52 protein-coding genes and 3 pseudogenes (1 of these 55 running past the window's edge) are annotated in these 57,437 nt (G+C 64.1%); 29 read left to right on the forward strand and 26 right to left on the reverse strand.

Annotated features, from left to right (window positions below; all coding sequences use genetic code 11):
• The 4 genes and pseudogenes from WS68_RS28415 to WS68_RS28985 all read left to right on the forward strand — a co-directional run.
• A pseudogene (locus WS68_RS28415) lies at positions 1-207 on the forward strand (hypothetical protein); the annotation flags it as partial.
• A gap of 189 nt (positions 208-396) precedes the next feature.
• Positions 397-789, forward strand: coding sequence for a hypothetical protein (locus tag WS68_RS16095; RefSeq protein WP_059571753.1), 393 nt, complete (start codon positions 397-399; stop codon positions 787-789).
• Positions 789-1,271: a dATP/dGTP pyrophosphohydrolase domain-containing protein gene (locus tag WS68_RS26360; protein WP_231753038.1), complete on the forward strand. Its 483-nt coding sequence runs from the start codon at positions 789-791 to the stop codon at positions 1,269-1,271. The genes WS68_RS16095 and WS68_RS26360 overlap by 1 nt, the downstream gene beginning before the upstream one ends.
• A gap of 350 nt (positions 1,272-1,621) precedes the next feature.
• Positions 1,622-1,834 (forward strand): TonB-dependent receptor, encoded by a 213-nt coding sequence (locus WS68_RS28985; RefSeq protein ID WP_059571754.1) that lies wholly within the window; start codon positions 1,622-1,624, stop codon positions 1,832-1,834.
• A gap of 309 nt (positions 1,835-2,143) precedes the next feature.
• On the opposite strand, the gene WS68_RS16110 is transcribed toward WS68_RS28985, so the two are convergent.
• The 3 genes from WS68_RS16110 to ptsP all read right to left on the reverse strand — a co-directional run bounded on the left by WS68_RS16110 (position 2,144) and on the right by ptsP (position 7,969).
• Complete coding sequence (locus tag WS68_RS16110) at positions 2,144-3,985, reverse strand: fructose-specific PTS transporter subunit EIIC (RefSeq protein WP_059571792.1); 1,842 nt, start codon at positions 3,983-3,985, stop codon at positions 2,144-2,146.
• Between the two features lie 22 nt (positions 3,986-4,007).
• A complete protein-coding gene (locus WS68_RS16115) occupies positions 4,008-5,369 on the reverse strand; it encodes a 1-phosphofructokinase family hexose kinase (RefSeq protein WP_059571755.1) in 1,362 nt (453 codons plus the stop codon).
• A 77-nt stretch (positions 5,370-5,446) separates the two neighbouring features.
• Entirely contained in the window at positions 5,447-7,969 is a 2,523-nt protein-coding gene (gene ptsP, locus WS68_RS16120) for a phosphoenolpyruvate--protein phosphotransferase (RefSeq protein WP_059571756.1), read from the reverse strand.
• Between the two features lie 235 nt (positions 7,970-8,204).
• Between ptsP and WS68_RS16125 the strand changes: the two genes are divergently transcribed.
• Positions 8,205-9,206 (forward strand): LacI family DNA-binding transcriptional regulator, encoded by a 1,002-nt coding sequence (locus WS68_RS16125; protein ID WP_059571757.1) that lies wholly within the window; start codon positions 8,205-8,207, stop codon positions 9,204-9,206.
• A 465-nt stretch (positions 9,207-9,671) separates the two neighbouring features.
• Here the strand turns inward: WS68_RS16125 and amaB are convergent, their stop codons facing one another.
• The 3 genes from amaB to WS68_RS16140 all read right to left on the reverse strand — a co-directional run bounded on the left by amaB (position 9,672) and on the right by WS68_RS16140 (position 13,747).
• Positions 9,672-11,183, reverse strand: coding sequence for an L-piperidine-6-carboxylate dehydrogenase (gene amaB / locus WS68_RS16130; RefSeq protein ID WP_059571793.1), 1,512 nt, complete (start codon positions 11,181-11,183; stop codon positions 9,672-9,674).
• 167 nt (positions 11,184-11,350) lie between these two features.
• The gene (locus tag WS68_RS16135; RefSeq protein WP_442857171.1) at positions 11,351-12,622 is read right to left on the reverse strand and encodes an aminotransferase-like domain-containing protein; all 1,272 of its coding nucleotides are present in this window, start codon (positions 12,620-12,622) and stop codon (positions 11,351-11,353) included.
• Positions 12,623-12,727: 105 nt separating this feature from the next.
• Positions 12,728-13,747, reverse strand: coding sequence for a DUF1338 domain-containing protein (locus WS68_RS16140; protein ID WP_059571758.1), 1,020 nt, complete (start codon positions 13,745-13,747; stop codon positions 12,728-12,730).
• A gap of 196 nt (positions 13,748-13,943) precedes the next feature.
• On the opposite strand from WS68_RS16140, the gene WS68_RS16145 reads away from it, so the two are divergent.
• The 4 genes from WS68_RS16145 (at position 13,944) to WS68_RS16160 (ending at position 17,619) form a co-directional block, all read left to right on the forward strand.
• Complete coding sequence (locus tag WS68_RS16145) at positions 13,944-14,852, forward strand: LysR substrate-binding domain-containing protein (RefSeq protein WP_059571759.1); 909 nt, start codon at positions 13,944-13,946, stop codon at positions 14,850-14,852.
• Positions 14,853-14,939: 87 nt separating this feature from the next.
• Entirely contained in the window at positions 14,940-15,245 is a 306-nt protein-coding gene (locus WS68_RS29385) for a type II toxin-antitoxin system Phd/YefM family antitoxin (protein WP_082710090.1), read from the forward strand.
• Positions 15,246-15,540: 295 nt separating this feature from the next.
• Positions 15,541-16,845: an NAD(P)/FAD-dependent oxidoreductase gene (locus WS68_RS16155; RefSeq protein WP_059571760.1), complete on the forward strand. Its 1,305-nt coding sequence runs from the start codon at positions 15,541-15,543 to the stop codon at positions 16,843-16,845.
• A 48-nt stretch (positions 16,846-16,893) separates the two neighbouring features.
• Positions 16,894-17,619 (forward strand): TetR family transcriptional regulator, encoded by a 726-nt coding sequence (locus WS68_RS16160; RefSeq protein ID WP_197419624.1) that lies wholly within the window; start codon positions 16,894-16,896, stop codon positions 17,617-17,619.
• A gap of 57 nt (positions 17,620-17,676) precedes the next feature.
• On the opposite strand, the pseudogene WS68_RS16165 reads toward WS68_RS16160, so the two are convergent.
• Both WS68_RS16165 and WS68_RS16170 read right to left on the reverse strand, forming a co-directional pair.
• A pseudogene (locus WS68_RS16165) lies at positions 17,677-19,461 on the reverse strand (phospholipase D-like domain-containing protein); the annotation flags it as partial.
• A 215-nt stretch (positions 19,462-19,676) separates the two neighbouring features.
• Entirely contained in the window at positions 19,677-20,435 is a 759-nt protein-coding gene (locus WS68_RS16170; RefSeq protein WP_059571795.1) for a DeoR/GlpR family DNA-binding transcription regulator, read from the reverse strand.
• Between the two features lie 230 nt (positions 20,436-20,665).
• On the opposite strand from WS68_RS16170, the gene WS68_RS16175 reads away from it, so the two are divergent.
• Together WS68_RS16175 and WS68_RS16180 are read left to right on the forward strand one after the other, a co-directional pair.
• A complete protein-coding gene (locus tag WS68_RS16175) occupies positions 20,666-20,857 on the forward strand; it encodes a hypothetical protein (RefSeq protein WP_059520185.1) in 192 nt (63 codons plus the stop codon).
• A gap of 130 nt (positions 20,858-20,987) precedes the next feature.
• A complete protein-coding gene (locus WS68_RS16180) occupies positions 20,988-21,869 on the forward strand; it encodes a DMT family transporter (RefSeq protein ID WP_059571762.1) in 882 nt (293 codons plus the stop codon).
• Positions 21,870-22,298: 429 nt separating this feature from the next.
• Here the strand turns inward: WS68_RS16180 and WS68_RS16185 are convergent, their stop codons facing one another.
• Positions 22,299-23,138, reverse strand: a complete 840-nt coding sequence (locus WS68_RS16185) for a TetR/AcrR family transcriptional regulator (RefSeq protein WP_082710095.1) — start codon at positions 23,136-23,138, stop codon at positions 22,299-22,301.
• A 144-nt stretch (positions 23,139-23,282) separates the two neighbouring features.
• Between WS68_RS16185 and WS68_RS16190 the strand changes: the two genes are divergently transcribed.
• Genes WS68_RS16190 through WS68_RS16200 form a run of 3 tightly spaced genes read left to right on the forward strand, consistent with a single transcriptional unit; the run spans position 23,283 to position 25,830 of the window.
• On the forward strand, positions 23,283-24,512 hold the full coding sequence (locus tag WS68_RS16190; protein WP_059571763.1) for a Tm-1-like ATP-binding domain-containing protein: 1,230 nt from the start codon (positions 23,283-23,285) through the stop codon (positions 24,510-24,512).
• 2 nt (positions 24,513-24,514) lie between these two features.
• The gene (locus tag WS68_RS16195; protein ID WP_059571764.1) at positions 24,515-25,357 is read left to right on the forward strand and encodes a phosphoenolpyruvate hydrolase family protein; all 843 of its coding nucleotides are present in this window, start codon (positions 24,515-24,517) and stop codon (positions 25,355-25,357) included.
• 32 nt (positions 25,358-25,389) lie between these two features.
• Complete coding sequence (locus WS68_RS16200; protein ID WP_059571765.1) at positions 25,390-25,830, forward strand: SRPBCC family protein; 441 nt, start codon at positions 25,390-25,392, stop codon at positions 25,828-25,830.
• Between the two features lie 204 nt (positions 25,831-26,034).
• Here the strand turns inward: WS68_RS16200 and WS68_RS16205 are convergent, their stop codons facing one another.
• From WS68_RS16205 to WS68_RS16215, 3 genes are all read right to left on the reverse strand, one after another.
• On the reverse strand, positions 26,035-27,654 hold the full coding sequence (locus WS68_RS16205) for a S10 family peptidase (RefSeq protein ID WP_059571766.1): 1,620 nt from the start codon (positions 27,652-27,654) through the stop codon (positions 26,035-26,037).
• A 247-nt stretch (positions 27,655-27,901) separates the two neighbouring features.
• On the reverse strand, positions 27,902-29,500 hold the full coding sequence (locus WS68_RS16210; protein ID WP_059571767.1) for a S53 family peptidase: 1,599 nt from the start codon (positions 29,498-29,500) through the stop codon (positions 27,902-27,904).
• A gap of 198 nt (positions 29,501-29,698) precedes the next feature.
• A complete protein-coding gene (locus WS68_RS16215; RefSeq protein ID WP_059571768.1) occupies positions 29,699-30,325 on the reverse strand; it encodes a LysE family translocator in 627 nt (208 codons plus the stop codon).
• A gap of 133 nt (positions 30,326-30,458) precedes the next feature.
• Here WS68_RS16215 and WS68_RS16220 point away from each other — a divergent pair, with 133 nt between their 5' ends.
• The 5 genes from WS68_RS16220 (at position 30,459) to WS68_RS16240 (ending at position 36,054) form a co-directional block, all read left to right on the forward strand.
• Complete coding sequence (locus tag WS68_RS16220) at positions 30,459-30,926, forward strand: Lrp/AsnC family transcriptional regulator (protein WP_059571769.1); 468 nt, start codon at positions 30,459-30,461, stop codon at positions 30,924-30,926.
• A gap of 308 nt (positions 30,927-31,234) precedes the next feature.
• The gene (locus WS68_RS16225; protein WP_059571770.1) at positions 31,235-31,639 is read left to right on the forward strand and encodes an SRPBCC family protein; all 405 of its coding nucleotides are present in this window, start codon (positions 31,235-31,237) and stop codon (positions 31,637-31,639) included.
• An 87-nt stretch (positions 31,640-31,726) separates the two neighbouring features.
• Positions 31,727-33,316: an inorganic phosphate transporter gene (locus WS68_RS16230; protein WP_059571771.1), complete on the forward strand. Its 1,590-nt coding sequence runs from the start codon at positions 31,727-31,729 to the stop codon at positions 33,314-33,316.
• 92 nt (positions 33,317-33,408) lie between these two features.
• Positions 33,409-34,188, forward strand: coding sequence for a 2OG-Fe(II) oxygenase (locus WS68_RS16235; RefSeq protein WP_059571772.1), 780 nt, complete (start codon positions 33,409-33,411; stop codon positions 34,186-34,188).
• 282 nt (positions 34,189-34,470) lie between these two features.
• Positions 34,471-36,054: an acyl-CoA ligase (AMP-forming), exosortase A system-associated gene (locus WS68_RS16240; RefSeq protein WP_059571773.1), complete on the forward strand. Its 1,584-nt coding sequence runs from the start codon at positions 34,471-34,473 to the stop codon at positions 36,052-36,054.
• 73 nt (positions 36,055-36,127) lie between these two features.
• Here the strand turns inward: WS68_RS16240 and WS68_RS16245 are convergent, their stop codons facing one another.
• Together WS68_RS16245 and WS68_RS27730 are read right to left on the reverse strand one after the other, a co-directional pair.
• Complete coding sequence (locus WS68_RS16245) at positions 36,128-36,838, reverse strand: MBL fold metallo-hydrolase (protein WP_059571774.1); 711 nt, start codon at positions 36,836-36,838, stop codon at positions 36,128-36,130.
• Positions 36,835-37,413: a DUF6875 domain-containing protein gene (locus tag WS68_RS27730; protein ID WP_156429542.1), complete on the reverse strand. Its 579-nt coding sequence runs from the start codon at positions 37,411-37,413 to the stop codon at positions 36,835-36,837. The genes WS68_RS16245 and WS68_RS27730 overlap by 4 nt, the downstream gene beginning before the upstream one ends.
• 496 nt (positions 37,414-37,909) lie before the next feature.
• Between WS68_RS27730 and WS68_RS16255 the strand changes: the two genes are divergently transcribed.
• The 3 genes from WS68_RS16255 to WS68_RS16265 all read left to right on the forward strand — a co-directional run bounded on the left by WS68_RS16255 (position 37,910) and on the right by WS68_RS16265 (position 41,036).
• Positions 37,910-38,686, forward strand: a complete 777-nt coding sequence (locus WS68_RS16255) for a LuxR family transcriptional regulator (protein WP_269434551.1) — start codon at positions 37,910-37,912, stop codon at positions 38,684-38,686.
• 98 nt (positions 38,687-38,784) lie between these two features.
• Positions 38,785-39,402, forward strand: a complete 618-nt coding sequence (locus WS68_RS16260; protein WP_082710092.1) for an acyl-homoserine-lactone synthase — start codon at positions 38,785-38,787, stop codon at positions 39,400-39,402.
• 305 nt (positions 39,403-39,707) lie between these two features.
• Positions 39,708-41,036, forward strand: a complete 1,329-nt coding sequence (locus WS68_RS16265) for an NADH:flavin oxidoreductase/NADH oxidase family protein (protein ID WP_059571776.1) — start codon at positions 39,708-39,710, stop codon at positions 41,034-41,036.
• Positions 41,037-41,338: 302 nt separating this feature from the next.
• On the opposite strand, the gene WS68_RS16270 is transcribed toward WS68_RS16265, so the two are convergent.
• Positions 41,339-42,256: a LysR family transcriptional regulator gene (locus tag WS68_RS16270; protein ID WP_059571777.1), complete on the reverse strand. Its 918-nt coding sequence runs from the start codon at positions 42,254-42,256 to the stop codon at positions 41,339-41,341.
• 147 nt (positions 42,257-42,403) lie between these two features.
• Here WS68_RS16270 and speB point away from each other — a divergent pair, with 147 nt between their 5' ends.
• Together speB and WS68_RS16280 are read left to right on the forward strand one after the other, a co-directional pair.
• Entirely contained in the window at positions 42,404-43,363 is a 960-nt protein-coding gene (speB, locus tag WS68_RS16275) for an agmatinase (protein WP_442857170.1), read from the forward strand.
• 75 nt (positions 43,364-43,438) lie between these two features.
• Positions 43,439-44,926, forward strand: a complete 1,488-nt coding sequence (locus WS68_RS16280; protein WP_059571778.1) for a purine-cytosine permease family protein — start codon at positions 43,439-43,441, stop codon at positions 44,924-44,926.
• 109 nt (positions 44,927-45,035) lie between these two features.
• Here WS68_RS16280 and WS68_RS16285 read toward each other — a convergent pair whose 3' ends face one another.
• Complete coding sequence (locus WS68_RS16285; protein WP_059571779.1) at positions 45,036-45,386, reverse strand: helix-turn-helix domain-containing protein; 351 nt, start codon at positions 45,384-45,386, stop codon at positions 45,036-45,038.
• Between the two features lie 79 nt (positions 45,387-45,465).
• Between WS68_RS16285 and WS68_RS16290 the strand changes: the two genes are divergently transcribed.
• The 3 genes from WS68_RS16290 to WS68_RS16300 all read left to right on the forward strand — a co-directional run bounded on the left by WS68_RS16290 (position 45,466) and on the right by WS68_RS16300 (position 49,046).
• Positions 45,466-46,275, forward strand: a complete 810-nt coding sequence (locus tag WS68_RS16290) for a hypothetical protein (RefSeq protein ID WP_059571780.1) — start codon at positions 45,466-45,468, stop codon at positions 46,273-46,275.
• 545 nt (positions 46,276-46,820) lie between these two features.
• Positions 46,821-48,197, forward strand: coding sequence for a uracil-xanthine permease family protein (locus tag WS68_RS16295; RefSeq protein WP_059571781.1), 1,377 nt, complete (start codon positions 46,821-46,823; stop codon positions 48,195-48,197).
• 393 nt (positions 48,198-48,590) lie between these two features.
• Positions 48,591-49,046, forward strand: a complete 456-nt coding sequence (locus tag WS68_RS16300; RefSeq protein WP_059571782.1) for a carboxymuconolactone decarboxylase family protein — start codon at positions 48,591-48,593, stop codon at positions 49,044-49,046.
• Here the strand turns inward: WS68_RS16300 and WS68_RS16305 are convergent.
• From WS68_RS16305 to WS68_RS16325, 5 genes and pseudogenes are all read right to left on the reverse strand, one after another.
• Complete coding sequence (locus WS68_RS16305; RefSeq protein WP_197419625.1) at positions 49,025-49,534, reverse strand: hypothetical protein; 510 nt, start codon at positions 49,532-49,534, stop codon at positions 49,025-49,027. The genes WS68_RS16300 and WS68_RS16305 overlap by 22 nt on opposite strands.
• 377 nt (positions 49,535-49,911) lie before the next feature.
• Complete coding sequence (locus tag WS68_RS27735) at positions 49,912-51,486, reverse strand: hypothetical protein (protein ID WP_059571784.1); 1,575 nt, start codon at positions 51,484-51,486, stop codon at positions 49,912-49,914.
• A gap of 644 nt (positions 51,487-52,130) precedes the next feature.
• Positions 52,131-52,651 (reverse strand): annotated as a pseudogene (locus WS68_RS16315) (DUF2514 family protein).
• Complete coding sequence (locus WS68_RS16320; RefSeq protein ID WP_059571785.1) at positions 52,633-53,130, reverse strand: lysozyme; 498 nt, start codon at positions 53,128-53,130, stop codon at positions 52,633-52,635. The pseudogene WS68_RS16315 and the gene WS68_RS16320 overlap by 19 nt, the downstream one beginning before the upstream one ends.
• Positions 53,123-53,305 carry a hypothetical protein gene (locus WS68_RS16325; RefSeq protein WP_059571786.1) on the reverse strand — a complete coding sequence of 61 codons (183 nt, stop codon included), beginning with the start codon at positions 53,303-53,305 and terminating at the stop codon, positions 53,123-53,125. Before WS68_RS16325 ends, WS68_RS16320 begins: the two co-directional genes overlap by 8 nt.
• A gap of 575 nt (positions 53,306-53,880) precedes the next feature.
• Here WS68_RS16325 and WS68_RS26375 point away from each other — a divergent pair.
• Positions 53,881-55,023: an acyltransferase family protein gene (locus WS68_RS26375; protein WP_156429543.1), complete on the forward strand. Its 1,143-nt coding sequence runs from the start codon at positions 53,881-53,883 to the stop codon at positions 55,021-55,023.
• On the opposite strand, the gene WS68_RS28425 is transcribed toward WS68_RS26375, so the two are convergent.
• From WS68_RS28425 to WS68_RS28435, 5 genes are all read right to left on the reverse strand, one after another.
• Complete coding sequence (locus WS68_RS28425; RefSeq protein ID WP_059571788.1) at positions 55,020-55,232, reverse strand: hypothetical protein; 213 nt, start codon at positions 55,230-55,232, stop codon at positions 55,020-55,022. The two genes, WS68_RS26375 and WS68_RS28425, sit on opposite strands and share 4 nt — an antisense overlap.
• Positions 55,232-56,197 (reverse strand): glycine-rich domain-containing protein, encoded by a 966-nt coding sequence (locus tag WS68_RS28430; RefSeq protein WP_197419626.1) that lies wholly within the window; start codon positions 56,195-56,197, stop codon positions 55,232-55,234. The genes WS68_RS28425 and WS68_RS28430 overlap by 1 nt, the downstream gene beginning before the upstream one ends.
• 57 nt (positions 56,198-56,254) lie before the next feature.
• Positions 56,255-56,485, reverse strand: coding sequence for a hypothetical protein (locus tag WS68_RS28995; protein ID WP_059571789.1), 231 nt, complete (start codon positions 56,483-56,485; stop codon positions 56,255-56,257).
• Positions 56,486-56,656, reverse strand: coding sequence for a hypothetical protein (locus WS68_RS29000; RefSeq protein WP_231753040.1), 171 nt, complete (start codon positions 56,654-56,656; stop codon positions 56,486-56,488). It lies immediately after the preceding gene.
• A gap of 166 nt (positions 56,657-56,822) precedes the next feature.
• Positions 56,823-56,990, reverse strand: coding sequence for a hypothetical protein (locus WS68_RS28435; protein WP_197419627.1), 168 nt, complete (start codon positions 56,988-56,990; stop codon positions 56,823-56,825).
• Between the two features lie 128 nt (positions 56,991-57,118).
• On the opposite strand from WS68_RS28435, the gene WS68_RS16350 reads away from it, so the two are divergent.
• A protein-coding gene (locus WS68_RS16350; RefSeq protein WP_156429544.1) for an acyltransferase family protein crosses the window boundary here: on the forward strand, positions 57,119-57,437 show its 5' portion. The gene runs 800 nt beyond the window's last position; 319 of the gene's 1,119 nt are visible here — the first part of the coding sequence; it begins with the start codon at positions 57,119-57,121; the stop codon falls past the right edge of the window.

A 57,437-nucleotide genomic window follows, 5' to 3' on the forward strand; every position in this document is an offset into this window, starting at 1 on the left:
CTGGCCTTTGCTCGTGACGCGCAGGGTGTCTATGCCATTCACCGAGTATGGACCCGCATTCCGGGTGAGCGCCGGGCACAGCGCATCCAATCCGTGAATGCGGCCGATCGCAATCAGGTGACGCACGGTTGCATCAACGTGACTTCGGACGTGTATGACGCGCTCGTGAACTGCTGCTCGACCGGGCAGTTGGTTATTCAGGACTGAGTGAGGATGCGATGAGCGATCGCCAAATGCACATCCACATGGCGCGCGTGTTCATCAATCAGGCCCGCACCGCACGATGCCATCCTGACTGGCACGCAACGCTACTGCGTTGGGCCGCTGGCCGCCGCCTGATGGCAGCGCAAAACCATGCCGAACCCGCGCAGGGTGAACTTTTCTGAGGAACGCACCATGACCGCCCAAACCGAAAATAACCCAGCTCCGAAAGTACAAACCGTCTGGAGCGCAAACAATGAAGATTTCTCGTGCGATGAACTCTGCGGGTTACTCGACATGCACGATGACCTAACAGTCGGCAATGTTGTCTTCGTAGGCGAAGCCAAGTCGATTCCCGCAAAACATCTATGCGACGCAGACGATGTGATCAATCTGATCGGCGAGCGAGCCTACGACGAGGTTGGCGAATATGCCGACGACTATCCGGACGTCACCGCTGAAGCAATAGCCGAGCTTGACGCTCTGCTGGCCGGATGGATCGAGAAACATGCGAAGCCGACGTTCTACAAAGTCGTCAATGTGCGCGAGTACACGATAGCTGCGGCAGACATGGAGGGCCGGGAATAATGAACGACCAACAACAGAGCCGCGCTGATGCGCTGACGGACGAACTGAATCGGCTCGTCAATCGCTGGACCGCCTCAATGAACGATGAGCAAGCGAAACGGAGCGTCGACGCGGTTGGCGTCGCCGCCGGCATTCGAGGCTGCATCCACGATCTACGCCTCGTTCTCGCCTCCGTCGGTGTTGAGCAGCCCGCAGCAGCGCCGGCCGACGAGCGGGTGGCGTTCGATTTCCTCGCGTATCTTCAGCGGCAGCGCGAATTCTCCGAGCGCACGTTTGGCCCCGGCGCGCGCACCGCTGGTGTCTGTGACCACATCCGCAAGGAACTGAAGGAAATCGAGGCGAACCCGGGCGATCTCACCGAATGGATCGACGTCGTGATTCTAGCGCTCGACGGCGCGTGGCGCGCAGGTGGCTCAGTGCGAAGTCGAATTGCTGCGCGCGGCAGCATCGCCCGCTACGGATGTGGTGACGCTGACCAATGAGGAGATCATCCAACTATTCGAGGAAAAAGCAGCTGCTGACCTTGAGATTTATCACGATATCGCCGCAAGCACTGTGTTGGGATTCGCGCGTGCGCTTCTTGCCACTCCGCAACCCGCGCAGTCCGACGAAGTAACGCGGCTACGGCGCGCGCTTTATCAAATTGCGCACTGGCCGGATGGCGGTAACGCCTACGGTCAGGAAAAGATCAAGAGCTTCGCGATCGGGATTCTCGATGGCGATCAACCCGCGCAGGCCGTCGCACCGGCAGAGGCGCGCGAGCCGAACGCTGGCGAAATTTCCGGCGAGGAAATGCTCCGTTTCTACGGCGTGTCGAACAGCGCCCCCGCCGATGCGGGAGAGGCGGTATCTGTCGCCGACGACGCTCGCGAACCTGAGCGTGTCACATCAATTCACGAAGGACACGTCGCTCACGCTCGTCGTCAACAACGTGTTCGATGCGATCAAGCACGACGATTCGAGCGGATGGCCCTACTACCCGGTCGGCTACTACATGCCTTACGGGCGCACGGTTTGGCTGGAGTTCGCGCACCGGTTCAATTGAGCGGCGCGCGGCCGCGCCGCCGGCGGACATGCGCACGGTTGGCGGTTGGCGGTTGGCGGTTGGCGGTTGGCGGTTGGCGGTTGGCGGTTGGCGATTGGCGATTGGCGATTGGCGGTTGGCGGCTAGTCTAGTGGCTGACGGCTGACGGCCGACGAGCCAGCAGACTGACGGCACGCACGGGCGCCCGCCGCGGCGCGCGGCCGCGAACGCGCGTTGCCCGACCTGCCGTCCGATGTATCGCCACCCGATGCGCCGCCGCCACACGCACGGCGCGCCTCCACGCATTGACCGGCGCATGCGCCACCCCGCTCAAGCACCCGCCGCCTCGGCGGGCCTGCGCTTGAGCACGCCCACCGCCACCGCCGTCACGAGCGTGCCGACGACGATCGCGAGCGCATACACGCCGAGATGCGTGACCGCATTCGGAATCGGCAACACGAAAATCCCGCCGTGCGGCACTTTCAGCTCCGCGCCCGCCGCCATCGAGATCGCGCCCGTGACCGCCGAGCCGGCAATGCACGCGGGAATCACGCGCATCGGATCGCGTGCCGCGAACGGAATCGCGCCTTCGGTGATGAACGCGATGCCCAGCACCGCGGCCGCATTGCCCGCCTCGCGCTCCTCGGCGCCGAAGCGGCTGCGGAACAGCCAGGTCGCGAGCGCGATGCCGAGCGGCGGCGTCATCCCGGCGGCCATCGTCGCGGCCATCGGCGTGTACACATGGCTTGCGATCAAGCCGGCGCTGAACGCGTAGGCCGCCTTGTTCACCGGCCCGCCCATGTCGAGTGCCATCATGCCGCCCAACAGCGCACCCAGCATCACCGCGCTGCCCGTCTGCATCGAGCGCAGCCAGCCTTCGAGCGCATGCAGCACGGCCGCGACCGGCGTGCCGACCACATAGAGCATCAGCAGGCCAACCACCAGCGTCGACAGCAGCGGAATGATCAGCACCGGCTTCAATCCTTCGAGATTGCGATGCAGCTTCAAATGGCGATTGATAAGCAGCGCGGTGTAACCGGCAAGGAAACCCGACACGATGCCGCCGAGAAACCCCGCGTTCAGGCTCGCCGCGAGCATCCCGCCGACCATGCCCGGCGTGATCCCGGGCCGGTCCGCGATCGAATACGCGATATAGCCGGACAGCACCGGCACGATCAGCGCGAACGCCGATTTCGCGCCGATTTGGAACAGCGACCATGCGAGCGTGCCTTTATGCGCATCGTCGAATGCGTAAATGCCGCCAAGCGCAAACGACAACGCAATCAGCAAACCGCCCGCGACCACGAACGGCAGCATGAACGACACGCCCGTCATCAGATGACGGTACGGGCCGCCCGCTTTCGCGGCGCGCGCCTGCTTCGCGGCCGCGACTTGATCGACAAGCGGCGCGGCGTTCGCGCCTGCCCCCGCCTGCGCGGAGCCTTCGACGCTCGCCTCGGCGATCGCCTTGTCGAGCAGCGCCGCGCCCTTGCCGATCGCGCTTTTGGTGCCCGTCTGATAGAGCCGCTTGCCGACGAAGCGCCGCTTGTCGACCTGCGTATCGGCGGCGATCACGACGAGATCGGCGTCGGCGATTTGCGCATCGGTCAGCCGGTTTTGCGCGCCGACCGAGCCCTGCGTTTCAACGTGGATCGTATGACCGAGCGAGCGCGCGCCCTGCGTGAGCCCTTCGGCCGCCATGAACGTATGCGCGATGCCCGTCGGGCACGACGTGATCGCGACGATTTTCAACGCACGCGCGCCGGATGCGGCGCTGGCGCCGTTCGTCGACGATGCGCCGGTGGCCGGCGTCATGCCGGATGCCGCCGCACCCGCCGCCGGCTGCGCAAGCGCGGCAGCAGACGCGTTGCCCGCCGCGCTTGCCAGCACGCCGTGCGCATCGCGGATCACATCGTCGAGCGACACGCGATGCAGCTTCTTGCCCGCGAACGGCGCTTCGTCGATCGTGGTGACGCCGTCGGTGGCAATCAGCACCGCGCTCGCGGCGTCGATCTGTGCCGCCGATACCGGCGTCTGCACGCCGAGCGCGCTGCGCGTCTCGAGCGCCAACGCAATACCCTGGGCGCGCGCCGCGCGGCTCAGCGCGTGCGACGCAAAGGCCGGCGCGACCGTTTGCGCGTCCGCCGCCACGAATCCGATCAAATTTTTCATTGCTGTCTCCGGCATGCCCGGCTCATAGATCAACGACGACGCCATCCGCGGACGCGGTCAGCGTGAAACTCTCGACTTCGACTTGCGCCGCGAGCGCGTCGAGTGTGGCGCGGTCCGGCAAATGCGGGCCGACGCGCGCAAGCTTGGCCGCCGCGAACGCGCTCGCGCGGCGGCCCGCGTCGCACCACGTCCGCGCCTCGGTCAGACTCGCGACGAGCCCGGCGACGAACGCGTCGCCCGCGCCGACCGTGCTCGCGACACGCACGCGCGGCGGCGTGGCGCGGAAACCTTCGAAGGTGACGGCGGGCGGTGCGCTGCGCGGCGGCGTGGCCAGGGCGCTATCGGTCGCCGTCGGCACTGCCGCGACCGTCATCGCCGTAACCGTGGCCGTCGCCGTGATCGCCGCCGCCGTTTGGCCGGCAGCAGCCGGCGAGGCCGCAGCAATGGGCGCCGGCGGCGACGCTTGCGTGGAACTCGACGCAGAACGCGCATCGAGCGGTGCCTGTGCCTGTGCCTGTGCCTGTGCCTGTGCTTCTGCTTCTGCTTCTGCTTCTGCTTCTGCTTCTGCTTCTGCTTCTGCTTCTGCGTGCAATGCTGCCGCCGCGCCCGCTTTTTCCGCTTCGCCGGACGCCATCACGCCAAGCGCGCCGCGCGCGCCAAGCGACACGGCGACATACCCGATTCCTCGCGCCGCCAGCTCGCAAGCCGCACGCGCGATCGCGCCGTCGTCATCGCCGAGCGTGCGGCCCAATGCGGCCTCCAGCTCGGCGAGATTCGGCTTGACGAGATCGGGCAGCTCGCGCGGATCGGCGGCCGCCAGCGCATCGGCGAGCGGCGCGCCGCTCGTATCGAGCGCGACGCGGGCGCCCGCGTCATGCAGCATGCGCGTCGCGCGCCGGTAAAACGACGCGTCGACGCCCGGCGGCAGGCTGCCCGCGAGCACGAACCAGCGGCCCGGCGCGGCGAGTTCGGCCAGCCGGCGCTCGAGCGCCGCGACGTCGGCGGACGTGGGCCGCGACGTCGCGAGATTGACGTCGGTTGTCTCGTCGCGCGCCGGATCGACGAGCTTCACGTTGATGCGCGTGCGGCCCGCGATCCGCACGAAGCGATCGGCGATGCCCTTGTCGGCGAACATCGCGTCGAACACGGCGCTGTCTTGCGCGCCGAGCAAGCCGGTCGCGATCGTGTCGATCCCGTAGTCGGCAAGACAGCCGGCGACATTCACGCCCTTGCCGCCCGCGTTGAATTCGAGCGACTCCGCGCGGTTCACGTCGCCGAGCGTCAGATTCGCGACACGCACGGTCTGATCGAGCGCCGGGTTCGGCGTGACGGTCACGACCGTCGCACGGGGCGTGGCGGCTGAAACACGGGCGGCGGGTTGCATGCAGGCTTTCGAACCAGTGGTTGAATCCGTGGTTGCAGTGGTGGAATCAGCGTTCATATCGGTCCCGAAATCGCCCCTCATGCGGCCGCCCGCGTATCCGCGGCATCGAGCGCCCGCACCGCGTCGACATCCCCGCAATCGAGCGCGCGCTGCGCGAGCGTTTGCAGCGCATCGAGCCGCGCGCCGCGCAGCCGAGCCTTGACCGCGGCGATATCGCGCGCGCTCATCGACAGTTCATCGACGCCGAGCCCCGCGAGAATCGATGCGCCGAGCGGATCGCCCGCAAGCCCGCCGCACACGCCAACCCACTTGCGATGCCGGCGCGCGCCGTCGACGGTCTGCTTGATCATCCGCAGCACCGCCGGGTGCAGGCTCTCCGCGTTGCGCGCCAGCTCCGGATGTTCGCGATCGATCGCGAGCACGTATTGCGTGAGATCGTTCGTGCCGATCGAGAAGAAATCGACGAGTTGCGCGAAATGATCGGCGAGCGCGGCAGCCGACGGCGTCTCGACCATAATGCCGAGCGGCACCTTCGGCGCCTCCAGTTCCGCGCGCACCGTCTCGGCAAGCGCGATGGCCTGCCGCGCGTCGTCGAGCGTCGACACCATCGGGAACATGATCGACAGCGGCCCTTGCTTCGCCGCGCGATAAAGCGCGCGCAATTGCGGAATGAACAGATCGGGACGCCGCAAGCACAGACGCACCCCGCGCACTCCGAGGAAAGGATTGGTTTCGTGCGGCAAGTTCAGGTACGGCACCTGCTTGTCGCCGCCGATATCGAGCGTGCGGATGATCAGATGCCGGCCGCCGCTCGCGTCGACCATTCGCCGGTAGCAGTCATATTGTTCGTCCTCGTCGGGCGCGTCGCGGCGCTCGAGAAACAGGAACTCCGTGCGCATCAGGCCGATACCGTCCGCGCCTTGCGCGAGCGCGTCGGCAACTTGATCGGGCCGCGTGATGTTCGCGCCGATCTCGATCACATGGCCGTCGAGCGTTGCGGCGGGCAGCGCACGGTTCGCGCTCGCGCGCTTGCGCTCCTCGATCAGCCGCAGTTGCGCTTGCCGCGCGCGCTCGGCGTCGCGCGCGGACACGCCGACGAATAGCCGCCCCGCGTTGCCGTCGAGCACGGCATGCGAGCCGTCGGCAATCTCCAGCAGCTTCGCGCCGCACGCGACCGCCGCCGGCACGCCGAGCGTGCGCGCGAGAATCGCCGTATGCGACGTCGGGCCGCCCGCGACCGTGCAGAAGCCGAGCGTCACGGCGGGATCGAGCTGCGCGGTGTCGGACGGCGTCAAATCCTCGGCGATCAGGATCGAAGGCACGCCCGCGCCCGCATCGGCACTGCCGCCCGCGCCCGCTTCGCCGAGATGCCGCAACACGCGCCGCGCGACATCGCGCAAATCCGCCGCCCGCGCGGCGAGCAACGGATCGGGCAACGCGGCAAGCCGCGCCGCCTGCGCGTCGGCGGCGCGATGCCACGCCCACGCGAGCCCGTGGCCATCGGCAACCAGCCGCGCGGTTTCGTCGAGCAGCGCGGTATCGTTCAGCAGTTCGCGCTGCGCGATGAAAATCTCGCCCTCGGCCGCGCCGAGGCGCGCCGCGGTCGAGCGGGCGAGCGCGTCAAGCTCGGCGGCCGTATCCGCGAACGCCTGTTCGAGACGATGTGACGCGTCGAGCGGATCGCCCGGGCGATCCTCGATCTCGAGCGCCGCCGCGCGCAGCACGCGCACCGGCCCGATCACGAGGCCGGGCCCCGCGCCGATGCCGTCGATCGCCGTCGCCGGGTCCTCCGGCGCCCACAGCGCGGGCTGGGCCTGCTGTTTGCGCGCCTGCGCCGCGGCCGCGCGCGCATGCTCGTCGGCCACGAGCGCCTCGATCGTGCGCGCCAGCGCCGCGAGCGCATCAGCCGCATCGACGCCCTGCGCGGACACCACGAGCGCCGCATTCGCGCCCGCGCCGAGTTGCAGCAAGCTGACGAGATTCTTCGGGTCGGCCGCAACGTTGCCATGACGCACGCGCAGCGCCGCCTGATAGCGCTTCGCGGTCGCAACCCATGCGCTCGCGGGCCGCGCATGCAGGCCGTGCGGATAATCGAGGATCAATTCGATGCGATGCTCGTAATCGGCGGGCGTTGCCGCAACCACGGCCGCGCTGGCGCCGCTGGCATCGCTGCCGCCGTTTAGCGCGTCGACGATCACCTGAGCGTCGCGCGCCGCGAGCAACCGTTCGAGCTGCGCCGGATCACCGATCAGCCGGGTCAGGCGCTGCAACAGCGCAATGTGCTCGTCGGACTGCGCGGCGATCGCCACCACGAGCTTCGCGCGCTCGCCACCCTGCCAGTCGACGCCGGCCGGCACCTGCAGCACCGCGACGCCCGTGCGGCGGATCAGGTGACGATCCTCCTGCAACCCGTGCGGAATCGCGACGCCGCTGCCCAGATACGTATTCGATACCTGCTCGCGGCCAAGCAGGCTATCGACATAGCCGGGCTCGATGACGCCCGCCGCCACGAGCAGCGCGCCCGCCTGACGGATCGCATCGTGTTTCGAGTCGGCGCCGGCACCGAGCCGGACCAGCTCCGCAGTAAGCAACGGCGGCATCACGTCTCCTGAGTTCAGTCGTTCTAGATGCACGTATTGGAATCGATACCACTTCAACCGTCAAGCGTTCCCCGATTTCAGAAAACTGAGTGAAATACGCGGCAACCCCATATAGAATATGGCAAATGGCCTGTCCACGACGGGTGGATACGTGATGAACCACATAGCCTTCCGCCACCCTGGATCAGGGTAAATACCGATCAAAAGAGAAATCGATTTCAGTCATTTCAGTCGTATGGCGCTACGAATCAAGGATGTCGCGCAAGCCGCGGGCGTATCGGTCACGACGGTTTCGCGCGTGCTGTCGAACAACGGCCCGGTGCGCGACGCCGTGCGGCAGCGCGTGCTGGCAGTGATCGAACAGCTCGACTACCGGCCGAACGCCGCCGCGCGGCGGCTGCGCTCGGGCGATACCGCAACGATCGGCCTGATTGTGTCGGACGTGCGCAACCCGTTTTTTACCGAAGTGAGCCGCGCCGTCGAAGACGCCGCATACGAACATGGCATGCGCGTGATCCTCTGCAACACCGACGAAGATCCGGAAAAGGAAGCGATGTATCTGCGGCTGATGGCGAGCGAACGCGTAACGGGCGTGATCTATTCACCGACCTACGATGCCGCACGGCGCTTCGATGCGCTCGCGCATGCGTTTCCGGTCGTGATGATCGACCGCGCGGGCCCGGCGGGCACGGCCGACGCGGTCACGCTGGATAACCGCGACGCCGCGACGCAACTCGTCGAGCACCTGGTTGCGCGCGGCTACCGGCGCATCGCGGGCCTGTTCGGCAATGCGAGCACGACGGGGCGCGAACGGCATGCGGCGCTCGTCGACGCGCTGCGCGGCCATGCACTGTCCGCCGAAACGGAATTCGTCGATCCGAATCCGCACGCCGCGCAAGCGCACGTGTTGGCGTGGCTGTCGGGCGACGCGGCGGCGCGCCCCGACGCGATCGTCGCAAGCAACGGACTGCTGCTGCTCGGCGCGTATCGCGCGCTGCGCGAACGCGGCGCACGCGTGCCCGACGATGTCGCGCTCGCCGGCTTCGACAACGATGCGTGGACCGACCTGGTCACGCCCGGCGTGACGGTCATTGCGCAGCCCGTCTACGAGATCGGCAGGAATGCGATGCAACTGCTCACGCAGCGGCTCGCGGAACCGAAGATGTCGACCCGTACACTGGTGCTGCCGGGCGAGTTGATCGTCCGGGGCTCGACAGCGCCGCGGCAGCGGGCATGAGCGGCCTGGGCGGCATGAGCGGAGCGGGCATGAACGGGTTGACGGCAGCCGACGGGTTCGAGCGATCGGCTGGCACGCGGACGATCAGCGAACGTTTTAATTGATGTTCAGCGGACATTTGACGGTAGGCGAAGCAAACATAAGCAAACGATAAGCGGGCTTGAGCCGGTGCCGAACGCGCAGCGGGCGCACGCAATCGCAACCCGCCAGCTTTCACGAAAACACCGGCTGCCGGACGGGCAAGCGGCAAGCGGCAAGCGTCACGCGGCCATGGAGAACGCCCGTTTCCCCCCGAAACCCAGCGATGACGCCCGCCGCCGACATTGGACTACCCGCCGGCAATCGCGCCACCGCTCGATGCCCGCCCTCAACGCCCACCGCTCGACGCGCCCGCACTCGGCAGCGCCGCATGTTGCGGCGGGCACGCCGGAAACCGGAAAATCGCGCATCGAGCAGCTATGCCGCTCATACATCGAACTTCACTCCCTGCGCCAGCGGCAGTTCGCGGCTATAGTTGATCGTGTTGGTCGCACGGCGCATATAGCTCTTCCAGGCGTCGGAGCCCGACTCCCGCCCGCCCCCCGTTTCCTTCTCGCCGCCGAACGCGCCGCCGATCTCCGCGCCGCTCGTGCCGATATTGACGTTGACGATCCCGCAATCGCTGCCTGCCGCCGACATGAACCACTCGGCCTCACGCATGTCGTTCGTGAAGATCGACGACGACAGTCCTTGCGGCACGCCGTTATGAATCGCGAGCGCTTCGTCGAGTTCGTCGTAGACGAGCACATAGAGAATCGGCGCGAATGTTTCGCGCGTCACGACAGACGTCTGCTTCGGCATCCGCACGAGCGCCGGGCGCACGTAATACGCGTCTGGATGCCCGATGTCGACACGCTCGCCGCCCTTTACGTCCCCCCCCTGCTCGCGCGCATCGGCAAGCGCCTTTTGCATCGCATCGAACGACGCGCGGTCGATCAGCGGACCGACCAGCGTGCCGGCATCGAGCGGATTGCCGATCGTCACCGATGCGAATGCCTTCTCCAGACGCGGCAGCAACTGATCGGCAACGCTGCGATGCACGATCAACCGGCGCAGCGTCGTGCAGCGCTGACCGGCGGTGCCGACCGCGGCGAACGTAACCGCGCGCACCACGAGATCGAGATCCGCGCTCGGCGCGACGATCATCCCGTTGTTGCCGCCGAGTTCGAGAATGCTGCGCGCAAGGCGCCGGCTCAGCACCTGCGCGACCTCGATGCCCATGCGCACGCTGCCCGTCGCGCTGATGAGCGGCACCTTCGGCGATGCGGCAAGCGCCTCGCCGACATCACGCCCCCCTAGTACGAGCTGCGTCAGCCCTTGCGGCACCACGCCCGGATGCGTGCGTTCGAATTCGCGCGCCGCCTTCGCAAACAGCCCATGACACGCGATCGCCGTCAACGGCGTTTTCTCGGACGGCTTCCAGACGACCGGATCGCCGCACACAAGCGCCAGCGCCGCATTCCACGCCCACACGGCAACCGGGAAATTGAACGCGGAGATCACGCCGCACACGCCAAGCGGATGCCAGGTTTCCATCATCCGGTGACCGGGCCGCTCGGACGCGATCGTGAGGCCGTATAGTTGCCGCGACAACCCCACCGCGAAATCGCAAATGTCGATCATTTCCTGCACTTCGCCCAGCCCCTCGGACGCGATCTTGCCCGCTTCGAGCGTGACGAGCGCGCCAAGCGCGGCCTTGTGCTCGCGCAGCACGTTGCCAAACACGCGCACCAGTTCGCCGCGCACGGGCGCGGGCACCGTACGCCACGCGGCGAACACGCGATGCGCGGTGTCAATCTTGCGCTCGACGTCGGCCGGGCTATCCACGGCGAGCGTCGCAAGGGTCGCGCCGTCCACCGGCGAACGGGCCGTCAGCGCGGCGCCTTGCCAGTGGGCGAGATCGACGTCCAGCGCGGCGAGAATGTCGTTGAATTGCATCGCTTCCTCTTCAGTTCGGAATGACAACAGATTGATCGGTGAATGAATCGATTGGACCGCGTTCGCGTGCCGCATGCAAGCGTCCCAGCCATTTGGCCAGGCGCCGCGAACCGGCGCGCGGCGCGCGCGGGTATCCCGCGCGTGGCCGCCGCCGGCTCGGACAAGCGTCAGCGGCCGGCCGCGAGCGCGGCTTGCAGCCGGCGCACGCCCTCGAAAATTTCCGCCTCGTCCTGCGCCGCGAACGACAGCCGCAAGCTCGCGGTATCCGCATCGCTCGCATAGAATGCCGCGCCCGGCACGTACATCACGTTATGCTCGAGCGCGTGCTTGAGCAGCGCCGTCGCGTCGCGACCGCGCGTGAGCCGCGCCCAGACGAACATGCCCCCGGCAGGCTCGCGCCATTCGACGTCATCCGGCACGAATTGACGCAGCGCGCTGATCAGAGCACGGCAGCGATCGCCGTAAGTCCGCGCGATCGTGCGCAAATGCACGGCAAGCCGGCCGCTGTCCAGATAGCGCCGGATGGCTTCCTGAGCAAGCGGCGCGGTGCACAAGTCGCTCGTCTGCTTCGCCACCGTCATTCGGCGCGCGATCGCCTCGGGCGCCGCCGCCCAGCCGATCCGCAGCCCCGGCGCGACGATCTTCGACAAGCTGCCGAGATAGACGGTCCAATCCTGCGCGCCGTCGCAGGCGAGGATGGGCGCGACGGGCTCGCCGGTAAAACGCAGATCGGCATACGGATCGTCCTCGACGAGCACGATTTGCTCACGCGCGGCCAGCGCGGCCAGCGCAGCCCGCCGCGCCGGCGGCAAAGTCGCGCCGGTCGGGTTCGCGAACGTCGGCACCGTATACAACAGCTTCGGGCGGCGCTCGGCGGCGGGCCAAGCGGCAAGCTGCGCGGCGAGCGCGGCGGGATCGACGCCATCGCCGTCGGTACGCACCGGCACGAGTCTCGCCCCCGCGAGCCGCAGCGCCTGCAGCGCGGCCGGATACGCCGGCGCTTCGACGAGCGCGACGTCGCCCGGCTCGATCAGCGTGCGCACGAGCAGGTCGAACCCCTGCTGCGAGCCAGCCGTCACCAGGATGCGCGACGCGTCGCAATGCACGCCGCGCGCGCTCGCCATCCAGTCCGCAAGCGCACGGCGCAAACCGGGCTGGCCCGCTGTATCGCCGTACTGCAGGCACGCGACGGGATCGTCGCGGCACGCGCCGGCAAGCGCCGCCGCAATGCCCTCGCGGTCGAACAGATCGGCGGACGGATAGCCGCCCGCGAACGAAATCATCCCCGGCTTGCCGACGTGCTTGAACAGCTCGCGGATCGGCGAGCCCTGCGGATCGGCAAACGGCGCGGCGAACGGATAAGCGTTGGCGGGCAACGCGCCGGGCGGCGGCGCGGCTCGCGCAAACGCGTCGACGTTCGGCGCGGCGGGCTTCGGCATGCGGCGGGAATCGGCGGCAGTCGTCATCACAAGCTCCGGCAAGCGTGGAAATCGGCGGCGATGGAGGCGGGCGCGGGTTTCGACACGCGGTGCAAACCGCGCCCCCTACGCCGCAGCCGTCATCTTGAAGATGCCGGTCGCGTTGCCTGCATCGAAGCTCAGATCGAGCGTCGCGCGCCCGGTGGCGGCATCGGCAAGCGTGTCGCGCGTGATGAATTCGTAGAACGACCCCGGCACCTCGCGCTCGATATGCGCGCCCGACGCGTCGACGAACGCGCGCACCACCGGGTCCGCGCGAAACGCGGTCTGACGCACGCGCCCCGAGCGCGACACCTCGACGGCCGGCTTGATCGGCCTGCCGAGCGCGCGTTGCGTGGCGGCGAGCGCATCGACGTCCGGCACGCGGTCGGTCGCATGGTTGAACGCGTTGCCTTCGGTCGCGATCCACGCCATCTCCGCCGATTCGGCAAGCAGCGTCTCGTAATCGGCCAGCTTCGGCGTCGCATGCTGGCGGTCAAAACAGCTCACCAGCACGGGCAGCAGCGCGCGCGCGTCGGCAAGCGGCAGCGATGCGTCGCGCTCCAACTCGGCCAGCGCAGCGAACGAGCGCGGCGTCAGCGGATCGGCCGACGTGCCGACCACGTTCGTCACCGCTTGCTGGAATGCGGCGCTGAAGCGCTCCGGATGCAGCTCGCTCACGAAAAACTGCGCGATTTGATCGGGCGCGTCGAGATGCGCGTATGAGCGGCCGGTCATATTCAGGCGTTCGAGCGCATAGGTGCCGTTCAGCCGGTAGCCAAGCGGCCGCAGGATTCGCGTGAACGCGGCCTCCCCCGGCGGCAGTGCGCCGCACGACGGCCAGCGCACCGTGCGCAGCGCGCCGTGATCGAACGTCACGCGGCCGCCGTCGCGGGCGACGTCGCGCGTGTACGCGCGGCCGGTCGGCACCCGGTCGAGCAGATCCGCGAACAACGCCATGTTGAGCGCCTGCGCAAGCTCCGCACGCATCACCACGCCTGGCTCGCAACGCTCCACGCAGCCCGGAACATGCATCAATTGCATCAACTCATCGATCGTCGATGGATGGAGGACGGTGGCGAGCAAAGCGGCGAGATTCGCGTTCATCGGATTTTTTCAATGAATTCGGGGTAGGTCGGCGATGCGTCGTGGTACGGCGGGATGCGTGCAGCCCATTGGCTGCCGCACCGGACGCGTTCGGGGGTTGATTGTCGGCGTGCACCATACTCGCGGCAACTGATATAAACTCACCACTTCATTCTAAAAACTCATCAACTATTGATCTTCGACCGGCCGACCCTCGATGCGAAAAGGCATTCCGAATCTTGCCGCGTTACAGGTTTTCGAAGCGGCGGCCCGCCACGCCAGCTTTACGCGCGCGGCTGACGAACTCGCGCTCACGCAAAGCGCGGTCAGCCGCCAGATCACCGCGCTCGAGGCGCGGCTCGGCGTCGCGCTGTTCCTGCGGATCAAGAAGCGGGTCGTGCTGACGCCGCACGGCCGCCATTACGCGGCGCTCGTGCGCCGCAACCTTGAGCGCATCGAGCGCGACACACTTGAGCTGATGGCGCAGCGCGGCATCGGCGCGACGCTGGAGCTTGCGGTCGTGCCGACGTTCGCGAGCCAGTGGCTGATTCCGCGCCTGCCGCAATTCCGTGCGCGGCGGCCCGATATCACGGTCAACCTGTCGGTGCGCACCGAGCCGTTCCTGTTCAGCGATTCGCCGTTCGACGCGGCGATCTACTTTGGGCATGCGCTCTGGCCCGGCACGCAAGGGCGGCTGCTGTTCCTCGAAGGCGACATGCTGCCGGTGTGCAGCCCCGCGCTGCTGCCCTCGCCGGGCAAGCCGGTCTCGCTGGACGCGCTGCTCGAGCTGCCGCTGCTGCATCTATCGACGCGCGCCGATGCGTGGCGCGACTGGTTCCGCGCGCATGGCATGGACAACGATCTGCGCGCGGTACGCGGGCCGCGCTACGAGCTCTTCACGATGCTCACGGCGGCCGCTCACGCGGGAATGGGCATCGCGCTCATGCCCGAGCTGCTCGTTGCCGACGAGCTTGCGTCGGGGCGTCTGCGCGCGCCGCTCGAGCTGCGCCTGCCGAGCGATGCGGGCTACTACCTCGTCGCCCCCGGCGACGCCGCCGACAGCGAGCCGTTCGTTGCGCTGGCCGAATGGCTAGGTTCCGTCGCGCCGTCGCGGCCGATAAGCTGACGTCACGATCCTGTTCGATCGCAAGCTTTTTACTTATCCGCTTGTCCGTTCACCGGCCGGCCGAACGCCGGCCACGCGAGACCGATCATGACCATTCGCATCGGCGATATCGTGCCGCTGTCCATCGCCCGCGCCCACTTTTCCGAGCTGGCCGACGAAGTGCGCAACGGCGTCGAGAAGATCATCACGAAAAACGGCGCCGCCTATGTCGCGCTGATCGATGCCCGGCGGCTCGAGCGCTACCACCGGCTCGAATGCGATTGCGCGCGTTGGCCGTCCGTGGCGCAGCCCGACGCGCCGGTCAACCACGCTGTCACTCACACCGAAACCCATCATGCAGCCGGCGGCGCGCCCGAACCATCACCCGAGCCGAAGCGGCACGGCACACGCTAAACACGCCGATATGCGAATGCACCGATCCAGATTTACCCGGACATCCGACAATTCGCGCGACCGGCACTGCGTGCGGCGGACGCTGCGTCTGCGGCCAGCCACTCCTGCCCCGCATGCGCTCGCGCGGCCGTCGGCCGTGCCGCACTGCTCATCGCCGGTCGCCCGCCCGGCAGCGATCGCGCCAAACATCCGCCCCGGGCTGCGCCGCCGGCTCTTCGCACGCCGGGCTCAAACGGTTACGATAGCCCGCACCCTCGAACCTCGCCCCGCCCTCTGTCCACGGCCCACGCTGCGCATGCCGAATTTCTACGAAGCCACCGCGACCCGCACCCCCTACCCCACGCTCGACACCCGCATCGATACCGACGTCTGCATCGTCGGCGGCGGGCTGGCCGGCTTGTCGACCGCACTCGGCCTGGTCGAGCGCGGCATGCGCGACGTAGTTGTGCTGGAGGCGAAGACGGTCGGATTCGGCGCGTCTGGCCGCAACGGCGGCTTCGTGTTCGGCGGCTACAGCCTCGACAACGCAGACCTGCTGCGCACGCTCGGCCCCGTGTCAGCCCGCACGCTCTACCAGTTGACGCTCGATGCGGTCGACCTGATCCGTGCCCGCTCCACGCGCTACGGCATCGATTGCGAGCGTGTCGACGGCGGCGTGATCCTCGCGAACTGGTTCGACGATCCAGCGCGGCTCGACGCACCGCGCAAGCTGATGAAAAATGCGTTCGGCGTCGACTGGGAGCCGCTCGATGCGCGCGCGCTGCGCGAGCGTCTGAACACCGATCGCTATCACGGCGGGCTGTTCGAGCGCAACGCGTTCCATTTCCACCCGCTCAAGTACGTGCTCGGAATCGCCACCGCCGCCGCGAGCCGCGGTGCGCGCATCTACGAACATTCGGCGGCGCGCTCGATCCGCCGCGACGGCGCGGGCTTTGTCATCGCGACCAGAAACGGCGCCGTGCATGCCCGGCACGTCGTGTTCGCGGGCGGCGGCTACGCGCGCGGCGTCTACCCGCGCATCGAGCGTGCGGTGCTGCCGATCGCGACTTATGTGATCGCGACCGAGCCGCTCGGCGCGCGCCTGGCCGATTCGATCAACTGCGCGTCGGCCGTCTACGACACGCGTTTCGCGTTCGACTATTACCGGCCGCTCGCCGATACGCGCATCCTGTGGGGCGGCCGCATCTCGATTCTCGATCGCGGGCCGGACGCGATCGCGCGGCTGCTCAGGCGCGATCTCGTGCGCGTCTATCCACAATTGCGCGACGTCGCCGTGCAGTTCGCATGGGGCGGCCTGATGAGCTACGCACGTCATAAAATGCCGCAGATCGGCTGCGACGCGAGCGGCGTATGGCACGCGATCGGCTTCGGCGGCCACGGCATGGCACCGACGACCGTCGCGGGCGAAGTGCTCGCGGCAGCGCTCGCCGAAGGGCGGCCCGTGCCGAGCGGCTTCGACGCATTCGGCCTCACGCGCACGTTCGGCGTGGCCGGACTTGCCGCAGCCCAGCTCACGTATTGCGCCTACGAGGCACGCGATGCACTCGCCGCCCGCCGCACGCCACCCGCCAGCCGGGCGGCAAACGCGCGCGGCGTTTAGCGCGCCCGGGCCTGGACTCGCCGGGGTGCGTGCTAGAATGCGCCGTTCATGCCGCCGCCCGCCCAATCCAGCCATATGAAACAAGCGACAAACAAGGCCGCAGCAGTCGAAACCCGCGCGAATGCGCACGCTGCCCAGACGCGCCGAGACGACGGGCGCCGCAAATACGATCCCGAGCAAACAAAGCGCAATATTCTCGACGTCGCCACCGAGGAATTCTCAGCGATGGGGCTCGCGGGCGCGCGCGTCGATGCGATCGCCGAGCGCACGAACACGACGAAGCGGATGCTCTACTACTATTTCGGCAGCAAGGAAGGGCTGTACGAGGCAGTGCTGGAGAAAGTCTACGGCGACATTCGCGCGCTCGAGCTCGAACTGAACGTCGGCGAACTGGAGCCCGAAGAGGGGTTGCGGCGGCTCGTCGAATTCACGTTCGACTATCACGACAAACATCGCGATTTCGTCCGTCTCGTGTCGATCGAGAACATTCACGGCGCGAAATATCTAGAACAGATCAAGTCGTTCAAGAACAGCAACGTCAGCATCATCAAGACGCTCGAAACGCTGCTTGCGCACGGCATCGAAAACGGCGCGTTTCGCGACGACATCGATCCGATCGACCTGCATCTGCTGATCAGTTCGTTCTGCTTTCATCGCGTCTCGAACCGCTATACGTTCGGCGCGGCGTTCGGCCGCGATCCATCTTCGCCGCGCCAGCGCTCGCGTCACCGCGCGATGATCGCCGACTCAGTGCTGCGCTTCGTCGCACGCTGACGCATGAGCGGCCGCGCGGGCCGCCCCGTCGCAGGCCGGCCTGCCGCCGCCTGCTGCCGCCCGCAGCGGCGCGGCCAGCGCGATCCGCGCCTTTTCTTCCGGGCTGCCCGCGACGAAATATTTCTTCGCCCAACGCGCATCCGGCTGCAACACGAGCTTGCGCCGCGCGTCTGAGCCGGCGTCCGAGCCGCCCTGCGCGGCAATCCACAGCGCCCGCGCGCGATAGTGCTCGTAAAGACGCAAACCTTCCGCGAGATAGATCGCCGCCACGCGTGTGTCGCGAATCTCGAGCAGATTCTCGTCGTTATAGTGCTCCGAGTTCTCGCTCATATTCGCCGAGCCGCTGTACACCACCGGATTGGCGCCTTCGGCATCGATCACGATGAACTTGTGATGAACGACGACCGGCGGATAAGCCGGCGGCACATCGCCGGGAAAGAGCCGCAATTCCGGCTCGAAGCCGGCCGGCACTGTTGCGGGCGAAAAATAAGCTGCGCCGATCACATCGCGGTTCGACCGGCTGCGGTGATACAGCTCAAGATTGGCGAGCCGCGCCGCATCGGGCGTCTTGCCGGCTTGCTCGTCCGCTTGCGCTTGCTGCGCGCTGCGCGTGCTGATCGCGTTGACGAGCCCGAACATCATCAGCCCCCGGTCACCTGCGGCGAAGCATGCGTCGCGTAACGCAGCGTCGGTCGGCATGAACAGGCAGAACAGGACCGAATGCTGCGCGGCGCGAATCGCCTCGACGATCGAGTCGATCTGCGTGCGCGCGCCGCGCGGCTCCGGCGAGAACGACACCCGCACGCGCGCCGTACCCACGCTCACCGCCTCCGACCAGCCCGGCGCGAGCCGCGCCGTCTGCGCGATGCCCGGATTGGACGCGAGCGCATGTGCGCGCGCGTTGTACAGTTCAGCGAGCGCCGCCGATTCGAACAGATGCAGCACGTTCGCCTGTTCGGTGATGCCCTCCGTCGTGAAATTCGCCGAACCGGTTAGCACGCGCGCCGGCCCGGTCTCGTCGCCCGCGACGATGAACTTGTCATGCATGATCCGCGTCTTGTCGCGCGGCGCGAACGTCGCGGCATCCTTTAACTGGTCGACGGCCGGCTGGTTCGGCGACGGCAGCGGCGGCTCGCCGCGGCCGCGCGTCGTCGCGTGCGCGTCGTAGACGATCGCGAGCGCGTCGGCGCCGTGCACGCGGCCGAACGCTTCGAACGCGGGAATCGCCCATAGCCGGTCAGTCAGGTGGTAGACCGCAGACACTGCTCGGCGCGCCGCCGCGCCGAGCATCAGACCGAAGGTTTCCTGCAAGTCATTTGCCAGCCACGTGCGCAGCTTCAGCGCGGCATCGGGCAACGGCGCGTCGCCGGGCCCGACATGCAGCGCGCCAATCTGCCTGGCGAACGCCTGCGAACTCACCACCGCGCGGTTGAACCAGGTGCCGATGCCATCCTCGATATGCGCGGGCAACGTGACGTTACACACCCCTGCTTCGGCATCGAGCACATGCAGCGACTCCGGCGTGCCGACGACCGGATAGACCTCGTAGCGAAAGGTGCGGCCCCGATCCGGCGGATCGATCCGCGCATCCCACCACATGAATTTTTGGATCGGCGCCTGATCGGTCGGCGCATCGCCCTGCGTATCGGAGGCGGGAGCATCGAACGTCAGCCGGTTCGGCAGCCAGCTCGTCATCGCGCGGGTCTTGCCGTGAGCCGACCAGAAGCCGGGCGTGCGTCTGATCGCGAAGCCGAGAAAATCGTCGTGCTGCTGCGCGCCGGGCCAATCGAATGCGAGCAAAACCAGCGTCGGGGAAAGATAGCTGCGCACGCTGACGGACATCGCCGCCCTCCTCGTCTGATCGTGATGAAAACCGAGCTGACGAGTATTCAATGGCAGTTTGCTGCCGATATGACGCTTCGATGAAGTTTACGTGTCGCGGTTGCGAACAGGGCATCGCACGCGGGGCGGCCCACCGGAGCGTTCGCGTCGGCCGCGCCGTCAAAGCGCAGGCGCGCCGTTGCACTCAGTCGCGAACATCGCTCGCGAAGCCACGCTCATCCACACACGACCAGTTCGATGCCGCGCAATGCAAGCGCGCTCGCGAATGCATTGTCGGGCCGGCGCTCGGTCACCAGGTAGCGCGCGTTCTCGCTACTTACCCGCACCGGCAGCACGCGGCCGAATTTCGACAGATCGGCGACGATCACTGACGCAGCCGCCGCCGCGATCATTCGGCTCCGCACTTCGGCGGTGAGCCGCGAAGAGTCTGTCAGCACGCCGTCCTGCGTAATGCCCCCCGCGCCGACGAACGCAAAGTCAACATGGTATTGCGCGAGCTGCTGGATGGTATCGATGCCGAACGTCGCGTCTTCGTCTTCGGACAATTCGCCGCCGAGCAGCGTCACCCGGTTGCCGTTGCGGCGGCCCAGGATGCTGGCAATGCGCCAGTCGTTCGTGTAGACGACGAGCCGATGCCGATCGGCGAGCGCGGCCGCGATCGCATGCACGGTGCTTTCCGAATCGAGCAGCACCGACGCGCCGTCGGGCACGAACTCCGCCGCGCGCCGGCCGATCACACGCTTGGCGTCGGCATGCGCCGCATCGCGTGCGGCGGCGGCGGCCGATTCGCGCTGCTCGGCCGCCAACGCGCCGCCGTGCGTCATGATCACGAGGCCGCGCGCGGCGAGCGCGTTCAGATCGCGGCGAACAGTCTCGCGCGACACGTTGAGCGCGCGCACGAGCTGTGCGACGGACAATGCGCCCGTTCGCGCGAGTTCGTCCAGAATATAGCGATGACGTTGTTCAATCAGCATGACATGCGGCGCGGCGTGGCCGGGCATCGAATAGGCGATGGTCGGATGAGGATGGCGGGCCATTTTAGATCGGCCTGCCGATGCGCCGCGCGCGCCCATGTCGCGTTCCGCGGCCATGCCGAAATTCAGAATTTCGAGACAGCGGGCAATCGCGCCGGCCGCCACCGGCGGCGGATTGCTACACTCGCGTTGGCCGCCGGCCCACCGCATAACTGACCAGAGGTATATCGATGTATCGCAAAGGCGTCGTTCTCGAAATCCAATTTCCGCCGCAGCGGCTCAACGATGCTGCGGGCGATCCGTACTGGATCGATCTGACGCTCGACGAAGCGCGCCGCCTGCACCGGCAACTCAGCGCGCGCTTTGCCAGCGACGAAGCCGCGAGCGCGAATCAGCCGCTCGACACGTTCTCGATCGACTGATTCGCCGCCGCGCCGTATCGACGATATCGTCGATATCCGCGAGCACTGCAGGTTTCGACAAGACAGCCGCACGGCCGCGCCCGATACTTGGCGCTTCGCCGCTACAGCGAGCGTATCCGCTCCGTTTCGCATGCCCGTCTCCGTCACCGCCGCCGCGTTCGTCGCGCTTTGGTCCACCGGCTTCATCGTCGCCCGCGCGATCAAGCCATACGCCGATCCCAATCTGTATCTGCTCGCGCGCTTCGCGGGCACGGCGCTCGTCTATGCGTGCGTCGCGCGGGCCGTGCGCGCGCCATGGCCGGCCGCACGCGAATGGGGGCGCCATCTGCTGGCAGGCGCGCTGTTGCAAGGCGTTTATCTCGGCGCGAGCTATTGGGCCGTCGCACAAGGGCTCAATGCCGGCGTGATGGCGCTCCTCGGCGCGCTGCAGCCGCTTGCCACCGCCGCGCTCGCCGCGCCGCTGTTCAACGAGCGGCTGCCCGCGCGCGGCTGGGCCGGCATGGCGCTCGGCGTCGCAGGCGTCGCAGGCGTCGCGCTCGTGCTCGCGCCAAAGCTGCACGCCGCGCCGGCAGCAGCCGGCGGCGCCCCGGCCTGGGCCGTCGTCACGATCGCGATCGCGGCGGTCGCATCGATCACCGCCGGCTCGCTCTATCAGAAAAGCTCGCTGGCACAGACCGATCTGCGCACCGCCGTCGCCGTTCAGAATCTTGGCGCGGCGCTCGTCGCGGGCACGGCGGCGCTCGCGCTCGGCGAAGCCCGCTGGCATGGCGCGCCCGCGCTATGGCTTTCGCTCGCATGGGGCATCGCGATGCTGTCCGGCGTCGCGGTGATGCTGCTGATGGCGATGCTGCGCCACGGCGAAGCAGCGCGCGCAACCTCGCTGCTGTTTCTCGCGCCGCCGCTCGCCGCGCTGCAAGGCTACGCATTTTTTGGCGAAACGCTTGCGCCCGCGCAGATCGCCGGATTCGCACTTGCGCTCGCGGGCGTCACGCTTGCCCGGCAGCGCGGTTGAATCTGCAATACTGAAAACCGAAAGCGCAGACCATCGCGCTCGCGCCCTTTGCTGCGCTCATCACCGAGGCAATCCGGCATGCGTTCGTCGAACATCAGACGAGCATGCGGAATGCGCGCCCTTCTCTTGGAAACCCAAACAAAATGAGCGAACGGAGCCGTTGGCCCAATCGCGCGCTGCTCGCCTCTTCGTCGCTTCGCTGACGGGAAATGACCCATCCCTTTCGGAATGACCCGCTGAGCCGTCGTGCGCATGCCGGCGCGGCAGCGCAGTCGTCGTCCGGCTCTGCGGTGGCTTGTTCACCGTGCTCGGCGTGCGACAGTTGCCGCGCTGACTGCCCGCCGCCCGCGCGATCGCCAAACACGCGCCGCCGCGCATGGCCGGCGCGGCAGCGGCGCATGATGGTTATGCCGCCGCCGGCGGTGCGCGTTATCCGTTATTGCCCGCGCCGCCCGCGCTCACGCCGCCGGCATTACCGGGCCGCTCTACGGCACCCGCCCCGCCGGTGCCGCCGGCGAGGCGGGCGCCCGCCTCGTCCGCGCCCGCTGCGTGCCCGGCTTCACCGCCCGCGGCCGCGCTGCCCGCTGCGCCGGAGTATGCGCTGCCGCCCTCGCTGCCCGCCGCGCCCGGCTGCCCCGATGCGCCAGCCGCTCCGGCCTCGGCTAGCGTCGCCCGCACGAGCGCGGCGCTCGTCCATTTGACGACGTCCATGAACTGCCGGAAGTCGAGCCCCCAGAAGTCCTTCAGCACGACCATCGCCTCGGTGCCGTAAAGCAGTGACAACGATTGCGCAAGCCGCGCGGCGGCCGCCGGCTCGACACCCGCCTGCAGCAACGGCTCGACCGCGAGCGACAGCAGCCGCTTACGATTGCCGCGCCGGTACTTCGGCTCGTCCTGCGCGCGCCGCGCACGCTCATTCGCCCACTGCTGCAACGCGACCTGCAACGCCGCGCGCAACGCGCCCTCGTGCTGCTCCATCCGCGGATAGGCGAAGTCGAGCAGTTCATGCACGCGCGTCTCGGCCGATGACGACGTCGGCTGCCATTGCAGCACGGGCCCGAGCACCTCGTCGACGACCGTGCTGACCAGCGCCGCCTGTGACGGGAAATAGCGATAAGCCGTCGCACGCGACACGCCAGCGGCGTTCGCCAGCTCGGTCACCGACGGAAACCAGCCCTGGTCGAGCATCGACATCGCGGTTTGCAACAGCAAATCGTGGGTTTGCGCACGAGCTTCGGATAGCATCTCTGACGCGGGCACGGCCGGCATCGGCTCGGCCGCCGCAGACTCGGGTGTATTTGTCATAGTCACTTATCGACAACGGATGAGACGGCTGTCTCATATGTGTTAAAGTTCTGCCTCATTGATTCGCGTTTGGATCGTGCGACAGACGAACTTGGCGAAGGAGACCAGATGGTAACCCACCGTAAGCTGATCTACGTTGCGGCGACCGTTGACACAAAGGGCGCGGAAGCGCATTTCGTCCAATCCCGGATCGCCCAGGCCGGGCTGGCCGCGCAAGTGGTCGACCTGTCCACGCGAGGTTTGCCGGGGCTCGCAGCCGACGTCAGTGCCGAAACGGTTGCCGCGCACCATCCTGACGGCGCGGCCGCCGTATTCTGCGGCGACCGCGGCGGTGCGATCGCGGCGATGGCCGTCGCGTTCGAGCGCTATATTGCAAGCCGCGATGACGTAGCCGCGCTGATCGGCATCGGCGGCTCGGGCGGCACGGCGCTCATCGCGCCGGCGTTGCAGGCGCTGCCGGTCGGCGTGCCGAAGCTGATGATCTCGACGATGGCCTCGGGCGACGTATCGCAATATGTCGGCGCATCCGATATCGCGATGCTTTATTCAGTGACGGATGTCGCGGGTCTGAACCGGATCTCGCGGCAGGTGCTCGCGAACGGCGCGCACATGATCGCGGGCGCGGTGCGCGACTTGCAGCCGCCGCCGGCCGACCTGAAGCCCGCCGTCGGCCTGACGATGTTCGGCGTGACAACGCCGTGCATCCAAGCGGTAACGGCGCAGCTCGACGCACGCTTCGACTGTCTCGTGTTCCACGCGACGGGCAGTGGGGGCCGCTCGATGGAGAAGCTCGCGGACAGCCGCCTGCTCGATGGCGTGCTCGATCTGACGACAACCGAAGTCTGCGATCTGCTGATGGGCGGCATCCTCGCATGCGGCGAAGATCGCTTCGACGCGATCGCGCGCAGCCAAGTGCCATATGTCGGCGCGTGCGGCGCGCTCGACATGGTGAACTTCGCGCGCATCGAAACCGTGCCGCCCCGCTATGCGGACCGCCTGCTGTACCGGCACAACCCGCAAATCACGTTGATGCGCACGACGCCCGACGAAAACCGCCGCATCGGCGAGTGGATCGGCACGAAACTCAACGCGTGCGACGGACCGGTGCGCTTTCTGATCCCCGAGGGCGGGGTATCGGCGCTCGACGCGCCGGGCCAGCCGTTCTGGCACCCGGAGGCCGACGCCGCGCTGTTCGCCGCGCTCGAAGCGACAGTGAAGCAGACCGCGCAGCGCCGCCTGGTGCGCGTGCCCGCGCACATCAACGATCCGCTGTTCGCGGCGGCCGCCGTCGAGCATTTTCTGTCGATCTACCCAGCCACCGCCGCACACCGGAATTAACGATGAAGAAACTGACACGCGCCGAGATTCTCGACAAACTGCGAGCGGCGATCGCCCGCGGCGAGCCGATCATCGGCGGCGGCGCGGGGACGGGATTGTCCGCGAAATGCGAGGAAGCCGGCGGCATTGACCTGATTGTGATCTACAACTCGGGCCGCTACCGGATGGCCGGGCGCGGCTCGCTCGCGGGGCTGCTCGCTTACGGCAACGCGAACGAGATCGTCGTCGACATGGCGCGCGAGGTGCTGCACGTCGTGCGCTCCACGCCCGTGATCGCGGGCGTGAACGGCACCGATCCGTTCTGCAATTTCGACGCGTTTCTCGACGAGTTGGCCCGGCTCGGCTTCGCGGGCGTGCAGAACTTCCCGACCGTCGGGCTCATCGACGGCAATTTCCGCGCGAATCTGGAGGAAACCGGGATGGGCTACGCGCTTGAGGTCGACATGATCCGGCTCGCGCATCAGAAAGGGCTGCTGACGACGCCCTACGTGTTCAGCGAAGCCGATGCGGTTGCGATGACCGAAGCGGGCGCCGACATCGTCGTCGCGCACATGGGCCTGACGACGGGCGGCAGCATCGGCGCGGCCACCGCGCGCACGCTCGCCGATTGCGCGCCGCTCGTGCGGCGCTGGGCGGACGCGGCAAAATCGGTACGCGACGACGTGATCGTGCTGTGCCACGGCGGCCCGATCGCGACACCCGACGACGCCGCGTACATTCTGCGCGAGTGCCCGCAATGCCACGGTTTCTACGGCGCAAGCTCGATGGAGCGCCTGCCCGCCGAAACCGCGTTGACCGAGATGACCAAACGCTTCAAGCTGATCGACCGGCGCGCCAAACCATGACACGCCATCCGCTTACGAGGAGCTGACCGATCATGAGCCATACCGCTTTTGCCAGCAGCGTCATCGATGCGCCGATCGAGCGCGTCTGGGCATTTTTTCGCGATTTCAACGGATTGCAGTCGTTTCACCCGGCCGTCGTCGAGAGCCGGCTCGAACCGGGCCCCGACGCCTATACGGCGGGCGCGGTCCGATATCTGACGCTATCGAACGGCTATGTCCGCGAAAAGCTGTTGAAGCTCGACGAGCCGAATTACACGCTCGAGTATTCGATCCTCGACACGTCGCTGCCGATGCGTAATTACGTCGCTGGCGTGCAACTCGTGGCGGTCACGGATTCCGGCAAGACCTTCGGACAATGGTGGGCGGACTTCTCGGCCGAAGGCGCCGATCTGGCGGCGGTCGCGTCATCGGTCAGCCAGCATGTGTTCGCGGCGGGCTTTCACGCGCTCGCCGAGCGGCTGCGCGCGCAATGACGGCGCGGCGGCCGGTACGCTGACGCATCGATGTACTGAATTCGGCGGCTGTTTTTTCGGTCGCCAAAACGGCTCTCAGGTTCTGGCAGAGTGGCCCTCGGATAAACGCCGGAACCTTTTTAGGCCGACCGTCTACGGTCGGCCTCTTTCTATGCCCGGCCCGCGCCGCTCACCGTGGCGCGGGCGTTCTTTTTTGCCATGCGCTCATGCGCGGTCGCGCTTTTTCGCCTGCAGCGCGCGAATCCGCGCGACAGCGCCGGTGTCTCGCACCGTGGAGTCGTACATCTGCGCGAGATCGTGCTTGAGCGCAGTGCGCGAGCCGCCGTCCAGATAGACCATATGCCCTGACGGATAGAAGCGCGCCGACAGGTTCTGCCGCACTTTCGGATCGTCAAGCGGCATCTGCTGCAAATCGAGCACCGTCTGGTAGAACGGCGTGACGAAATCGTAGAAACCGTTCGCCGACAGCACCTTCAGATCGACATTGAGTGCCATCACCGCGGCAAGGTCGCCCGCCGTGTACAGGATCACGTTGCCATTATCGTCCACGCCCTGTTGCGCGCCGGTCGGATCGATGTGGCCGAAGTCCCAGTATTTGAACGCCTGGTCGTTCAGATCGGTGAACGACGAATTCGACGTGTACTTCAACTGCTCGTTCAGATACGTATTCCACATCGCCGTATAAACGCCCGAGACCGCCGTCATCGTCGGATCGTTGCCGCCGGAGTTCGGGTCGATCTTACCCGCGATGCCGGTCTCGATCGCCGTCACGCGGCCGTCATAGGCGCCGAGCGCGAGGCCGCGCGGCTTGAGCAGCGTGGTCAGGAACAGCGAATTACCGCGCGAATCGTAGCTCGCAATATCGAGGCTCCACGACAGCAGCGTCGTCGTATCGATGCCGGTATAGTCGGACAGCTTCTTGACAAGCGCCGCGTCGGTCTGGGGGAACTTGCGCAACGCGTCGAGATAGTCGGTGCGGGCAAACTGGGCGGCCTCCTCGGCAAACGCGCCGAGATCGGCCGCCGCGGTCGGCAGCGCGCCGACCGGATTACCCGCCTGCCGGTAGTCGAGAATCGACGATTGCAACGTGATTCCGTTCAAATCGACGCCATCCTCGTGCAGCTTGTACGCGAGTACGCAGCTTCGCGCGGTGCCATACGATTCGCCGAACAGGAATTTCGGCGAATTCCAGCGGTTGTTCTTCGTCAGATAGCGCTTGATGAATTGCTTCAGCGAGTTCGCGTCCTGATCGACACCCCAAAAATCGCGGTTCTTGTAGGGTGCGATCGCCGCCGAATAGCCCGTGCCGACCGGATTGACAAACACCAGATCGCTCTTGTCCAGCAGGCTGTCCGAATTGTCCTCCATCTGATATGGCGCGGGCGGCGTGAAACCCGGCATCGACGTCCTGATACGCCGCGGCGCGAACGAGCCGAGCAACACGAACACCGACGACGAGCCCGGCCCGCCGTTATAAAAAAACGTGACCGGCCGCTCCTCCTCCTTCGCGCCATCCTGCGTGAATGCCACGTAAAAAAGCTTCGCGTTGGGCTGCGAGCTGCTCGGATCGACGGTCACGAGATGGCCGGCCGCCGCCGTATAAGCGATCGAGCGCCCGCCTATCCTTGCGGTGTGGCGCGTGAGCGCGGCGGCCTCGGTGGTGTCCGTCACCGAATCGTCGGGGCCGTTGCCATAGGCGATCGGATCGAACAATGGTTGGTCGCGGCCGGCCGCCGACGCGGCAGCCCTCGACGCAAACGCCGGCACGGATCGGTGCGGCTCAGAATGCCCCGCTTCGCCGGAGGAAATCGAATCGATGCTCATCGTGCTTGCTCCTTCGGATTTCTATTAGGTGGTGCATGAACGAATCGTCAATCGTGCCAAACCGGTATTGCCTGCCGCCGCCCGCCCCGCCGGCAATGGCAAGACAAGCGGCGCCGCGGGCGCGCGGGGCGCCCGCCACGGCCCGTTCAGCCTTGGCCCGGCTCTCCGATTCCGGCGGCCGCAAGCCGCCGTCGAACCGTCTCGATATTAAATCGGGCTGCCAAGCATGCGCATAGCCCGCCCTTCATCAGCGGGTCGCACCGCCGTTGAGCGCCACGGCCACCTTCACGCCGTCCGGGCTGCCGAGCCCCGTGCACGCGTCCCAGCCGGCTGAAGCCGCATACACGCCGTTATTGCCGGCGGTGACATCGCGCAATGCGGTGGCACTACGGTACAGCTTCGGGTTGATCCAGCCCGCCGCGCTCCCCGAGGCCGCGTTGATCCGTGCGACCAGCGCGGCCCACAACGGCGCAACCGCGCTCGTTCCGCCGATCACTGTCGACGTGCCGTCGATCGACACCTCGTAGCCTGTCGTCGGCGACGCATCGCCCGCGACGTCGGGCACGCCGCGCTTGGCGAGCGGCACCGCGCTGCCGTTCTGCGCGAGCGTCGCGCTCAGGCCCTGTTGCCATTCGGGCAGGCCGAACACGTTGCTGACGCCGCCGCCCGTCGCGCCGCCGCCCGCCGCATCGTCGTTCCAAACAGTCTCGCGGGCGATGCCCCGCCCCGGCTGAGCGTCCAGATGCGTGCCGCCGCAAGCCAGCACATAAGGGCTCGACGCGGGAAAATCGACGTGGTTCGCCCCATCCTGCACGCCGTCGCTCGAACCGTTGTCGCCGGCCGCCGCGCACACGGTCACGCCGAGCGCCGCGGCCGACTGCAGCACGCGGTTAAACGCCTGCAGCGATTGCGACGTCCACGCGCTTTCCGGCCCGCCCCAGCTGATCGATACGATCGACGGCTTGTTGGCCGTGTCGTGCACGGCCTGATTGACCGCTTGAATGAAGCCCGCGTCGCTGTTCGGCGCGAAATAGATTGCAAGCGTCGCGCCGGGCGCGATCGCCCCCGCCACTTCGATGTCGAGCGACACCTCGCCGTCCGGCCCGCTTGGCTCGCCCGTCGGCACATTGCGGCCGCCATTGATGCTCACGTCGACGAGCTTCGGCTGCGACGTGAGCCCCAGGCCCTTGAAATACCGCTGTATATCGGCCGCCCGGTAGCCGCCGCCGAGTTCGATGATCGCGATGCATTGGCCCGCGCCGTCGCCCGGCGGGAAATCGTAGAGCGTCGCGAGTTGCAGCGGCGTAAACGACGTCGCGGCGGCCGCGCGCGCGGGCTTGAAAGCCGGAGTCGGCCTCAGCCGGAAATGCGGCCGGGCTTGCGGGCGATTGTCCAGGCCGAGCACGGCGGTCACGCAATCATGCAAATCGTCCGGCAGCGCGATGTCGCCGGTGCGGCCGCGATACTGGCCCGCGCTATGGTGCTCGAAGCGTTGCAGCTTCACGCCAAACGCCGCCTCGAACTGCGCAATCGTGCCGGACAGCACGACGAGACTCTCGACCGGATCGACCCGTGCAACCGTGAGCTGATGCTTCTGCGCGAATATCTCAATTTTCCGGATAGCGTCTGGATGCGCGCTGAAGCGCTGCGCAAACGCCTCGCGGGACAAGGGCTTCGCGTTTGGATCCCCGCTAGCCAGGCCCTTTAGCAAAGCGTCGAGATGCTGCTCTTCCTGTCGCCGCAACATCACCATCACCTGAATCGTCTCGGCCGGATCGCACGGGCCGACGCAGGTGGATTCGGAGACGATCGGGGGTTCGTTGCCTGCATGAAGATGCCTTGCCATATTCGGGTTCTCCAGAAGCCGTGAACGGAGCTGCCTCCATCGGACCCCGGTAAGCACGCGCAGTTCCTCCGGGCGCAATGTCGGACGGCGCACAAACGCCGTGGGCAGGGGCATGCGACAGTACGGTATCCGAAGTGTAAAGCAGGCGCGACAGTCCTGCGCCGGGGCCAACCGCCTTACCCAGGCCGGCCGCGAAAGTCAGTCGATCGACAGCCTCAGTGCAAAAGCGAGCAGCACGGCCGAGAACGTCCAGCGCTGCGCGGTCTGCGCGAACGGATGAGCGCGCAACCACCGGGCGATGCGTGCCGCGCCCGCCACGCATGCGAGATCGAAGCCGACGCCCGCGAGCACGAGCACGGCGCCGAGCATGGCCATCTGGGCCAGTGCCGGCGCGCCGTCCGGCTGGACGAATTGCGGCAGCAGCACCGAGCAGAACAGGAGCGCTTTCGGGTTGAGCAGATTGGTGAGGAGTCCTTTGGCGAACGTCTGCCGCAGCGGCGACGCGGGCAGCCGCGCGCCGTCGCCGGTCAACGCGAACGCCGGCGAACGCACGATCTGCACGGCGACGTATCCGAGATACAGCGCGCCGCCATAACGCACGGTCTCGTAGAGCCACGGCGCATGCTTGAGCAGTGCGGCAACGCCGCACGCGGACAGCGTTACGTGCACGGCGCGCGCGAGCCCGAGCCCCGCGGCGGCGGCCATGCCGTGCCGCACGCCGCGGGCGATTCCCGTTTGCAGGACGAACGCCATATCAGGCCCGGGGACCGCATAGATGGCGAAGACGGTCGCCAGATAAGCAGTCAGCACGTGCATGGAAATCATGGTCGAGCCCCAGTTTAAAAAAGGCTCCATGATGCTCTCATTCGGAGAGGGCTTATTGGCTAATTTCCCAGGATTGCCCGCCAATTTTATTGGAATAAACTACTGAAAACTCAATTTTTAGAGCAATCCACCAATGACGATTGATCTCGACAAAACCGACCGTGCAATCCTCTCCGCCGTGCAAATCGACGGCCGCATCCCGGTCGCGCGGCTCGCCGATTCGGTGGGGCTGAGCGAAACGCCATGCGCGCGCCGCCTGAAGCGGCTCGAAAGCGACGGCTATATCGAACGCTATCGCGCGCAGTTGTCGCGTAACGCGCTCGGCTTCGGCGTCATCGCCTTCGTACTGCTGCGCTGCTCGGTTCACGACAAAAACATCGCGAATCACTTCGAGCGCGAGGTGCTCGGCATTCCACGCATCCTGTCCTGCCATAACGTGTCGGGCTCCGCGGATTACCTGCTGCAAGTCGTCGCGCACGATCTCGACGATTACGGCACGTTCCTGCGTGAGACGCTGCGCGCGCTGCCGGGCGTCACATCGATCGAGTCGGCGCTGTCGCTGCGCGAAGTCAAACGCGAGGCCGAATTGCCGATTCCCTGACCTGCCGTGCGCCCGTTCATTCGCCCGGCACGCGGGCAACGCCCGACGAACTGGCCGGGGCTGGCCCAAAGGCCGCCCCGGCTGACGGAATGAGATGAAAACGTAGCTGCCGAACCAACGAAGCGGCCGAGCGCGCCCGCTCCGGCCGCGCGCATGCTCGTCGCCCGCCGGGCTGACGGCCGGCTTGCGTTCTGCTTGCAATCACCACGCGATACGCGATCCGCCGCGCGCGGCGACGGCTGCTCGCGGCACGCTTCGTGACGTTCCACTATGATGGGTGCCCGCTCCCCATTCCAACGGACCTCACGATGACCGAAGCCGAACCGATCCGCGTCGACCAATTCGTTGCCCATTCGCCTGCCCGGGTGTGGGCGGCGCTCACCGAACCGGCAACCTTCGCGCGCTGGTGGGCTGCGGGCGACGTGAGCCCCGTCGTCGGCCATCGCTTCACGCTCGACATGGGTTCGTGGGGACGACAGCATTGCGAGGTGACGGCGGTCGAGCCCGGTCGCTTGTTCGCGATCGTGTTCGCGCAACACGTGCTCGACACGACGATCTCGTGGCGCCTAGAGCCCGAGGGCGACGGCACACGCGTATTCCTCGAGCATGCAGGCTTCGATCTCGACACCCAGCCTGGCAAAACCGCCTATGAAGGCATGAAACGCGGCTGGCCGACCGTACTCGCCCGCATCGAGCAGGCGATCACGACATGACGGGCACTGTCATCGAGTCGCCCAATTGTCATCAAACTGCCTGATCGGCGACGCTAGCATCGAACGGTTTTCTCGTAGAGGACCGTTATGAACCGCTCCCTGTTCGCCCCCGCCACGGAAGAACGCACCGATCGCACCCGGCATCTGGGCCTCGCGCTGCTCGTGGCGCTGCTCGCAAGCGGCGCCGCTTACGTACTCGTCCATCTGCTTGCGGATCTCCCGCCTATCGGCGGGCGTTCGATCTTCCCGTACCTGCTGCTTGGCATCGCGCTTGTGATCGCGCTCGGCTTCGAGTTCGTCAACGGCTTCCATGACACCGCCAACGCGGTGGCGACCGTGATCTACACGCATTCGCTCACGCCGAACGTCGCGGTCGTCTGGTCCGGCATCTGGAATTTTCTCGGCGTGATGGCCTCGACGGGCGCGGTCGCGTTCGGCATCCTGCAACTGCTGCCCGTCGAGTTGATCCTGCAGGTCGGCCACGGCGCGGGATTCGCGATGGTGTTCGCGCTGTTGATCGCGGCAATCGCATGGAATCTCGCGACCTGGTACTTCGGGTTGCCGTCGTCGAGTTCGCACACGCTGATCGGCTCGATCATCGGCGTCGGGCTCGCGAATCAGTTGATGCGCGGCGCGTCGGGCACAAGCGGCGTCGATTGGGCGCAGGCGATGGGCGTCGGCAAATCACTGTTGTTCTCGCCGATCGTCGGCTTCCTGTGCGCGGGGCTCCTGCTCGTCGTGCTCAAGGCGCTGGTGCGCGTGCCCGCGCTCTATAGCGAGCCGAAGAACAACGAGCCGCCGCCGTTCTGGGTCCGCTGCCTATTGATCCTGACCTGCACCGGGGTATCGTTCGCACACGGTTCGAACGACGGCCAGAAAGGCATGGGGCTCATCATGCTGATTCTGATCGGCACGGTGCCCACCGCCTACGCGCTCAACAAGGCAGTCACGGCCGGCGAGTCGCAGACGTTCATCGTCGTCGCACATCAAGCGTCGGCAACGCTCGCGCGTTATGCCGGCGACGCGCCGCCGTCGGCCAATCCGCGTCGCGATGTCGAGGCCTACGTGCAGTCGCGCCACCTCAGCGGTGCCACGCTGCCGGCGGTTCGTCAGTTGTCCGATTCGCTCGCGCGAGAAGTCGGCGCGACAGGCTCGATTGCAGCGGTTCCCGGCGGAGAAGCGGACAACGTGCGCAACACAATGTACCTTGTGTCGGAAGCGCTGCGGTTGATGAAAAAGACCCAGCAGCCAGCGTTCTCGCCACAAGACGCACATGCGCTCGATAACTACCGTGCGCAACTCGATCACGCAACCAAGTTCATTCCAACCTGGGTCAAGGTTGCAGTGGCGATCGCGCTCGGCCTCGGCACGATGGTCGGCTGGCGGCGCATCGTCGTGACAGTGGGCGAAAAGATCGGCAAACAGCATTTGACTTATGGGCAAGGCGCATCCGCCGAAGTCGTCGCCATGCTGACGATCGGTGCGGCCGATGCATACGGGCTGCCGGTGTCGACTACGCATGTGCTGTCGTCGGGCGTAGCCGGCACGATGGCCGCGAACAGCTCGGGGCTGCAATGGGCTACGGTGCGCAGCCTCATTCTCGCGTGGGTACTGACGCTGCCCGCGTCGGTCGTGCTCGCAGGTGCCCTTTACTGGTGCTTTCATTCGCTTATCTGAGCGAATTACCGCGCAAGATCCGGAGCGCGCCGGCCCGCATGCACCGCTAGATTCGCTGCATCCCGATTCGATGATGCAGCGAGGAAGCGCCGATGAACCCGATAGCCGTACCGCACGCCCCCACCACCACGCGCACACACGGTCCGGCGCAAACGCCGGGCGAAGCAGCGCTCATGCAGCGCATCGAGTCGCTCGCATGGCCGGCGATCGAACAGGATCTCGATCGGGACGGCCACGCGATCATTCATGGGCTGCTCACACGCCGCGCATGCGAAGCGCTCGCCGCACTCTATGCGCGCGATGCGCTGTTCCGCAGCACCGTGACGATGGCGCGCCACAGTTTCGGGCGTGGTGAATACCGATACTTCAACTATCCGCTGCCCCGTGCGATCCACGCGCTGCGCATCGCGCTCTATGCGCATCTCGCGCCGATCGCGAATCGCTGGAATGCATCGATGCGCATCGATACCCGCTTTCCGGCCGAGCACGCCGCGTTCGTCGCACGCTGCCATGCCGCGGGGCAATTGCGCCCGACGCCGCTGATCCTTCGTTATCGCGAAGGCGACTACAACTGCCTGCATCAGGATCTGTACGGCGAGCACGTGTTTGCACTGCAAGCGACAATTCTGTTATCGCAGCCGGACGTCGATTTCACAGGTGGCGAATTCGTCATCACCGAACAACGGCCCCGCATGCAATCACGCGTCGAGGTGGTCACGCTCGCTCAAGGCGATGCGGTCATCTTTGCCGTCCGTCATCGTCCCGCGCCAAGTGCGCGCGGCCCATACCGGGCCCAATTACGGCATGGCGTAAGCCGGCTGCGCAGCGGACAGCGGCACGCACTCGGCATTCTTTTTCACGACGCATGCTGAGCCTGCCGCCTGATGAGCACGCAATGCAAATACAGATGATTGCGTATGCATCGAATGCACGCCGCCATTTGTCACAGCAATACACTCTGTTACAGACTGCACTCGGATATGTTGGGCACCACTCCGTTTCCGAATTTACTCGAAAAAGATTGCGCAAGAAGAATTCTCTATTCGGTACTCTTTGCCCCAATCAAAGTCGATAGCGCACATCACGGCCACAAGCCGCGATATCCGCTACGTCGCGCGAAATCCGCCGTCCGTGACTTGCAATCTAGGTACATCATGCGCAATTTTTTCGATCTAGTCGGGCAAGCGGCACGCCGCACTCCCAGCGCCGAGGCGCTAGTCGTCGATGACATGCGGCTCACCTATCATGCGCTCGCCGCGCAAAGCCTGTCGTTCGCCGCGCACCTGCAAAGGCTCGAGATCGCCCCCGGCGAACGGCTCGCGATCTTTCTCGACAAACGCGTCGAAGCAGTCGTCGCGATGCTCGGCGCGGCCGCCGCCGGGGCCGTGTTCGTGCCGATCAACCCGTTGCTCAAGCCCGATCAGGTCAGCCACATCCTTGCCGATTGCGGCGCGCGCTGCATCGTGACGTCGGCGGTGCGCGCGCGGATTCTCGGCGACGAGATGCTGTCGAACATTCCATACGTCATCCTGACCGATTTGCCGAAGGCCTCTGCCTCACCGTCCCGTGTCCGCTTGGCGTGGGAGCAAACGCAGGCGCACGCGCGCTCGAATAGCTACGATCCGGGTTACGCCGATACGATCGATACCGACCTCGCCGCGCTCCTCTATACGTCCGGCTCGACCGGACGCCCCAAAGGCGTGATGCTGAGCCATCGCAACCTGCTCGAAGGCGCATGGAGCGTCGCACACTACCTGCGCCATACGGCAGAAGACCGCATTCTCGGGGCGCTGCCGCTCAGCTTCGATGCGGGCTTGAGCCAACTCACAACCGCATGGGCTGCCGGCGCGACTTCGGTGCTCATCAATTATCTGATGCCGAAAGACGTCGTCGACATCTGCCAACGCGAAAAGATCACCGGCTTCGCGGGCGTGCCGCCGCTCTGGATTCAGCTCGCACGCGCGACGTGGCCCGACGAAGCGCGCACGCACCTGCGCTACTTCGCGAACACGGGCGGCCATATGCCGCAACGCGTGCTGGATGCGCTACGCAAATTGTTTCCGCAAGCTTCGCCATATCTGATGTACGGCCTGACCGAAGCATTCCGCTCAACTTATCTGGATCCCGCCGAAATCGATCGCCGTCCCGGCTCGATCGGCAAGGCTGTACCCAATGCGCGGATTCTCGTCGTGCGAAACGACGGCACGCCCTGCGCGCCGAATGAGGTTGGCGAACTCGTGCACGTCGGCGCATGCGTGACGCTCGGCTATTGGAACGATCCCGTGCGCACCGCGCAGCGCTATCGCCCGTCGCCGGAAGCAAAGCCAGGCTGCGCGACGCGTGAAACCGCGGTGTGGTCGGGCGATCTCGTGCGCCGTGACGACGACGGCTTTCTCTACTTCGTCGCCCGCAACGACATGCAAATCAAAAGCTCGGGCTACCGGATCAGCCCGGACGAAATCGAGGACGTCGCGCACGCAAGCGGCCTCGTTGCCGAAGCCGTCGCGCTCGGCGTGCCGCATGACGAACTGGGCGAAGCGATCATGCTCGTGGTCGTGCCGCTATCGGATAGCGCATGCTCGCTCGATGCGTTGCACGCGTGGTGCGCGAAACAATTGCCACCGTATATGGTGCCGCATACGATCGTTACGCGCGCGTCGCTGCCGCGCAATCCGAACGGGAAATTCGATCGCGTCGCACTCTGCGACGATGCGGCAAATCTGCTCGAAACCCTATGACGGCGAGCCGACAGGCGCCGCTCCAACACCGGCGCCGCGCCAATTCACTTGCCGGCTTCGCCACGCACCGGCCTCAGGCTGCCGCCGCACGCTCGCAATAGGCAAGCAGCCTGGCGACGACGCCCGCCACGTCATGCTCGATCGCCGGCCCGTGCATTGGCAGAACGATCTCGATATCGAGCGCCTGAAGCTTGCGCAGCGCCGCCGCGAAATACTGCGTCGACGGCAGGTAGCCGGAACGCTCGATCGACGCGACGATGCCATCGACAGGATCGTCGCTCGTTGCGGCAACCGGGCCAAAACGCATGAACAAATCCGACGACAGCAGCGCTTTGTAGCGTGGCAGATAGACGACGAGCGCATCCCACTGATGCACATGCTTGACGTAGACCGGCACGACCTCGGTGCCGGACAGCGTGACGCGCTCACCGTCCTTGAGCGGCTTAGCCCGCACGCCGAAGATGTCGGCAAGCGCATGCGTGCAGATCGGATGGCCATGCGCGGTCAGCTTCGGATTGGCGGCGGCAAATTCGGGAAGCGCTCCCATTTCGTCGACCTCGAAGTGCGGCACCACGACGTCGCTGATTTGCGCAGGCGCGACGCCGATCTGCGCCAGGCTCTCGGCAAGGCCGGGGAAATCGCCTCGCGTCCCTGTTTCGACACACAACACGCCGCCATCGGACGCTTTCACGAAGAATTGGCTGAACGCCAGTTTCAGCTTCTCGACATAGGTGGTCGCCCGGTATAAACCCGGCCGGATTTCGGTAATCGACGATGTGCTCACTGCGTGATTCCTCTGTGCTGTTCGTACTGGCGAATGGCGCGGGCCGCCTGCTCCTTGAAGCAAGCATTATAGGCAGCCATCAGCTCGGCATTATCGTAGAGGAAGGCTACATCAGTCGGCACCATGCCCCGGATCGCGATCAACGGAACGGGACATTGCAGTGGCCGAAAATCGGGGTTCCAGAGGCCCCGCTCGTCGCACTCCGGATAGAACTGGCCCAGCATCAGCCGGCGCGTGACGAAAAGCGGCTTCAATGCCCGCTGAACATTCTCGATCACGTTGGCCGCACGATCGAGCCCGACGGGAACGATCAGGCGGCAACGATAAATATCCGCCGATTCGCCGGTTCGCTCAATGTCCACCAGATGTTCTTTTATTTCCGCCTCGAATTCAGCCGCCGATCGAGCACGGCTTATCGCAAACCGAAATGCGTTTTTTCGAATGGCAGCGCGCGTGTATGGGCACACATCGCCTGAGCGGCCCACGGCGAAATTTGGCGCACATAAAAAATCCTCGATCCAGCGCGTAATTGGAACCAGTTCCGTCCATGCACGGGCTTCTTCAAACGAAAGCATGTTGAAACCGGCTGCACAATTTCCCACGACTCTGCCCCACAAACAATAAATAATCTGATTGATTACACAAATTAACGAATTTACCAATTCCGGCGACAACGGAAATCCCGCATTTACATCGCGATCGCTATGTTCTTACGATAACAGTGCAGCGTCGAATCGTTGCAAAACCGAAACGGATTCCATCAAATATTGCACATGATCCGCGTCCGGCACTGTCCGTTACCCCACCTACGCGCGGGCGCATGGTTTTATTTTTGAGATGAATCATTTCGGCTTGCGAAAAACAGCCTCTGCGGCAAACAAAAATATTTATCGCCCATTCAAACGGATGGCGTTTAATCAGCCCAAACCCTTGCAAACACGATTATGTTTGATATTATCTACAGACAATATAAATACCACCGCGCTACCCGATTATCACTGGTTACGCGCCCCAAATTCGGCACACGATATTTTCATAAATTTCGATTTCCAATAAACAGGGGCATCCAAATTGAGCAGGATTCTGCAACGCGAATATCGAACAGACGCGAGCGACGGCGCAGGTTCGTCGTCGAGAAAAAGCATCGGTCCGCCCACCCTGTCCATTGCGATACCGGAATCGCGGGACATTCGCTCGCTGACCGAAAGTTTCTCGCAAGCCGCATTACAGATAGGCTATCGGCATCATGCGATCGTCGAACTATCTGATGCGCTGCATCCCGCCTCGATCCATATCATTGCCCTACAGTATCCGTCCGCATGGATCGAGCATTACAGTCGTAACGATTATGTCAATATCGATCCGGTTCACCAGGCGGCATTCCGATACAGCACGCCATTCGCGTGGAGCGACTTGGCGACGTCGAATTCGCGTGAACAGCATGTGCTTATCGAAGCGGAAGACGCCGGTCTCGACAACGGCATCAGTATTCCGCTGCATCAACCCCACGGACGTGTGCTGCTGATCAGCCTATGCGGCACCGCGCCGACTCACGACGCTGACTCAAAATGGCGTAACGCCTATTTGCTCAGCATGCAATTTCATTTGCAATTCCAAAGCGTGCGCATGCGCAGCCCGATTCCGCCTTCGGTGCATCTAACGGATCGCGAGCAGTTATGCCTGACCTGGGTCGCGCGCGGTAAATCGTCATGGGTTATCGCAAATATGCTCGATATCTCAAAATACACGGTCGATTTCCATATCGAAAATGCGATGGCGAAGCTTAATACGCGCAGCCGTACATTCGCTGCGGTCAAGGCGACTCGCCAGGGCCTGATTTTTCCCTGAGTCTGGCCGGGCTTGCATTACCGGTTGCGCATCGGGCCGATGCGCAACCGGCGTTTCCTGCGCCACAACGGCCATTCCTTCGAACACGCCCACGCGCCATGCCCTCCATCGTCGCCGGCCGGTTTGCCGAGTTGCCGCCGCACATCCGAACCGATCTCGGCGCCTATCGCTACGACGTTTTCGTTCGCAGGCTCGGCTGGACGATCGCCGGCCACCGCAGGGGCGATCAGACCGAATGGGATCGGTTCGATGGACCGTCGACCATTCATGTCGTCGCGCTGGACGACGCGCGCAACATATGCGGCTGCGCACGCCTGCTGCCCACCACCGGGCCTTATCTGCTTCGCGACGCATTTCCGTATTTGCTCGGTCCGGCACGCGCACCGCGATCGCCCACCGTCTGGGAAATATCGCGTTTCGCTGCGTCATACCGGCCCCGTCGCTCGGCGGTGCGTGAATCGCTCGGCATGAATTTCTTCGCGTCAGTGCTTGCGGTGGCCGATTCGCTCGGCGCGGCGCAGGTGATCGGCGTGATGTCGCCATCGATCGAGCGACTGTACCGTCACTGGGGGCTCGCGCTGCAATGCCTAGGCAGTGCGACAAGCGCCACGGACGGCCGCATTCTGGCATGCGCAATCGATTTGCAGCATCGAACGCAGGACGCGTCGCCGGATATCGCGCACCATGCCAGCAGCGGCCTGCCGGCGCCTCTATGAGCGACGCAGCGTGCGCACTAAATCGATGCACCGTCGCGCCCGCCGCGGCTTGCGCCACAGCCGCACCGGCCACCGTAGCCGTCTTTCGACCGCAACGCCGGGCCGCGCAGCCGAGCTGGAGCATCGTCGGTGAACATTGCGCTCATGTCTCGCCATTCGAATCGAAACCCAATTGACATTGGTGGCAAGCACCATTGACCGGGTTTCATTTTTGCATCTATGATGCATTCGAACCATCAATCAATGTCACATTTATTGATGGTTTATTTTGAATGGATGATCGACCTAACCGGGACGTCTCACACATGTCCGAATCCTCTCGTACCGCGGGCGCTTGGCTCGCCCGGCCGCTCACACTACCGAACGGCACCACGTTCAGAAACCGTCTTGCGAAATCGGCGCTTAGCGAGGCGCTGTGCGGCCGCGACGGACGCGTGAGCCCGCAGTTGGTCGAGCTGTACCGGCGCTGGTCGGAATCCGGCGCGGCGCTGCTGGTCACCGGCAACGTGATGATCGACCGCAACGCGCTCGGCGAGCCAGGCAACCTCGTACTCGAGGACGAGCGCGATCTGCCGCGCCTGCGCGAATGGGCGGCCGCCGGCAAGTCAGGCGGCAGCGAGTTCTGGATGCAGCTCAACCATCCGGGCAAGCAGGCGCTGCGCGGGCTCAACGTGGAAACGGTCGCGCCGTCCGCAATCGGCTTCGGGCCGAAGCTCGCGCCGTACTTCCTGGTGCCGCGCCCGCTGACGCATGAAGAAATCGAAACGCTGATTCAACGCTACGCGACGGCAGCCGCGATCGCGCAAAAAGCCGGCTTCACCGGCGTTCAACTACATGGCGCGCACGGCTATCTGATCAATCAGTTTCTGTCGCCACACCACAACCAGCGCGATGACCACTGGGGCGGCAGTGCCGAGAAACGCCGCCGCTTCGTGCTGGCGGTGTACGAGGCGGTGCGCAGCCGCGTCGGCCCAAGCTTTCCGATCGGCATCAAGCTCAACTCCGCGGATTTTCAGCGCGGCGGCTTCACCGAAGAAGAATCGTTGGATACAATTCGCGCGCTCGCGCAAGCCGGCATCGATTTGATCGAAATTTCCGGTGGCACTTACGAAGAACCCGTGATGCAGCGCGGTCACCGTAGCGCGTCGACGGCCGCACGCGAAGCCTATTTTCTCGAGTTTGCCGAGAAAGTGCGCACCGAAATCCAGGTGCCGCTGATGGTCACGGGCGGATTTCGCAGTTTGGCCGGCATGGAAGCGCCGTTGCGCGACGGCGCACTTGACATGATCGGCCTCGGCCGCATTCTCGCAATCGAGCCGGATGCACCGGCGCGCCTGCTGCGCGGCGAGCAAACCCGCCATCAGATCAAACCGCTCAGCACCGGCATACGGTATTTCGACAGCCTCGGCTCGCTCGAAGTCACTTGGTACACGCGGCAACTTCATCGGCTCGGCAACGGCCGCAACCCGATTCCCAACGAGAACGCGCTGAAGTCGTTCCTGCTCGATCTGTCGTCGAAAGGCTTCGCGATTTTCAAAGCGCGGCGCCTGCGTGCTTCGTCATCCGAAGCATCTTCCGCACGCGCGCCTTCGGGGGCACCGATCATGACCAGTCAATCGCACGACGCGCATTGAGCCGCGCGAGCCGACTCTTCCTTCGGCGACGGTCATCCGCACGGCCCAGGGTGCGATGGCGGCCGTTGCCGCCGTCGCTCCGAAGCGGCGGACAACGGTCAGCGGATGCGGAGCCGCCAGTGAGCCAGTGAAAGTGCCGAAGCGGCCAATCCCGCTCATATCGTTCTCGAACTTCGTCGGCCCGTAGCGCGCATGCTTGCCCAACGCGCGGCTCCATCGCCGATTTTCCGAACCGGTACGCGGCCACCAATATCCACATGGCACGTGACGCGGCGAAAGCGCGGGCCAAACGCGACAGCCGCTCACTCCGGCGCGCTGTCACCCCCCAGATGCGCGTCCTTCAAATCCTCGAGAAATGCCTGCATGATCGGATCACGCCGGTTGTGCCGCTGCGTGACCACATGAAACGTCACGTCGTAGCGCAGCACGGCAGGATTCAGCGCCTTGAGCAATCCCTGCTTCACATAGGGCGCCGCGAAATGCTGCGGCAAATAGCCCAGATGATGGCCTGACAATATCAGTAGCGCGACTGCCTCCATGTTGTCAGCCTGCGCGGTGACTTTCGACGGCGTTGTCGACAGTTCCACTTCCGGCAGCGGATAAGTGCGCCACGCCCATTCGAAATCCGCGACGCTGGACGGGTCGATCCGCCCGGCGCGCCGGAATAGCGGATGCCCCCGCCCGCAATAAGCAACCTGCCGCTCGATGAAGAGCGGCGTGTACTCGAGCGTCGGCACGCGATGCCAGAAATAGCCAACTGCAATCTGCACGTTGCCGCTTAGCAAACGTTCTTCCAGCTCGCCGGGTGGCCTGACCGAAATCACGAAACGCACGGCCTCGTCGCGCCGCCTGAACCGCGCGATCGCATCGCTGATCCGCGCATTCTGACTAACCGGCGTGTGACCGATAAGCCCCACCGACAGCGTGCCGACGAGCGTCTTGTCCATATGCCGCGCTTCGCTGCTAAACGCGTCGACGGCCTCATAGAGCTTCTTCGCGAGCGCGTAGAAGCGCTCGCCCTTGGTCGTCAGACGAAATCCGCTTCGGCCGCGCTCGCACAGACGAAAACCGACGCGCGTCTCGAGTGTGGAGAGCTGGGTGCTGATCGTCGGCTGGCTGACGTTCAACGCCGATTGCGCGACGCTCACGCCGCCCGCATCCGCCACCGCGATGAATACCCGAATCAGACGCAGATCCAGATCCGTCAGGTTGCCGAACATATTTCCTCCGCGATGCCCGCCGGCAATACATACGAAATCATCAATGTGAACGTTGAATCATCGTCATTCAAATTCGCATTTTGGCGACGTACAACCCCACCTGCTGCACTCTTTGAATAATACGGCGCAACCAATACAGGCAAAAAAATGATCTCGGATCACGACTACCCTCAGCCGCAAAGCGGCAATGCGATGCCCCGCTTCGGCGGCATCGCGACGATGATGCGGCTGCCGCAGGCGGCCGGCGCGGCAGGGCTCGACGCGTGCTTCGTCGGCGTACCGTTCGACCTCGGCACGTCGAATCGAACGGGCGCGCGCTTCGGCCCCCGTCAGATTCGCGCCGAATCCGTGCTGTTGCGTCCATATAACATGGCAACGCGCGCCGCGCCGTTCGATTCGCTGCGCGTTGCCGACATCGGCGATGTCGCGACCAACCCGTATAACCTCGCCGATTCGATCGCGCGCATCGAAACTGCTTACGAAGCGATCGTCGCGCATGGATGCCGCCCGATCACGCTCGGCGGCGATCACACCGTCACGCTGCCGATCCTGCGCGCGCTCCACCGCCGCTACGGCCGGCTCGGCCTCATTCACGTGGACGCGCACGCGGACGTCAATGACACGATGTTCGGAGAAAAGATCGCTCACGGCACGCCGTTTCGCCGCGCAGTCGAGGAAGGATTGCTCGATGGCGAACGCGTTGTGCAGATCGGCCTGCGCGGCACCGGCTACGCCGCGGAGGATTTCGACTGGTGCAGCCAGCAGGGCTTTCGCGTCGTGCAGGCCGACGCATGCTGGAACCGCTCGCTCGCGCCGCTGATGGACGAAGTCCGCGCGCGTCTGCGCAACGGCCCGGTGTATCTGAGCTTCGACATCGACGGCATCGATCCCGCTTACGCGCCCGGCACCGGCACGCCCGAAATCGCCGGGCTGACGGTTGCGCAAGGTCTCGAGATCGTTCGCGGCGCGTGGGGCCTCGACATCGTCGGTGCCGATCTGGTCGAAGTCGCGCCGCCTTACGACCCGTTCGGCACCACTGCGCTGCTCGGCGCGAATCTCGCCTACGAAATGCTGTGCGTGCTGCCCGGCGTCAAGCGCCGAGATTGATCGAGCGCGACGCAACGCACGCGCACCACGATCCGCCCTGCCAGGTAATCGATTCAATCAGGAAACCGATTCATCATGAACGCACAGCAAACTGCGGGCGCCGGAAGCCCCGCGCAGGGACTCGGCATCGAGAGCCGGTCGATCGATTACATTCCGGAAAGCGAGCGTCACGCGAAGCTGCACAGCCAGGCGCCATTCTGGTTCCTCGGCAACTTCCACTTCTTCACGATCTCGATCGGCTTCGTCGGCCCCGGCATGGGCTTGTCCGCCGCGTGGACGGCGCTCGCGGGCACGCTCGGCATCATGTTCGGCACGATCTTCATGGCTTTTCACGGCTCGCAGGGCCCGGAGATGGGCTTGCCGCAGATGATCCAGTCGCGCGCGCAATTCGGCTATCGCGGGGTCGTGCTTGCGCTGCTCGCGACGCTGTTTGTCTTCGTCGGCTTCAATGTCGTCAACGTATCGCTGGTCATGGACGGTCTCAAGAACGTGTTCGGCCTGAGCCCGACGATCGTCGCGATCGCCGCATCCGTATTGGGCGGCTTGCTCGCGATCTACGGACACGATCTGATGCATAAGGTATTCAAGTGGGCGCTGATGGCAACGCTGCCGCTCTACGCGATCGTCACCGCCGCACTGATGGCCGGCCTCGGCACCAACGCGTCCGCTGCCGCGTCATCCGCGCCGTCGGCGCTCGGCTTCAACTGGCTCGCATTCGTCACGCAATTCGCGATCGGTGCGAGCTACAACATCTCGTATGCGCCATACGTATCGGACTACACGCGCTATCTGCCGAAGCAGACGAGCCGCGCGAAGCTGATTGCAGCGATCTTCGCCGGCGCATCGCTGTCCGGCTCGTGGATGATCGGCATCGGCGCGTGGCTCGCCGCTCGGCTCCATGCATCGGATGCGCTCGTCGCGCTGAACCAGATCGGCTCGGCAATGCTGCCCGGCTTCGGTCATGTGCTTGTCGTCGTGTCCGTCGCGGGCTTTTTGCCGATCGTCGCGCTCAATACCTACAGCGCGATGTTGACGCTGCTCACGGGTGTCGATTCGTTCCGCCCGATCGCGCCCACCCGCCGCGCGCGCGTGATCGCGATCGCGGCAACCAGCGGAGTGCTGCTCGCATGTGCGCTGCTGCTCAAAGGTAACGGCATCACGCTGCTGAACACGTTCCTCGTGCTGCTTTTGTACTTCCTCGTACCATGGACCGCGGTGAATCTCGTCGACTATTTCCTCGTGCGCAAAGGACGCTATGCGATCGCTCATTTCTTCACCCCCCACGGCATCTACGGCAGGTGGCAAGCTCGCGGGATCGCGGCCTATCTGATCGGCTTCGGTGCAATGATTCCGTTTTTCAATATCGTCGATATGGCGTCCGACCGGGAGATTTTCGTCGGCTACGTCGCGCATCGGCTGCATGGCGTTGATATTGCATGGCTCATCGGCCTGGCCGTATCCGGCGCGACCTATTACGCGCTGAGCCGCTCGCTCGATCTGCATGCCGAGCAGCGGGCGATCGCCGACGCCGCGCCGCTCACGCCGGGCGCTCAGCCACGCTGAAGCACAACACCAGGGGCATCTTCAGCTGACGCGAACCGTCTCGGTTCGTACCGACACGCCCGTCGCGCCCCGGTTGCCCGCCCGGCGCGCGAATACGCGCTGCCGCGCATTATCCCGGCTTGCCGCTCAACGCCTTCAAACCTTCGATCACGCCGAGCAGCGCGCGACCGTGCTCCTCCGAGCCGTCCCATGCATCCACGATCGCGTCGCGCAGCAATTCGTTATAGCCGGCCGCAAGGCGGCCCGCAGGCCGCCTCTGCCGCGGCTCGACGCCATAGAAATTGCATAGCTTATTGAATGACGCGCTTCTGCGCAGCCGACGCCCGTTCGACAGCCGAAGCCGCGAAACGGTAGGCTGACTGACGCCCGAAAGCCTGGCAATTTCGCTGGATGAGCGAGTGTCCGCCAATAATCGGCTCAGCAGCGCCTGAACAGAAAAAGAGGTATTGGGGGCTTCCATAGTATGCATTATACCTATACATTAACGCCTAATGAATGGCCACCGAAATCGGGTGGCCACACGCATTTCGAGAAAGCTGATGACACTGAAACATCTCCCCCCGACGTTTTGCTGGACCAAGATCGGTCATGAGTCCGGCGAAGAACTCCCAACTATCGTGCTGAGAAAGGAATGGGAGCGCCGGCTCGGAGGCGGGCGGTTTCTGTGGGGCATCGGTCAGCCGCTTGGCAACGGCGCGCAAATCGCCGCGCACCGAACGGGCTCGCTGATCGCGCTGTTTTCGCCGGCGTCGAGCAAACCGAAACCATGCCCGGCCGGCAAAAAACACGAAGGCTCGCTGCTTTGGAACGCATGGATCGACACGAACGGCCAAGTTCGCGAACTGCCGCGCCATGCGTTCATTACGAGCAGCGCGACGCTGCCCTCCGGTCAGAGCAGAGCGCATTACTATGCACTCGTGTGCTCGTCGCCGACCGAACTCAGCATCGGCACGCGCTTGCGAATCCACCCCGATCGCTTGCGCCACGTAAGTACCGGCAAAACGCTCGGCGCCGCGCAGAGCACGGCGGTCGTCGACTGCGTCGAGCGCGCGTTTGCAGGGGCTCTCGGCAAAAGTTATCCGCTCGCGCTGTCGGTCGAACTCGAAGCACCGTATTTCGTGCGGCTCGCGCAGCCGAGCCTATTGAAGGCGCGGGATCTCGCGGAGGTCATCAAGACGTCGCGCGACGGAGATTTCGAAACATTTGCCGAACAGGTCGTGCGGTTGCGTAACCGAACCGCTACCGAGCACGTGCGTGGCTTCACGCGAGATCTGTTCGATTTACCAGCGTCCGATGCTGGTATGCCCTTCAGCGCGGCAACTCACCACCACGCCAGCCATGCGTGGTGACGGCTGAACCCGCCGGTTCGTGAGGTCGGACCGCCCGCGCACGCGCTCGCGAATGACGGGCTCGACAAGAAGGGCGATATCCGCACCGCCCGCACGCCATTCGAGGCCAGCCAGCGCAACACAACGTTTCTCTGAAATGCGCGGGAATATTGAGCGTGCGTTTCACTTCGTGCAGCGCGGTGCGCAGCATGTGACGCAGGCCGTCAAATGCCCGCCGACAACCGACAATCCTCCAGGCTGATCTGCGCCCGGGATGAATTCGCGCACCGGGATCGCCAGTCGGGCAACGCATGACCGGTTGAGCGGCACCCGCCCTCTAACCAGCCACGCCCGCCTGATTCACCTCACGCGATACACGGCACGGCGTGACGAAACGCGAAGACCTGTCACGCCGCTCCATCGCGATGCGGCCCAACGATACGTCGGCAAGCAAGCCCGACGTTTGCACAATCCGGCCGCCACGCGTTGCGCCCGGCGGTTTTCCGACACGGCCGGGCCTTCCCGCTAAAATCCCGCACTTGCCCCTCTTTACCGACCCTTCCGTCATGCACCCCGCATCCCAAGCCCAACCCGCCGATCACGCCGAATCCGCCCGCGATCTGGTCTACGGTCCCGACGAGCGGCCCGCGCCAGCAATCGCCTTCGTCGCCGCGCTGCAGCACCTGCTCGCCATTCTGGTGCCGATCGTCACGCCCGGCCTGCTGATCTGCCAAGCGCTGGGCGTGGCCAGCCGCGACACCACACTGATCGTGTCGATGTCGCTCGCGATCTCCGGCATCGCCACTTTCGTCCAATGCAAACGCTTCGGCCCGCTCGGCGCCGGCCTGCTGATCGTTCAGGGCACGAGCTTCAACTTCGTCGGCCCGCTCATCGCCGGCGGCAGCCTGATGGTCAAGCAAGGCGTGCCGGTCGAAACCGTGATGGCCGCCATCTTCGGCGTGGTCATCGCCGGCTCGTTCGTCGAAATGAGCGTCTCCCGCATCCTGCCCTTCATCAAGCGCCTGATCACGCCGCTCGTCACCGGCATCGTGGTTCTGTTGATCGGCCTGACGCTCATCAAGGTCGGACTCATCAGCATGGGCGGCGGCTACAGCGCCATGGCCAAGGGCAACTTCGCCAGTGCCGAAAACCTGACTCTCTCCGGCCTGGTGCTCGGCACCATCATCGTGCTCAACCGGGTGCCCGTCGTCTGGGTGCGCAGCACCGCGCTCGTCATCGCGCTCGCGCTCGGCTATCTCGCAGCCGCCGCGATGGGGCGACTGGACTTTACCGGCGTGCGCGAAGCCGCGCTGTTCCAGATTCCGACTCCGCTGCATTTCGGACTCGGTTTCTCATGGACGCTCTTCGTGCCGATGCTGATCATCTACCTTGTCACGTCGCTCGAGGCGATCGGCGACGTCACCGCAACGAGCAAAATCTCCAGGCAACCTGTCGAAGGCCCCCTGTGGATGCAACGCATCAAGGGCGGCGTGCTCGTCAACGGCGCGAATTCGCTGCTTGCCGGTCTCTTCAATACCTTCCCCAGCTCCGTCTTCGCACAGAACAACGGCGTGATTCAACTCACCGGCATCGCCAGCCGGCACGTGGGCGTCTGGATCGCGGGCATGCTGGTGCTGCTCGGCCTGTTTCCGGTGGTCGCCGGCATCCTGCAAGCCGTACCCGAGCCCGTGCTCGGCGGCGCGGCAATGGTGATGTTCGGCGCGGTGGCCGCCTCCGGTATCAACATCCTTGCCGGCATCCGGCTGGACCGGCGCGCGCTGCTGATCATCGCCGTGTCGTTAGCACTGGGGCTGGGCGTGTCGCAGGTGCCGGAAATCCTGAACAGCCTGCCGCATGCGCTTAAAAACGTATTGGAATCGGGCGTTGCCACGGGCGGCATCTGCGCGCTCGTGATGAACTGGTTTCTGCCGGAGAAGAAATAACGTGCCGATGGCGCGGCGGTCCCTACATGGACCATCGAAAATGTTCATTCTTGGTTCTTTTTCATAGTCCAGCGCAGGCGCACAATGCAGCGCGACCAACGAAAAACCGCCGTCAATGGACATTCGACCCGCCTTCAGGACCGCCTGCGCGGACGTTTCCGCAACCGCGGCAACGTCCGCCGCCGCGCATGACGCATGTGAAACCGTCATGCTCCATTTCCGGCACGTCATCGCCGGCACCGGCAAGCCGCTGACCGCCGCGGCGGTGAACTATGCACCCGGCCATGAACGGCACCGAGCCCGCGAAGCGACCGGCCGTACTCGCCGCGGATATCAGCAATGCGACTCCGGTCACGCCGGTCAAGTCAATCCACCATCTGCAGGAGCCAATGCATGAGCATGCGTCTCGATTACAACCAGATTGCGCCGGCGGGCGCCAAAGCGCTTGGCGGCGTCTATGGCTACGTCATGCAAAGCGGGCTTTCCCCCGTTCTCGTCGAACTGGTCTATCTGCGCGTCTCGCAAATCAACAATTGTGCGTTTTGCCTCGATATGCACACGCGCGATTTGCTGAAGAAAGGCGTTACAGTCGAAAAACTTGCGCTATTGCAGGCGTGGGCTGAAGCGGGCGACCTGTTCGATGCGCGCGAGCGCGCTGCGCTCGCATGGGCTGAATCGGTCACTCGCGTGGCGCAGACGGGCGTACCCGATGCGGCATACGATTCGGCGCGCGCCGTTTTCGATGAACGGGAACTTGTGGATCTCACCATCGCAATCGGCCTGATGAACACGTATAACCGCATGGCGATCAGCTTCCGAAACACACCTCAGGCCGTGAGGGAACTATGACACGCCAATGCTCGGCTGAATGGATCGAGACGAACTATCGCGGTATGGAAAGGGGAAGCAAGCCTTCGTTGCGAACGCAACGGGAGATGCCGCAGCGTGCGTCGCGGTAGCGATTCGTTCGAGCCATGGATCGATCGCTGCGAAGCGCGCCCGGTTTTCGTCGCGAAAGCCGGGCGGCATATGCAGGTCACCATCGCGAAGTCCGTTCCCATCCACGAACGCTCGTAGTAGCCCTGATAATCGGAAATGCGCCTCATCAATGCGTCGGCCCGCGCCCAGTTGTCCAGCAAGTTTGACGCACACGGCCAGTCACCTTCGCCGGCCGCCGTATTGGGCCGCGACACGAAGCCGCGCATCGGCTTGACCGCGTCCGCGTAGCCCGAAGCATCGTCGTGGTAGCCGCGAGGATCGATGGTTTGCAAGCGCGCCGGTATGTCGCATGCGAAGGCCGAAGGGGCACTCACGAGAACCGCGATCGCGGCGAGCACGGAGGCGAACAGCATGCGGACTGGCTTCGGGAACATTCGGACCTCGACGCAAAGGCTGACGGCAAAAGAATAGCTGCATCGATACGGTGCCCGTCACGTTAGCAACGAAAACAATGCGCATTTTGCTGCGGCCTGGACGGCATCCGGCCCGTGCGCTCGCGTTGCGGGACTGCCGCGCCTGACGGCAGCTACGACGTATCGGCGCCGAGAGCAGGCTGTGCGCCGCTGGCGCTTTTGCAGCGCTTCGGGCCTCCGCTTCGTCGTGGCAGGCACGCTCGGAGCATGCTACGCACATTTGATGATCGGCACGACATGCCCAAGGCAAGGACGACGAAGTGCGGCCCTGCCAGCGCTTCAAGCGAGCGCTGGCTGTTTGGCTACTGACTGCCCGACCAGCTGATCCTGACAGCGCCGCTCCCCCCCGCCTTGTCTGAAGCGCCACCGACGGCAACCCCGGACGGCGGGTTACCGCCGGGAGTGCTTCCGTTACCGCCGTCGAAATAGGTCGTCTCCCGCACCAAGCTCCATCCCTGCGCGCCTCCACCGCCGCCGGCTCCGGAGTTGGAGTTGCTGCCGCCGCCACCGCCACCGGCTGCGGCGCCCCCCACGCCGTTGCCACCGCCGCCCCCACCGCCGCCCCCGATAGGACCATATACGCCGCCGTCTGCGCCAGTGCCGCCGTCTCCACCACCGCCGACTCCACCGTCTCCGCCCGCGCCGCCGCCATCTTGCGAAGCGCCCGCCTTGCCCCCACCGCCCCCGAACGAAGAGCCGGTGCCTGCCCCGTCACGGCCATTACCGGAGCCTTGCCCACCGTTACCGCCGGTATCGCCATCCCCGCCACCTCCACCGGCTGCGGCCGACGGAAAAGTGGGATACCCGCTCGAGCCTGCCGCACCGCCACGCAAGTTGCCCCGAATGTGGCCCTTACCCGCTCCTCCGTCGCCGCCAACGCCGCTATGGGAATAGCGGTCATAGGACAGGCCGCCTGCTCCACCGCCACCGCCGCCCCCGGCCGCAATCAGCGTGCTGGTTGCGACATCGCGACTATTACGGGTGTTGTCACCCGATCCCCCGACATGGAAAGCGAATTGGCTGCTTTCCGTGATGGAGAACACGTCCTTGAGGTACGCGCCAGCGCCACCTTGGCCACCGATCAAGTAAGGCGTGCCGGCACTCTGTCCGCCATCGCCACCCGGGCCCCACATTTCGACCGTGATCTCGACAGTTCCATCAGGAATGGGATAAGAAGATTTATCTACGACGTACTCGCCGGGCCGGTCCAAGATAATCCGGCTCAGCCGCTCGGAAAGCGGCGCCGGCGGCACGACCCAGTTTTTCCCGGAAAGATCGGTCTTCGCGATGGCCGAATCTTTTGTGCTCCACCAGCCATCCTTCGTCGGGTAAAGCGTATCCGGCCCGTTGCTCCAGTCGCTCCCGAAAAAGATTGGGAATACATCGGTGATACGCTTGGGCGGACTATCGACGGAACTGAGGTCGGCACTCAGCGTGCCGACCACGCCGTGCAAGTCCATGTCGGGTTTGGTAAACCACCAGACACCGTTGAAGAAACACATCGTATCGAAGCCGACGGTGAAATAGACGTTGGCGTTCGACAATGCCACCAATCCGGGAAAGGCCGAGGCAATTGAAATGGGAGCGGTAAGAACCGTCGTGCCATCCGCGCTGACCCGTATCGCTTGCGGATCATCCCCGTCCGTGGTGAACCACCAGCCGGCGGATTGGTTGGTATCGAAATAACAACAAGTGGCGAAGCCTCCTTCAAAAGGCGTACCTGCCAGTGCTGGCCAACGCGTCGCCACGGGCACGACCCCGCTTGCGAACCCATTGACATCGCCCCACAGTTGGACGGCGCAATCCTCGTTCGTACACCACCACTGTCCCTGGCAGCAGGCCAGCGTGGTGAGATAGTCGGTCCAGGTTACGGTCACTGCATTCTCCCATTGACTTGATTGAGTCGTGGATCAATTTCAGGATTAGAAATAAATATTCCATTGCTTTGTCAGAGGCCAACGCTGACCGCTCCACCATGTGCGCAGCGCGATCTCGTCAATGAGAGGATGTCAGCTCTAAAAATGGCAACGCTTGCATAACCCTGAGATACCCGCGAGCGAGGGTTCTCGAGCTATTACTTGATGCTATTTTTATAGGGTAAGTTGCCTCATTTCCGATCAGTGGCGCACCACTGTTCCCAGCGAGTTGATGTAACGTGCCGCGATAAATCTGCACCAAGCCCCCGAGTGTGTGATTTATCGAAAGATCCAGCATAGATACGACTGCGTGATGCGATATTGCCACTTATTTTTGTTTCAGTGACACGGCTTTAAATTGGTTGCCCAATACACATCGACAAATACTGAAATGTACATTTCCGTTGAAAATTATTTAAAATATTTCAACATGGGAAATTAAAGCAGAAAAACATCGGCCCGGCAGATCTTCTTACAATCATTGCGCTCCGAGGACTGCGCTTCCATGGTTCGACCGATGAAGCGAATCACGCTGCGCAGACTACGTATCATCGAAACCTCAGGCTAGGCCGTCGGTGATTCAAAAAAGTGCTCCTATGCCATTCCTATCGCGGCTGATCAGTTTGTATGTCCCGCGTCAATGCGTCATAGTCGCGCTCGCACTGCTGCCCTGCGATGCGGGCGCGATCAGCGTATTCCGCCAACGCTCCCGCTCCCGCTCGCGCTCGCGCGTCAGCCCGGCCGAGCGCGTCGGCGAGCAAATCAAGGACGCGCCGGTTGGCGCGCTTCCGGCGCCCACGGCGAAGCCGCGGGCACGCTCGGCCAGCACCACGACTTGCTTGCGCAAGCCACCAGCAGCAAACGCGGCGCGAGCGGCATCAGCGCGCGCCGCGTCACGTTGTTTCGCAGCATCTTCGGCAATCTCCTGTTGGGTCGCGGTACGGCGTCGCTCTTCGGCCCGCGCCGTCTCCACGGCTTTAATCTGCGTCATGGCAGCATCCTTCTGGATATCGGCGAGTCGGCGCGCGCTGGCGAGGGGCTCGACATAAACGCCAGCCGCAGCACCGATAGCGGTGGTGAGCAGATACGGCCAGATGGTTTTCGGTATCACAATCCCTTTTCGCATAATGCACGCTCTTCCGCGCGACGCTTCACCAAGCCAGGAAGCACATGCCCACCAGCCGTCACCCATTGCAAACGACCGTTGTCAGACTCGTTCAACGCACGGCATCCCCCGCGCCAGTCGCCCGCGTTGAAACGTTTCGCCGCCGTGCTGCCGCAGTACGCGGCTGGGCCGACGTTGTAAGCAAAGCTCACTGCGGCCGCAAGCTGGTATGCATGCCCCTTCAGGCCCGGCGTGCACCTCAGTACCGGCTCGGCGTGCTCGACCAACCGCTGTTCGAGACGCGCGCGGCACTTGTCCAGTGTGAAGCGCTGCCCGGCATGCACGTCCTTCGTATCGCCGTAGCAAGCCGTGATGATCCCGATCGGGTCGGCGCGCGCGACGAGTTCCAACCCTTCGAACCTCGGAACCATCGAAACAAGAAGGGCCGCCGCAGCAGCCCCCACAACACCAGCGAGTGTCTTCTTGGATACGTTAGCCATCGAGCAACGCCCCCTTCCCGTTGGTCTTGATCAGGTAGTACGCTTGGAGACCGATGTATGCGAGTGTCGCCACCGCGACGTACCAGTTGATGTCGTGGCTCGTCAGCCACAGCCAAAAATTGCTGCCAACCGCAGGCACGGTTTTCATCGCACTCGCAATGACTTCGCTCTTCATCGAGCCCTCGCAATGAAAAAAGCCGCCCGAAGGCGGTATCTAGGTTGAGAAGCGCGTACATCGTCCAGTCGATCTTGGAAATTCGACTAAACTTGCAACCCCATATCCTGAAAATATCCTTATGCCACCTGTATATGAAACCGCCAGGAGCAACGACATAAAAGTTCTTCGCAGCATCGCCATCCTGCTGGCAATCGGCCAACACTACGGGGGACGCCTGCCCAGTCCCGGTTGGTACTGATTGCCTTTCAACCATGCCCGGTTCTGGACTGGTTTCAATATTTTTTTGCGATCTCTGGCCACCTGATCACGCAAACATTTCTCCGGCACGTAGAGATGACATCGAGCATGAGGTCAGCGCTTCGCCCGTTCTCGGCGAAGCGCTGCCACCGACAACTTCTTTGGGTTCCTAGCCAGCTTAATTATCCGAACCGATCGCGATCATTAAATGGAAAACCTACAGAAATGAAATAACTCACAAAAAAATAAATTATCTAATGGCGGTTGTTGGATCATGGAATACCAAGAAATGCCCAGCCAACCAGTAAAATTATGGGATATCCGGAGTCTCGCCAGTGAAAACCCAAAAATTCAACGCGCATCGCGTCCCGTCTCTTGACATGATTCGCGGCTATGCCGCGCTGGTAGTTGTCATCGCGCACACATCGATCGCCGGCGTATATAGGGTAGAGCCGTTATGGAGTCATCTCAAATGGTCCCCCCTACGAGTGATATGGGCAGGGCATCAAGCGGTGATCGTATTTCTTATGCTTAGCGGATTTGCCTTGGCACATATGTATGGAGGAATAAGAGGGAACCGCTATCTATCATTCGCAGCAGCACGAATCACACGGCTCTACCCTCCATTTATTGCCTCTTTGACTGTAGCGATCGCTGGATATTGGATACTCGCCAAAGCAGGAAACGTCTGGGAAAAGGGTTGGCTGAATACCGTACACCCAGTGTTGTCAAGAGAAATGGTCATGAATCATCTGACCATGATCGGGACCTATGATACGAGCCAAATCAATCCACCTATATGGTCGATTGTGCATGAGATGCGAATTTCGCTTCTATTCCCCATCATATGGCTATCAGTCGGTCGCCTACAATTCAAAGCCGTGCTGATCGCTGTTGCAACCTCGATTGCGATCGGCATTGCGGCTCTGTCCGCCTTGACGACAAGCTTCCCACGGCCGGTACAAGACTGGCTACTCACACTTCATTATTCGACCTTTTTTGTTATTGGCGCATGGTTTTACCTTCGACGTGAAAATATTACCCGTTGGGCGCTTTCCTTAACGCCGCGCATGCGTGCAGTCACCTGGATCGTCGCTTTAGGCATCGCCGCATATCCATTCGACAACCCATGGAGCATAGGGGAACGAATTTTTGGTGACCTAGGCTCATCTATCGGGATTTTCATTTTGATGGCGCTTTCATTCACAATCAGCAAAGGCCCCGCGCACTCGATCGGACATTGGCTTGGAAAAATCTCGTTCAGTTTGTATCTGAATCACTATTTCATTTTGAACGCGTGCATCATCTTGCTGCACAAGCAATTTGGCGCCGTAGCTGTTTGGATTTGTACCATTGGTACCTCCATGCTGCTCGCCGCGATCATGCATGCCGCAGTGGAATCACCATCTCAACACCTTGCGCGCCGGCTTCGCCGGCGCCTTGCGTTCCAACGAAGGTCGACTATCGCTCAATCTTAGTTCGGAGTCGAAAACACCCATGCACCACTGATCTGTTCGGCAGTCCATCGCAGGTCAGGACGCGGCTCGACATCCGTTACGTCAACCATGCTTTCAACCAGCTCCCTCGTATAGCGCTGGCCGATGGGAATCTCCGATCCCTCGTCGTCAAGCATGGGATGAATGATCTCGACGACAGCGCCTTCATAAATTCGTGCATATATGGCCATTATGCGTACTCCCTGATGATGACGAGTCCGGACTGCCCAGTGCCGCCGGAAACATTCGATACGCTACCTGCATAGAGGCTCCCTCCACCGCCACCGGAGCCATAATTGAGACCGGAAAGTCCATCGGCGTTAGAAAAAGGCTGCGCTCCCGGACCAAATTTGCTCGCTCCGCCCGCACCTCCGGCCACATTGAGGTTGCCTAGGGCAGTACCATATCCGCCCGCCCCACCGAAGAACGGAAAGTAATTGGCGCCGGACGGTATTTGTCCTTGCTGAGTCCCCCCGCTTAAGAAAGGCGTATTGGTAGGCGATCCACCGACTCCGCCAAATCCACCTGGAGCCGAAATAAGAGCACCCGCGCTGGATGTTCCACCATTGGCGCCAGCGTTATTTCCTGCGGCACCGCCCGCACCTCCCTGACCGACAGTAATAACGAGACTCGAGAAACCCAACGAGTATCTGCCGATGCCGTATGAACCGCCGCCGCCGCCACTGGCCGTTGCGGGCTGGGTGCCATTGGCAAAACAACCGCCTCCTCCACCGCCACCACCCTGAACCTCGATTTCCACAAAGCTTGTCGTAGCGAGCGACGTAAAACTGGTCGCACCCACAGTGGTATATGGTGCCCCATCGATAGTCAACCGCTGCTGCCCAGCGAGGAAAATATAGATCGACGTTCTCAGCAAACGGCCTGCAGCAGCCTTTCTGATTCCCGAAATTAAATTGGCTTCAAGCAATGCGGTCGTGCCATCGTCGATAGCATCCTGCCCGGTTTGATCGACAATGAACTGCGCCAGAACGGCCGCCATAATCGAACTCTGGCGCCAGACCTTGTTGAGTTGCGCAGACTGCGCAACGCCAGACTGAAACCCGCCAAGCCGAGCGGCCAGCGCCGAATACGCCGACTGGCCGATAACATTCGCGTTCGAGCCGCCGCCGAATACCAGAAAATCATTGTTTGCCATGCTCGCTCCTATATAGTTTTACCTCATGCCCCGGTATTGAAGCCGGAAACAAATTGATTACCCACGCCGAAGTCGAACATCGGCCCGGTGTCGATACCCGACTTGCATGCCTTCAGGCTTGAGCGGGATATACCCGCCCGCGAATGACGAGACCTTCCGCGCGATGCTGTTGGTATCGACGATGCCAAACAGCGTGTCGCCCTGCACAGTGACCGGACTGAACGATTGATAGGTCTCAATCGTGGCCGAGTTCACGTCGCTGATCGCCTTTGCAAACACGGCGAGCATCTAGCCGTCCTGGCTGTCGGCTTCCAGGTACGTGTCGGCGCCGTAAATCGATCGGCACAAATCCTGCCGAGACGCAAACACGTCGGCGTAAGTCGGCGCGGTGATGCCGTTCGCATCGATGGTGGGTGCAAGGGGGCCGCTCGCTGATCGCGCGCCAGTACAGGAAGACATTCTTGACTCTCGCGCGCAATCCAATCGACGACCCTCACAACGGGGTGATCTTCCACGCTCTCCCGGACGGGTTCGCTAACCCGTAATATGCTGCTCGAACTGAACCGGGCTAAGGAAATTCAGCGTTGAATGCTGTCAGTGTGGATTGCAGAAGCGTTCGATGTAATCAAACATCGGCACGTGTCTCACACGGATCAGCAAAGCGTCTGCCCCTCTTCGTGTACATCGCCACCGCGACGTACCAGTTGATGTCGTGGCTCGTCAGCCACAGCCAAAAATTGCTGCCAACCGCAGGCACGGTTTTCATCGCACTCGCAATGACTTCGCTCTTCATCGAGCTCTCGCAATGAAAAAAGCCGCCCGAAGGCGGCATAGATAATGTCCGGCAACGTATAAAGACGCCTACTGTACAATTCGTCTCGAAAATACGTATAGGATAAACATCGGAGATTGAGCACACTCGTGAAATCGCCTACTACATACACGCTCACCGACCAACTTCAACCAGGCCACAATAATTTTGATTTGATACGCCTTTGCGCAGCATTGGCCGTCATGTTTGGTCACTCTTTTTGGTTGCAGCCCGCGGCCGGACGCACCGAGCCGATCCTTAAATACACTGGCCTTGAATACTCCGGTAGTCTCGCCGTCTACACGTTTTTCCTGCTTAGTGGCGTGCTTGTCTCTGCAAGCTTCGATCGTCAACAGTCCGTCGCTCGCTTCATCATCCTGCGCCTAGTGCGAATTTATCCGGCGCTCATTGTTTGTTCGTTTCTGACAG

The sequence above is a fragment of the Burkholderia sp. TSV86 genome, assembly GCF_001522865.1.
GTDB lineage: Bacteria > Pseudomonadota > Gammaproteobacteria > Burkholderiales > Burkholderiaceae > Burkholderia.

Coding starts and splice junctions, on each gene's coding strand:
- WS68_RS16095 (WP_059571753.1), top strand. CDS start 397: ATGACCGCCCAAACCGAAAATAACCCAGCTCCGAAAGTACAAACCGTC.
- WS68_RS26360 (WP_231753038.1), top strand. CDS start 789: ATGAACGACCAACAACAGAGCCGCGCTGATGCGCTGACGGACGAACTG.
- WS68_RS28985 (WP_059571754.1), top strand. CDS start 1,622: ATGCGGGAGAGGCGGTATCTGTCGCCGACGACGCTCGCGAACCTGAGC.
- WS68_RS16110 (WP_059571792.1), bottom strand. CDS start 3,985: ATGAAAAATTTGATCGGATTCGTGGCGGCGGACGCGCAAACGGTCGCG.
- WS68_RS16115 (WP_059571755.1), bottom strand. CDS start 5,369: ATGCAACCCGCCGCCCGTGTTTCAGCCGCCACGCCCCGTGCGACGGTC.
- ptsP (WP_059571756.1), bottom strand. CDS start 7,969: ATGCCGCCGTTGCTTACTGCGGAGCTGGTCCGGCTCGGTGCCGGCGCC.
- WS68_RS16125 (WP_059571757.1), top strand. CDS start 8,205: ATGGCGCTACGAATCAAGGATGTCGCGCAAGCCGCGGGCGTATCGGTC.
- amaB (WP_059571793.1), bottom strand. CDS start 11,183: ATGCAATTCAACGACATTCTCGCCGCGCTGGACGTCGATCTCGCCCAC.
- WS68_RS16135 (WP_442857171.1), bottom strand. CDS start 12,622: ATGCCGAAGCCCGCCGCGCCGAACGTCGACGCGTTTGCGCGAGCCGCG.
- WS68_RS16140 (WP_059571758.1), bottom strand. CDS start 13,747: ATGAACGCGAATCTCGCCGCTTTGCTCGCCACCGTCCTCCATCCATCG.
- WS68_RS16145 (WP_059571759.1), top strand. CDS start 13,944: ATGCGAAAAGGCATTCCGAATCTTGCCGCGTTACAGGTTTTCGAAGCG.
- WS68_RS29385 (WP_082710090.1), top strand. CDS start 14,940: ATGACCATTCGCATCGGCGATATCGTGCCGCTGTCCATCGCCCGCGCC.
- WS68_RS16155 (WP_059571760.1), top strand. CDS start 15,541: ATGCCGAATTTCTACGAAGCCACCGCGACCCGCACCCCCTACCCCACG.
- WS68_RS16160 (WP_197419624.1), top strand. CDS start 16,894: ATGCCGCCGCCCGCCCAATCCAGCCATATGAAACAAGCGACAAACAAG.
- WS68_RS16170 (WP_059571795.1), bottom strand. CDS start 20,435: ATGCTGATTGAACAACGTCATCGCTATATTCTGGACGAACTCGCGCGA.
- WS68_RS16175 (WP_059520185.1), top strand. CDS start 20,666: ATGTATCGCAAAGGCGTCGTTCTCGAAATCCAATTTCCGCCGCAGCGG.
- WS68_RS16180 (WP_059571762.1), top strand. CDS start 20,988: ATGCCCGTCTCCGTCACCGCCGCCGCGTTCGTCGCGCTTTGGTCCACC.
- WS68_RS16185 (WP_082710095.1), bottom strand. CDS start 23,138: ATGCCGGCCGTGCCCGCGTCAGAGATGCTATCCGAAGCTCGTGCGCAA.
- WS68_RS16190 (WP_059571763.1), top strand. CDS start 23,283: ATGGTAACCCACCGTAAGCTGATCTACGTTGCGGCGACCGTTGACACA.
- WS68_RS16195 (WP_059571764.1), top strand. CDS start 24,515: ATGAAGAAACTGACACGCGCCGAGATTCTCGACAAACTGCGAGCGGCG.
- WS68_RS16200 (WP_059571765.1), top strand. CDS start 25,390: ATGAGCCATACCGCTTTTGCCAGCAGCGTCATCGATGCGCCGATCGAG.
- WS68_RS16205 (WP_059571766.1), bottom strand. CDS start 27,654: ATGAGCATCGATTCGATTTCCTCCGGCGAAGCGGGGCATTCTGAGCCG.
- WS68_RS16210 (WP_059571767.1), bottom strand. CDS start 29,500: ATGGCAAGGCATCTTCATGCAGGCAACGAACCCCCGATCGTCTCCGAA.
- WS68_RS16215 (WP_059571768.1), bottom strand. CDS start 30,325: ATGATTTCCATGCACGTGCTGACTGCTTATCTGGCGACCGTCTTCGCC.
- WS68_RS16220 (WP_059571769.1), top strand. CDS start 30,459: ATGACGATTGATCTCGACAAAACCGACCGTGCAATCCTCTCCGCCGTG.
- WS68_RS16225 (WP_059571770.1), top strand. CDS start 31,235: ATGACCGAAGCCGAACCGATCCGCGTCGACCAATTCGTTGCCCATTCG.
- WS68_RS16230 (WP_059571771.1), top strand. CDS start 31,727: ATGAACCGCTCCCTGTTCGCCCCCGCCACGGAAGAACGCACCGATCGC.
- WS68_RS16235 (WP_059571772.1), top strand. CDS start 33,409: ATGAACCCGATAGCCGTACCGCACGCCCCCACCACCACGCGCACACAC.
- WS68_RS16240 (WP_059571773.1), top strand. CDS start 34,471: ATGCGCAATTTTTTCGATCTAGTCGGGCAAGCGGCACGCCGCACTCCC.
- WS68_RS27730 (WP_156429542.1), bottom strand. CDS start 37,413: ATGCTTTCGTTTGAAGAAGCCCGTGCATGGACGGAACTGGTTCCAATT.
- WS68_RS16260 (WP_082710092.1), top strand. CDS start 38,785: ATGCCCTCCATCGTCGCCGGCCGGTTTGCCGAGTTGCCGCCGCACATC.
- WS68_RS16265 (WP_059571776.1), top strand. CDS start 39,708: ATGTCCGAATCCTCTCGTACCGCGGGCGCTTGGCTCGCCCGGCCGCTC.
- WS68_RS16270 (WP_059571777.1), bottom strand. CDS start 42,256: ATGTTCGGCAACCTGACGGATCTGGATCTGCGTCTGATTCGGGTATTC.
- speB (WP_442857170.1), top strand. CDS start 42,404: ATGATCTCGGATCACGACTACCCTCAGCCGCAAAGCGGCAATGCGATG.
- WS68_RS16280 (WP_059571778.1), top strand. CDS start 43,439: ATGAACGCACAGCAAACTGCGGGCGCCGGAAGCCCCGCGCAGGGACTC.
- WS68_RS16285 (WP_059571779.1), bottom strand. CDS start 45,386: ATGGAAGCCCCCAATACCTCTTTTTCTGTTCAGGCGCTGCTGAGCCGA.
- WS68_RS16290 (WP_059571780.1), top strand. CDS start 45,466: ATGACACTGAAACATCTCCCCCCGACGTTTTGCTGGACCAAGATCGGT.
- WS68_RS16295 (WP_059571781.1), top strand. CDS start 46,821: ATGCACCCCGCATCCCAAGCCCAACCCGCCGATCACGCCGAATCCGCC.
- WS68_RS16300 (WP_059571782.1), top strand. CDS start 48,591: ATGAGCATGCGTCTCGATTACAACCAGATTGCGCCGGCGGGCGCCAAA.
- WS68_RS16320 (WP_059571785.1), bottom strand. CDS start 53,130: ATGGCTAACGTATCCAAGAAGACACTCGCTGGTGTTGTGGGGGCTGCT.
- WS68_RS16325 (WP_059571786.1), bottom strand. CDS start 53,305: ATGAAGAGCGAAGTCATTGCGAGTGCGATGAAAACCGTGCCTGCGGTT.
- WS68_RS28425 (WP_059571788.1), bottom strand. CDS start 55,232: ATGGCCATATATGCACGAATTTATGAAGGCGCTGTCGTCGAGATCATT.
- WS68_RS28430 (WP_197419626.1), bottom strand. CDS start 56,197: ATGGCAAACAATGATTTTCTGGTATTCGGCGGCGGCTCGAACGCGAAT.
- WS68_RS28995 (WP_059571789.1), bottom strand. CDS start 56,485: ATGCTCGCCGTGTTTGCAAAGGCGATCAGCGACGTGAACTCGGCCACG.
- WS68_RS29000 (WP_231753040.1), bottom strand. CDS start 56,656: ATGTCTTCCTGTACTGGCGCGCGATCAGCGAGCGGCCCCCTTGCACCC.
- WS68_RS28435 (WP_197419627.1), bottom strand. CDS start 56,990: ATGAAGAGCGAAGTCATTGCGAGTGCGATGAAAACCGTGCCTGCGGTT.